The sequence below is a fragment of the Kitasatospora nipponensis genome (assembly GCF_039528135.1).
Lineage (GTDB): Bacteria > Actinomycetota > Actinomycetes > Streptomycetales > Streptomycetaceae > Kitasatospora > Kitasatospora nipponensis.
Genome location: NZ_BAAALF010000009.1, coordinates 17397 through 72426 on the forward strand (window position 1 = coordinate 17397; position 55030 = coordinate 72426).

Genomic DNA, 55030 nt, shown 5'->3' on the forward strand with positions numbered 1-55030 from the left:
CCCGCGCCCGCCCCCCCCCCCCCCTGTCCCGTGCGCGCACCGCTCAGCGCGGCAGCATCCGGGCGGCCTCGACCGCCCAGTAGGTGAGGATCTGCTCGGCACCGGCCCGGCGGATCGAGGTCAGCGACTCGATGATGGTGCGCTCCCGGTCGATCCAGCCGTTCGCGGCGGCCGCCTCGACCATCGCGTACTCGCCCGAGATCTGGTACGCCGCCACCGGCACCGGCGAGCGGTCGGCGACCTGGCGCAGGATGTCCAGGCACGGCATGGCCGGCTTGACCATCACCAGGTCGGCCCCCTCGGCGAGGTCGAGCTCCAGCTCGCGCAGCGCCTCGCGGGCGTTGGCCAGGTCCTGCTGGTAGGTCTTGCGGTCGCCCTTGAGCGAGGAGGCGACCGCCTCGCGGAAGGGACCGTAGAGGGCCGAGGCGTACTTGGCGGTGTAGGCCAGCACGGCGACGTCCTGGTGGCCGGCCGCGTCCAGCGCCCGGCGGACCACGCCGACCTGGCCGTCCATCATCCCGGAGGGGCCGACCATGTGGACCCCGGCCTCGGCCTGCACCACGGCCATCTCGGCGTAGCGCTCCAGGGTGGCGTCGTTGTCCACGCTGCCGTCCGCCGCCAGCACGCCGCAGTGGCCGTGGTCGGTGAACTCGTCCAGGCAGAGGTCGGACATCACCACCAGCTGGTCGCCGACCTCGGCGACCACGTCCCGGATGGCCAGCTGCAGGATGCCCTGCGGGTTGGTGCCCTCGGAGCCGGCCGCGTCCTTGTGCTGCGGCACGCCGAAGAGCATCAGCCCGCCGATGCCGGCCTCGGCCGCCTCCACCGCCGCCTTGCGCAGCGTGTCGCGGGTGTGCTGGACCACGCCCGGCATCGAGGAGACCGGGACCGGCTCGCTGATGCCCTCCCGCACGAAGACGGGCAGGATCAGCTCGGCCGGGTGCAGCCGGGTCTCCGCCACCAGTCTGCGCACCGCCGGGGTGGTGCGCAGCCGGCGCGGACGGGCGGACGGGAAGTCGGACATGCTTTCCTCCGGGGAACGGGTGTCAGCGCGCCTTGCGACGGGAGCCGGGACGGCGCTCGCTGGGCCGGTACACCGGTTCGCCGGCCGAGGTGGCCGCGTCCCGGCGACCCGCACCGAAGTCCGCCAGGGCCTGGGCCAGCGCGGAGGCGGACGGCGCGGGGGCCATCACGTCGACCCGCAGGCCGTGCTCCTCGGCGGTCTTGGCGGTGGCCGGACCGATGCAGGCGATGATCGTGACGTTGTGCGGCTTGCCGGCGATGCCGACCAGGTTGCGCACGGTCGAGGACGAGGTGAAGAGCACCGCGTCGAAGCCGCCGCCCTTGATCGCCTCGCGGGTCTCGGCCGGCGGGGGCGAGGCGCGCACGGTCCGGTAGGCCGTCACGTCGTCCACCTCCCAGCCGAGCTCGACCAGGCCGGCCACCAGGGTCTCGGTGGCGATGTCGGCGCGCGGCAGCAGGACCCGGTCGATCGGGTCGAAGACCGGGTCGTAGGGCGGCCAGTCGTCCAGCAGGCCGGCCGCGGACTGCTCGCCGGAGGGCACCAGGTCGGGCTTGACGCCGAAGTCCACCAGGGCCTGCGCGGTGGTCTCGCCGACCGCCGCGACCTTGATGCCGGCGAACGCCCGGGCGTCCAGGCCGTACTCCTCGAACTTCTCGCGCACCGCGCGGACCGCGTTGACCGAGGTGAAGGCGATCCACTCGTAGCGGCCGGTGACCAGGCCCTTGATCGCCCGCTCCATCTGCTGCGGGGTGCGCGGCGGCTCGACCGCGATGGTCGGCACCTCCTGCGGCACCGCGCCGTAGGAGCGCAGCTGCTCGGACAGGCCGGTGGCCTGCTCCTTGGTGCGCGGCACCAGGACGTTCCAGCCGAACAGCGGCTTGGTCTCGAACCAGGAGTGCGACGAGCGGTGCGCGACCTGCTCGCCCACCACGGCTATCACCGAGGTGGCCGGGTCGACCGGGGCCGAGACCGGCGAGGGCAGCACTCGGGCGGCCTTCAGGTCGGCCGCGATGGCGGCCAGCGTGGAGGTGAAGGTGCGCTGGCGGGTGGTGGTGCCCGACAGGGTCGCGCAGAGCGCGGCGTCCGGCTTGCGGCCGTGCGTGACCAGCGCGGCGGCGGTGGCCGGCAGCTGGCCCAGCGTGGTGCGCACCACCAGGGTGGTCTCGGGGGCGCCGAGGTCGACCAGGGCGCCGGCCAGCAGGGCCGAGCCGTCCACGAAGCGCACGTCGGCGCCGTTGCTGCCGCGCAGCGGGACGCCGGCGTAGGCGGGCACGCCCACCGACTGCGCGACGCCGGGGATCACCTCGAAGGCGATCCCGGCCTTGGCGCAGAGCAGCATCTCCTCGGCCGCGCGGCCGTCCAGGCCCGGGTCGCCGTCGACCGTGCGGACCACGTGCTTGCCGGCCTGCACCGCGTCGGCGACCAGCTTGGCCAGCGAGGCGGCGTCGTCGCCGCCGATGTCGAGCGGCGCCGACTCCCCCTCGACCGCGCCGGGCGTGCGCAGTTGCACGCCCTCGGGGCAGTGCGTGCGCACGGCGACGGCGGTCAGCGGGTCGGCGATCAGGATGTCGGCCGAGGCCAGCACCTCGACCGCGCGCAGGGTCAGCAGCCCCGGGTCTCCCGGACCGGCACCCAGGAAGGTGCAGCGTCCGGACCGGTCGGCGGTGGCGGTGGGGCTCATCGGGCTCGCTCCCCCATCAGAGTGGCCGCTCCGCCGGCGAGCAGCCGCTCGGCGAGCGCGAGGCCAAGGGCCCGTGCCTGCCGTTCGACCGTCTCGTGGGACGCGAGCGGGCCAGTGGTGGACATCGTCAGCAGGGTGGCGCCGTCGACGGTACCGACGACGCCCTCCAGCCGCAGTTCTCTCTCGCCGCTCCACCGGGCCAGTGCGGCGACCGGGGCGGAGCAGCCTGCCTCCAGGGCGGCCAGCAGGGCACGCTCCGCGACGACGGCGGCGCGGGTGGGGGCGTGGTCGAGCGCACCGAGGGCGGCGGCCAACTCGGTGTCGTCGGCCCGGCACTCGAGGGCGAGGGCGCCCTGGCCGGGGGCCGGCAGCATCAGCGCGGGGTCGAGGTGCTCGCTGATCTCGGCGGACCGGCCGAGCCGGTTGAGGCCGGCGGTGGCCAGCACCACCGCGTCCAGCTCGCCGGCGTGCACGAAGCCGATCCGGGTGTCCACGTTGCCGCGGATCGGGACGGTCTCGACCTCGACGCCGCGGGCCGCGGCCCAGGCGTTCAGCTGGGCCATCCGGCGCGGGGAGCCGGTGCCGATCCGCACCGCGCGCCCGGCGCACTTCTCGGTCAGGCCCTCCAGGTCCAGGCCCTCCCGGGCGACCAGGGCGTCGCGGACGTCCTCGCGCTCGGGCACCGCGGCCAGGCACAGGCCCGCCGGGTCGGCGGTCGGCAGATCCTTGAGCGAGTGCACGGCGAAGTCGATGCGGCCCGCGAGCAGCGCGTCGCGCAGGGCGGAGACGAAGACCCCGGTCCCGCCGATCTGCGCCAGGTGCTCGCGGGAGGTGTCGCCGTAGGTGGTGATCTCCACCAGCTCCACCGGGCGGCCGGTGCGGCGCGTCACCTCGGCCGCGACCATGCCCGACTGGGCCATCGCCAGCGCGCTGCGCCGGGTGCCCAGTCGCAACGGTATCGTTTCGGCGTCCAACTGGCCCTGCTGCGTGCTCAGTTGACCATTCATAGCGTGATCATCCCGGTCGTGCTGGTGGTCGAGAAGGTGGTTCATCGCGCAGCCCCGCCCGCGAGACTACCGGTGACGGGTTGCGCCTGGGGTCCCACCGGCGTGCCGGAGACCGCGTGCACCGCCCCCGGATCGAGGTCGAACAGCTCGCGCAGGGCGTCCGCGTAGGAGGCGCCGCCGGGTTCGGCGGCCAGCTGCTTGACCCGCACGGTGGGTGCGTGCAGCAGCTTGTCGACCACCCGGCGCACGGTCTGCGCGACCTCGGCGCTGGAGCGGTCGTCCAGATCGGGCAGTCGGGACTGCAGGCGGGCCAGCTCGGCGCCGACCACCTCGGAGGCCATCGCCCGCAGGGCGACCACCGTCGGGGCGATCCGCGCGGCCCGCTGGGCGGCGCCGAAGGCGGCCACCTCGTCGGCCACGATGCCGCTGACCGCGTCCACGTCGCCGGCGCCGGGGGTGGCCGCGTCGGCCTCGGAGAGCGACTCCAGGTCGACCAGCAGCGCGCCGGGCAGCTCGTGCACCGCGTGGTCCACGTCGCGCGGCATCGCCAGGTCGAGGAAGGCCAGCGGCTGCGCGCCGGCACGCAACGCCACCGCGGTGGCCACGTCGGCGGCGGCGATCACCACGCCGGCCGAGCCGGTGCAGGAGATCACCAGGTCCACGTCGGCCAGCGCCTGCGGGACCTTGGCGAAGTCGACGGTGCGCGCGCCCAGGCTCTGCGCGAGGCGCTCGGCCCGCTCGGGCGTGCGGTTGGCGATCACCAGGTCGGACACGCCCGCCCGGGACAGCGTGGCGGCGGCCAGCGAGCTCATCGAGCCGGCGCCGACCACCAGGGCCCGCTTGCCGGCGATCTCGCCGGCCCCCGCGGCCACCAGCTCCAGGCCGAAGGTGACCAGCGACTGGCCGGCCTTGTCGATCCCGGTCTCGCTGTGCGCGCGCTTGCCGACCCGCAGGGCCTGCTGGAAGAGCTCGTTGAGACCGCGGCCGGCGGTGTGCTCCTCCTGCGCGCGGGCCAGCGAGTCGCGCAGCTGGCCCAGGATCTGACCCTCGCCCACGACCATCGAGTCCAGGCCGCAGGCGACCGAGAAGAGGTGGTGCACGGCGCGGTCCTCGTAGTGCACGTAGAGGTGCCCGGTGAGCTCCTCCAGGTCCACGCCGCTGTGGTGGGCGAGCAACAGGGAGAGCTCGGCGACGCCGGCGTGGAACTTGTCCACGTCCGCGTAGAGCTCGATCCGGTTGCAGGTGTTGAGCAGGGCCGCCTCGGAGACGGTGGCGGTGGCCGCCGCGTCGTGCAGCAGCCGGGTGGGGACGTCCCCGGTGAGCGCGGCGCGCTCCAGGACGGTGACGGGTGCGGTCCGGTGGGACAGACCGACGACGAGCAAACTCATGCCGGCATCACCGCCGAGCGCTCGCTCTCGCCGCGCGGCTGCTCGGCCCTGGCGCCCTGGGCCTTGGCCCCCTGGCCCTTGGCCGCCTCGGCCTTGCCGCTCTCGGCCTTGCCGTCCTTGGCGTCCTTGGCACCGCCGGCCGCACGGCGCAGCTTGGCGGCCGCCGCGCGCACCGGGCCGGGGGCGCGGTCCAGCACGGACTCCTCGCCGCGCCCGGACTCCGGCTCCTCGCCGGCCTTGCGCTGCTCGTGGAAGGCCAGGATCTGAAGCTCTATCGAGAGGTCGACCTTGCGCACGTCCACGCCGTCCGGAACGGTCAGCACGGTGGGCGCGAAGTTCAGGATGCTCGTGACGCCCGCCTCGACCAGCCGGTCGCAGACCTGCTGGGCCGCGCCCGGCGGCGTGGTGATCACACCGATGGAGACCTGCTGGCTCTCCACGATGGACTCCAGTTCGTCCATGTGCCGCACCGGCAGGCCCGCCGCGCTGCTGCCGACCACCGCCGGGTCGGCGTCCAGCAGGGCCGCCACCCGGAAGCCGCGGGAGGCGAAGCCCCCGTAGTTGGCGAGCGCGTGGCCCAGGTTCCCGATCCCGACGATCACGACCGGCCAGTCCTGGGTGAGGCCGAGCTCACGGGAGATCTGGTACACGAGGTACTCGACGTCGTAGCCGACCCCGCGGGTTCCGTACGAGCCCAGGTACGAGAAGTCCTTGCGCAGCTTCGCCGAGTTGACCCCGGCCGCGGCGGCCAGCTCCTCCGAGGAGACGGTGGGAACCGAGCGCTCGGAGAGCGCGGTCAGCGCCCGCAGGTAGAGGGGCAGCCGGGCCACGGTGGCCTCGGGGATGCCCCGGGCACGGGTCTGACGTCCCACAGGGGTGCGGCGCATGGAGCCTCCGTCGGCAGGGCTGGGGGGCGAGGTTCTGGGTGTGGATCGGCCGATTGCCACGGTGCTCCTGTGGGTGAAGCTGGGCTCTGGCTGCCAGGCTATGCGTTTGTGAACGTGTGCACAAAGATGGTGTCCGATTTGTCCCGTCACAGTGACGCGCATCACGCCGGGACCCCGGGGTGTCGCCCGGCCTGCCGGGCGGCCGGCACCGGCCGCCGGCCCAGCCGCGGCCACGGCACGCCCGCCGCCTGCGGCAGGGGCTCGACCCAGTCCGCCAGCGGGGCGGACCGTGCGACCACGCAGTACCGCAACAGGTCGGCGGCGGCCCGGGCGTCGCCCAGTGCGGTGTGCGCCGGATAGTCGGCCAGGCCCGCCGCCGCCACGCAGGCGGCCAGGCCGAACCCGGGCGCCTGGGGCAGGTGGCGCCGGGCCAGGCGCATCGTGCAGAGCAGCGGGACCGCCGGCAGCGGCACCCCGATCCGGGCGAACTCGCGCTCCAGGAAGGCCCGGTCACAGCTCACATGGTGGCCCACCAGGACGCGTCCGGCCAGGAGTTCGAGCAGAAAGGGCGCGATCTCGCGGAAGCTCGGGGCGCCGACCACCTCGGCCTGGGTGATCCGGTGCACATGGGTGGGACCCACCGGCCCCCGCGGGTCGAGCAGGGTGGCGAACTCCAGCTCCGCGTCCAGGGCGTGGTCCAGCAGCACGACGGCGATCTCCACCACCCGGTGGCGCCAGGGGCTGCGGCCGGTGGTCTCGACGTCCACCACGGCGAAGCCGCCCGCGGGGGCGGCGCCGGCACGGCCGAGCAGCACGACGACCCACCTCCGTTCGACCCCGATCCGTTCGGGCCCCAACGGCGCTGAACGTGATAGATCGTAAGCAGAGGAGCGGGCGAAACCCAGGCCCCCGTTGGGTTTTCCAGACAACGATTCGGCCGACGACACCCGCCGAACGGCGGGGGCGCCGGCCGGTGGGTCAGGACAGCGCCTTGCGCAGGCGGTTCTCGTCGACCCGCCAGAAGTCGTGCTGGCGGCCGTCGATCAGGGTCACCGGGATCTGCTCCGCGTAGCTGCGGTGGAGCTTCTCGTCGCGCGTGATGTCGAGTTCCTCGAAGGCGACGCCGAGCTCGCCGGTGACCCGCACGATCACCTCCCGGGCCCGGTCGCAGAGGTGGCAGCCGGGCTTGCCGATCAGGGTGACCTTCCGGTCGGCGGGGTTGCGGCTCTTGTCGCGGCGCATCAGTGGACTCACCGGGCCATTGTGCGCCGTGGCGGCCCCGGACGGGACGGCGACGTCCTCGGCACGTCCCCGACCTGCGGCCGGGCCGTACCCCCTTGTTCACCGCGGCTGACTATGCTCGGGGCCATGGCCGCGCTGCGAAGGCTCACCCAGGCAAGGCGTTCCCCCTCCGAGCGGACCGCCCTGGCGGGCGAGGCCGCCGCCGACGCCGCCGAGCAGGCGCTGCGCGAGGCGCCGCCGCTGTCCGTGACGGCCGACGAGCCGGTCGGCGGGCCGGGCACCCGCCCCAGCGCGGCACAGCTGGCCGCGCAGGACGCCGACCACCCGCAGGCCGCGGCCTTCTTCGACTGCGACAACACGATCCTGCAGGGCGCCGCGGTCTTCTACCTCGGGGTCGGGCTCTACCGGCGGGCCTTCTTCTCCCGGCGCGACGTGGCCAGGTTCGCCTGGCAGCAGGCCTGGTTCCGGCTGCACGGCACCGAGGACCCGAGCCACATCGCCGACGCGCAGCACACCGCGCTCTCGCTGGTCGCCGGCAAGCCGACCGCGGACCTGGAGGCGATCTGCGAGGAGATCTTCGAGGAGATCGTGGCCGCCAAGGTCTGGCCCGGCACCCGGGCGCTGGTGCAGATGCACCTGGACGCCGGCCAGCGGGTCTGGTTGGTGACCGCCGCCCCGCAGGAGGTGGCCCGGATCATCGCCCGCCGGCTCGGCATGACCGGCGCGCTGGGCACCGTCGCGGAGGCGGTGGACGGCCGCTACACCGGGCGGCTGGTGGGCGAGATGCTGCACGGGCCGGCCAAGGCGGCGGCGGTGCGCGCGCTGGCCCGGCGCGAGCAGCTGGACCTGGGCCGCTGCGCCGCCTACAGCGACTCCGCCAACGACATCCCGATGCTCTCGCTGGTCGGACACCCGTTCGTGGTCAACCCCGACGGGCGGCTGCGCAAGTACGCCCGGGCGCACGGCTGGCGGGTGCAGGACTTCCGCAGCGGCCGCAAGGCGGCCCGGATCGGGGTGCCGGCCGCCGTCGCCCTGGGGGCCGCGACGGGCGTCGCGCTGGCCGCCGCGGCACTGCGCCGAAAGCGCGGTTGACGCCGGATCAGTGCGGCCGACGCGCTGACCGGATCTGATCGTTCGAACGCCCCGGAAAGTCTGGGATTGGCAGGCCCAGAAGCCGGGAAACTGCGCGTCCGACCTCGTAATCGGTCACACTCGGCTCCCGACTGATCACCGCAAGCGCGCAGTTCGGAGCTTTGTTCGGTCACTTTCAGCTCATATACCACGTGAAGTGGATCCTAATCGACCACTTCGGCCACAGGGTGTAGCTGTCATTGCACAAAGCGTTATTCTCTCCTGGATGCACGCCCACCCCAGGTGTCCCCCCGGCGGGGTGACGGGGAGTGTGCTCTCCGCGCAGGCGGAGGTGACCCGTCCACAGTTCTGCCTCTGGGAGTCCCGTGTACCCACCCGTCCGGAACGACGCGCCTGCTCCCACCCGCCCGTCGCCCCCCGTCACCGCGAGCCGTTCCCTCTCCCGCGCCGCGCTCCCGATCGCGATCCCCGCCGCGCGCAACCTGCGCCTCCTGCGTTCCCTGCTGCACAGCCAGTTGCTGCTCTCCCTGGGACCCGAACCGGCCCTGGCGGGCGGACCCCTCCCGCCGGGCCTGGCCATGCGCTCGACCGCCGCCGGGCCGGCCGGCACCCGCAGCCGGGGCGCCGCGGGGGGCGCCCCCGGCGGCTCCGGCACCCGGGGCCGGGCCCGGACCCTGCCGCACCAGGGCACCGAGACCGAGCACAACCCGATCATGGAGCTGGTCGAGCGGGCCCAGGCCGGCGAGAGCGAGGCGTTCGGGCGGCTGTACGACCACTACTGCGACACGGTCTACCGGTACATCTACTACCGGGTCGGCAGCCGGGCCACCGCCGAGGACCTCACCAGCGAGACGTTCCTGCGCGCGCTGCGCCGGATCGGCACCTTCACCTGGCAGGGGCGGGACTTCGGCGCCTGGCTGGTGACCATCGCGCGCAACCTGGTCGCCGACCACTTCAAGTCCAGCCGGTTCCGGCTGGAGGTGACCACCGGGGAGATGCTCGACTCCAACGAGTGCGAGCGCAGCCCCGAGGACTCGGTCCTGGAGTCGCTCTCCAACGCCGCCCTGCTGGACGCGGTGCGCCGGCTCAACCCGCAGCAGCAGGAGTGCGTCACGCTCCGGTTCCTGCAGGGCCTCTCGGTGGCCGAGACGGCGCGCATCATGGGCAAGAACGAGGGCGCCATCAAGACCCTGCAGTACCGCGCGGTCCGCACCCTGGCCCGCCTGCTGCCGCCCGACGCCCGATGAACATATCTGACGTCCGGTCACTCCCGGGACCGCGGCGACACGTCCGGGTGAGAATGCGGTCACATGATCACTCGTGCGTAACCGACCACCCGCACCACTCGTTGCCCAGCGTGCAAACCACTTCGGGACGCGCGGTCAAGCCAAGCCGTGGGCAGTCACCCGAAGGAGTGGATTTGGCCCGCCGTGGCAACCGTCCGGCAGGCCGGGGAGTCGACAACGACGAAGGGAGGTGTGGCCCGTGACGGCAAACGTACTGGAGCACCGGCGGGCGAGGGCCTTCGCCGAGGCGCTGGCGGCCCACCGGACGGGACAGCCGGCGAGCACCGCGGCGATGGGGCAACTCCTCGACACCGCAGATGCGCTGGGCGCGATCACCGCGCCCGGACTGGATGTTGAGGTCCGGACGGTCCAACGCGCCCAGCTGATGGCCGCGTTCGAACAGGTGGCGGCCGGTGGCGGCCTGCCGACGGTGCCCCACCAGCGCCGGCACCGCGCCGAGCGAGGCACCACCCGGCGGCGCTGGAGCCGCCGGTTCGCGATCACCGGCCTGGTGGCCGGGGTCACCGTCGGCAGCTTCGCCGGGGTGGCCGCCGCGAGCAGCCAGGCGCTGCCCGGGGACACCCTGTACGGCATGAAGCGCGGGCTGGAGGGCCTGCGGTTCGACCTGGCCGGCTCGGACTCCGAGCGCGGCGCGCTGCTGCTGGACCAGGCCAGCACCCGGCTCGCCGAGGCCCGGTCGCTGGTCGGCCGTGGCGGCGGGACCGGCGCGCTGAGCCCGGACACCGTGGACCGGCTCGGCTCCGCGCTGCGGGACATGCACGCGGAGGCCGCCAAGGGCCGCGACCTGCTCCGCTCGGTCTACCGGGCCAACGGCTCGCTGGACCCGATGCGCAAGCTGGCCGCCTTCACCGACGGTCAGGACGACCACTGGGCCGCCCTGCAGGGCCGGCTGCCGGCGCAGCTGACCCCGGAGGCCGGTCAGGTCGACCAGCTCTTCGGGGACATCAGCGCGGACGTCGCGCCGCTGCACCTCGCTCCGGAGCAGCCCAGGCCCTCCTCGCACCCGCTGAAGCCGTCCACCGGCGACTCCAGCGGCCCGGCGGCCGACCAGGGCGCGAGCCCCGGCGGCCGGGACGGCGGCGGTTCGGCGGCGCCGGCCACCCCCGGCGGCAGGGCGGGCAGTGCCCAGCCCTCGGCCGGCGCTGCGGTCAGCCAGGGCGGCGGCGCGAGCCCGGCCCTGCCGGCCGGCGGCAACCCGGTCGGCGGGCTGGTCAACGGGCTGACGGGCAGCCTGAGCGGGGCCGGCTCGGGTGCCTCGGCCGGCGCCTCCCCCGGGGCGTCGAGCACGCCGCAGAGCAGCCCGCAGAGTTCGCCGGTCGCCCAGCCGGGTGCCAGTGCCCCGGCGAGCGCACCGCCGGTGGGCGGCGGCGCGCCCCTCGGCGGCGGGCAGGGGCTCAACCTGCCGCCGCTGATCCCGGGTCTGCTGCCGGGTCTGGGGCTGGACGGCAGCTGACGGCCGTTCACGGCGCGCGGCGCGCGGCGGGTAGCCATACCGCCGCGCGCCGCGTCATGCGTGCTGCCGGGTGCACCGGCAAAGGGCGGTGCGTCAGAAGAAGACCGAGCGGCGGTCCACCAGCAGCTTGTAGAGCGTGTGCTGGATGGTCTCGCGGACCTCGTCGGTCAGGTTGAAGACCAGCATCGGGTCCTCCGCGGCCTCCACCGGGTGCCCGTCGGTGCGGATCGGCTCGCCGAACTGGATGGTCCACTTGGTCGGCAGCGGGATCGCCCCGAGCGGGCCGAGCCAGGGGAAGGTCGGGGTGATCGGCACGTACGGCAGGCCGAGCAGCCGGGCCAGCGTCTTGGCGTTGCCGAGCATCGGGTAGGTCTCCTCGGCGCCCACGATCGAGCAGGGCACGATCGGCACCTGGGCCCGCAGCGCCGAGGCGACGAAGCCGCCGCGCCCGAAGCGCTGCAGCTTGTAGCGGTCCGCGAACGGCTTGCCGATCCCCTTGAAGCCCTCCGGCCAGACCCCGACCACCTCGCCGCGCTCCAGCAGTGCCTGGGCGTCCTCGTTGCAGGCCAGCGTGTGCCCGGCCTTGCGGGCCAGCTCACCGACCGCCGGCAGCAGGAAGACCAGGTCGGCGGCGAGCATCCGCAGGTGACGGCGGTTCGGGTGGTGGTCGTGGATCGCGACCTGGGTCATCAGCGCGTCCAGCGGGACGGTCCCCGAGTGGTTGGCCACCACCAGCGCGCCGCCCTCGGCCGGGATGTTCTCGATCCCGCGGACCTCGATCCGGAAGTACTTCTCGGCCAGCGGGCGCAGCAGCGACAGGAAGACCTCCTCGGTCAGCTCCCGGTCGAAGCCGAACTCGTCCACCTCGTAGTCGCCGGTGATCCGGCGGCGCAGGAAGGCCAGCCCGTTCGCCGCCCGGTCCTCCCAGCCCTTGCCGAGCGTGGACTCGGCCGCCGAGCCGAGCCGGCCCGCCAGCAGAGCGCCGACCCGCTGCGCGAGGCGGTCGGCGAACGCCTCGGTGCCCGGCCCGGGTTCGGCCGCGGCGCCGGTGGTCCCCTCGGCGCCCCAGCTGGGGGCGGACTCGATCGGGATCACCTTGGCCTCGCCGGTCAGGTACTCTCGCGCGGCTGTCATGGGGCTCAGCTCCTGTCGCCGGTGGCGGGAAGGTCGTGTCGCAGCAGGGCGGCCAGCCGGTCGGTGACCGCCGTGAGCCGCTCGGGCGGCAGCAGCCCGCGGCTCTGCCCGGCGGCGAAGTCGGCGAACGCCTCGGGGGTGGTGAAGCGCGGCTGGTAGCCGAAGACCTCGCGCAGCGCGGTGGTGTCGACCACCCGGCCGTGCATCAGCAGGCCGATCTGCTCGGCCGAGAAGTCCGAGACCCGGGTCTGCCGGGCCAGCGCCGCCACCCAGCCGAGCGCCGGCAGCAGCATCGGCACGGTGGGCCGGCCGAGCCGGCGGGCGCACTGGGAGAGCAGCAGCACGCCCTCCCCCGCGACGTTGAAGGTCCCGGTGTTCCTGGTGCCGGTGGTGTCGGGGGCGGTGTCGGGGGCCTCGGCGGCGGCCGGGTCCAGGGTGGCCAGCCGCAGCACCTCCACCGCGTCGTCCTCGTGCACGAACTGCAGGCGCGGGTCGTAGCCGAGCACGGTGGGCAGCACCGGCAGGGTGAAGTACTCGCTGAGCGGGGTGTCGGCGCCGGGGCCCACGATGTTGGCGAAGCGCAGCACGCAGACCGCCACGTCCGGGCGGCGCCGGCCGAAGCCGCGCACGTAGCCCTCGACCTCGGCGGCGTCCTTGGCGAAGCCGCCCGACGGCAGGGTCTTGGGCTGGGTCTGCTCGCCGAAGACGGCCGGGTCGCGCGGCGTCGAGCCGTACACCCCGGTGGTGGACTTCACCACCAGCCGGCGCACCGTGCTCGACTGCTGGCAGGCGCCGAGCAGTTGCATCGAGCCGATGACGTTGATCTCCTTGACCGCGGCGCGACCCACCGCGGCCGGCGAGGTGGCGCTGACATTGAGGTGCACCACGGTGTCCACCGCGTACTCGGCGAGCACCCGGGCGATCGCCGGGCGGCGCAGGTCGGCGGGCGCGAAGACGTACTCGGCGGGCGGCGCCTGGCCCTGCGGGTCACCGGAGGGGAACGGCCGGCGGCCGGCGGGCTCGACGTCCACCCCCACCACCAGGTCCACGCCCGGCTGCCGGCGGATCCGCTCGGCGAAGCGGGCCCCGAGCTGCCTGGCCACGCCGGTGACCAGCACGACCTTGCCCACGGTGCGCCACCCTCCCTGCCTACGGCCGTGCCCACGACCGTGCCTGCACCGTACCGCGTCGGGGGGCCGAAACGAGCGCTGCCCGCCCCGAGCCTTTCGGCCGGGACGGGCAGCTTGTGCACCTGGAGCGAGCTCCGCAGGTGTTACTTCTTGTTGCGACGCTGAACGCGGGTCCGCTTCAGAAGCTTGCGGTGCTTCTTCTTGGCCATACGCTTGCGACGCTTCTTGATGACAGAGCCCACGGAACAACCCTCGCTCACTGAGACTCCCGCCCGTGAGAGACGGAGTCCATACGACTGACGGAGGGCCTAGCCTACCGTCCTGGTGGCCAGCACCGTAATCGGGACCGGAAGGACCCGGTGATCAGGCGCTCTGACGGCCCACATAGGAGTCCTTGAGGTAGTCGTGGACCGCCTGCTCGGGCACCCGGAAGGAGCGCCCGACCCGGATGGCCGGCAGCTCTCCACTGTGCACCAGCCGGTAGACCGTCATCTTGGACACCCTCATGACCGAGGCGACTTCCGCCACGGTCAGGAAGTTGACCTCTTGCAGGGGGCGTTCGCCGGAACTCATGACCCTCACCCGACCTCGTAGATTCCGTGTGCAAGGCACCGGCTTCCCCTCCGGTGACTCGACCGACACACGCGTATCCCCAGAGTAGTTGCGGGTGGTACCAGTGGGAAGAGGGTTGCGCCGAGTCCTTGTACGGTCAGAGATGCGCCCGTTGCAGTACGTAGTCGCTCAGCAGTCTGTAGCAGCCCGGCTGCGCTCCGTCGTCCACCGGCACCACCACGTCGACCGTCCCCTGCGCCTCGCCGACGAAGGGCGCCGGGTCGTTGGAGTCGGCCAGTCCGCCGGCCGCCAGGCCCAGCCGACCCGCGCCGCAGAGCCAGCCGTGGTCGCCGAGCACCAGGTCGGGCGGCGGATGCCCGGACTCGGCCAGGGCCGCCACCGCGAGCCGCACCGGCAGCGCCGAGTGGGTGTGCTGCAGGTCCTCGCCGGCCCCGCGGGCCGGTCCGGAGCCGAGTCTTCCACTGCGCGGGGGCGCGTCAAGCGCTCGCAGCACCAGGACCGGGCCGAGCCGGTCCACCAAGCAGAGCCGGTCGCCGCCCGGGGTGGGGATCCGCAGCCGGGCCCCCTGCCCGGGGGTGCGCACCGGGCAGCCGGCCGCGGCGAGCGCCCCCACGAGCGCCCCGTAGAAGCCCGCCAACCGGGTGGGGTGCCCGGTGCCGGCCAGCACGCTGCCGCGCCGCCGGGCGGTGCGGCTCAGCAGCGCGGCCAGCCGGTCGAGCGCGGCCAGCGTCAGCTCGGGGTCGATGGTGTCGGGGCCCTGGCCGTAGGAGAAGTCGGGGCGCACGCCGCAGCGCTCGGCCATCAGCGCCAGCACCGCGCCCGGGCCCCAGCGGCCCTCGGGCTCCAGGCCCATCAGGGCCTCGCCGTCGCCCTGACCGAAGAGCCGGTAGCTGCGCAGGTTCTGCTGGCGCGAGGTGGGCACCCGCGGGCCGGCCAGCCGGCGGCGCAGCAGGTGCTCGGTGAGCTGCTCGCGGGTGACCGGCCGTGCACCGGACGTCGGCGGACCGGACGTCGGCGGACCGGACGCCGGAGCCCCGGCGGGTGGCGGACCGGGTGTCACGCCAACAGGCCGTGCTGGGGGAAGACCGCGCGGCGGGCCGCCAGGATCGCCTGGTCGAGGCGGTCGCCCGGGTCGTAGCCGTCCTCGAAGTCGCGCCACTGCGGTGCGCGGCCGTCGGTCATCCGCAGCGGCGCCTGCTGCGTCGTGCGCCGGTAGACCTCGGCTCGCCACTCCTCGGGGGTTTCGGCGCGCGGGTCCAGGGGACGGCCGGCGGCGGTGGCCACCAGGTGGGTCCAGCTGCGCGGCACCACGTCCACCACCGCGTAGCCGCCCCCGCCCAGCGCCACCCAGCGCCCCCCGCAGTGCCGGTGGGCCAGCGCGTGCAGGCTGTGCGCCACCACGCGCTGGGCGTCCAGGGTGACCGCCAGGTGCGCCAGCGGGTCCTCCAGGTGGGTGTCCGCGCCGTGCTGGCTGACGATCACCTGCGGCGCGAAGCCCGCCACCAGCTCGGGGACCAGGGCGTGGAAGGCGCGCAGCCACCCGGCGTCGCCGGTGCCGGCCGGCAGCGGCAGGTTGGCCGCCGACCCCGGGGCGCCCTCGCCGCCGGTCTCGGTGGACCAGCCGGTCTGCGGGAAGAGCGTGCTGGGGTGCTCGTGCAGCGAGACGGTGAGTACCCGCGGATCGTCCCAGAAGGCCTGCTGCACGCCGTCGCCGTGGTGCACGTCCACGTCCACGTAGAGCACCCGCTCGGCGCCGAGTTCCAGCAGCCGGGCGATCGCCAGCGCGGCGTCGTTGTAGATGCAGAAGCCCGACGCCCGGCCCGGCATCGCGTGGTGCAGGCCGCCGGCGAAGTTCACCGCGTGGGTGGCGGCGCCGCTCCAGACCGCCTCGGCGGCCCCCACCGACTGACCGGCGATCAGCGCGGAGGCGGTGTGGATCGCCGGGAAGGCCGGGTTGTCCTCGGTGCCCAGGCCGTGCCGCTCGTCCAGCGCGGCCGGGTTGGCGGCCGCCCGGCGGACCGCCTCGATGTACTCCGGACGGTGCACCAGGGCCAGCGTGGACTCGCCGGCCGGCGGGGCCGCGGCGACGCTGACCCCGGGGGCGGCGGGCAGCCCGAAGGCCTCGACCAGGCGCATGGTGAGCGCGAGCCGGGTCGGGTCCATCGGGTGGCCCGGCCCGAAGTCGTAGGTGGTGACCGCCTCGTCCCACAGCAGGCGCAGGCTGCAGGGCTGGTCAGGCTCGGCTGGGGGCATGCTCCAACGGTAGTGGCTGGCCCGCGGCGGGCGCGAAGTGCCCGGCCAGTGGGACCACCGCGAGCACCAGCAGCATCGGCGCCAGCAGCGCCCAGCGGTACGAACTGGCGCCGGCGATCGCGCCGACCAGCGGGGAGCCGACCAGGAAGCCGACGTAGTTGAAGAGGTTGAGCCGGGCCACCGCCGCGTCCGAGTCCCGCGGGAAGAGCCGCCCGCCGGCCGCGAAGACCTGCGGGATGACCGCGCAGATGCCGATCCCCAGCACGGTGAAGGCGGCGATGCCGGCCCAGGCCGCGGGGGCCACCGCGGCCAGCCCCAGGCCCAGCGCGGCGACGCCGGCGCCGGTGCGGACCACCGCCACCGCGCCCCAGCGCTGCACCCCGCGGTCGCCGAAGGTGCGGCCGAGCAGCAGCGCGACCATGTAGCCGGCGTAGCCCAGCGCGGCCACCCGGTCGCTGCTGTGCAGGGTCTCGGTCAGGTACTTGGCGCTCCAGTTGGAGACCGTCGCGTCCGCGATGTAGGCGAAGGCCATCGCGGCGCAGAGCGGCAGCAGCGGCGACCAGGGGATCGAGCGGGCGGCGGCCTCGGTGGCCCTGGCCACCGCGTCGCCGAGCTCGGCCGGGCCGGCGAAGCGGCGGCCCACCAGCAGCGCGGCCGGGATCAGCACCGCCGCGCTCGCGCCGAAGAGCACCAGCAGGTGCAGGTGGGCGCCGGCGCTGGCCAGCAGTGCCCCGAGGATCCCGCCGAGGCTGAAGGCGGCGTGGAAGCCGAGCATGATCGAGCGGCCGTAGCGGCGCTGCAGGCCGACCCCGAGCATGTTCATCGAGGCGTCCAGCGCGCCGACCAGCAGGCCGAAGGCGCCCAGCGCCAGGCCCAGCGCCCAGAGCCGGTCGCCCAGGCCCACCGCGACCAGGGTCAGGCAGACGGCCGGCTGGACGATCCGCAGCACTGTGCGCGCACTGGTCCGCTTGACCAGCTGCTCGGAGCAGACCGAGCCGACGCCGGCGAGGATCGGCACCGCGGCCAGGAAGATCGTCAGGGTGCCGTCGTCGAGGCCGTACTGGCGCTGGATGCCCGGGATCCGGGTGACCAGCAGCGCGAAGGTGGCGCCCTGCAGCAGGAAGCTGACGAGCAGGGCGGTGCGGGCCTGGCGCAGCCGCGCCGTGACCTCGGTCGACATCCGTACCTCGCTCACCACCGGCGCAGCGCTACTGGCCGGTACGAAGATATTGGCGCGAGCGTAGGGGGTGCGCGGGGATTTGGGGAGGGGCCGCAACGCAACGATCGGGGGGACACCGGCTGGTGTCCCCCCGATCGCCCCGTGCGGGCGCTACTTTCCCGCGCTGTCGTCCCTCCCGGCGATGGCGGCGGTGGCCGCGGTGGCCGTGCTGCCCGCGAAGGTGCGGGTGCGCTCGTCCACCCGGTCGATGGCGTCGCGCATGCTGCTGCCGCTGTTGGGCCGCAGCTCGTGCTCGACCGCCGTCAGCCGCTGCTCGATGCCGCCGAGCCGGGCCATCACCCCGTCGTGCGCGGGGACGCCCGGGCGCGGCGGGGTGCCGTTCCAGTCGGCGGTGAACTCGTCGATCCGGTGGGTGATCCGCCGAACTCCGGCGGTCAGCCGCCAGGCCAGCCCGAGGGCGGCGGCCAGGCCCGCGAGCGCGCCGCACCAGACGACCACGGCGTCCACCGACTGCACACCGGTGGCGCCGTCCGTCATCGAGGCTGCTCCTGCGCAACCGGGGCGACGGGCTGCGCGGGCGCGGCCGCGGCGGGCGCGGCGACGGCCTGCGCGGGCGCGGCGGTGCGCAGCCAGCCGGGCAGCAGCGGCTGCACGCCCGGCAGGGCCATCAGCCGGGTCAGCGCGGTCGAGACGGCCAGCGCCGTCCCCAGGCCCGGCAGGGTCTGCGGCAGGCCGGAGCCGTTCAGCAGCAGCGGCAGGGCGGCGAGCAGGCCGAGCAGACTCTGCACGGCGGTGCGGACGGTGCGGCGGGCGGCATCGGACATCGGGTGGCTCCTTCGTTGCTTCGGTTCAGTTGGTGACGGGGGCGGTCCAGGCCGCGTCCCAGGTGATCGGGCCGACGATGCCGTCGACCGGCTGCAGGCCCTTCTCCTGCTGGAACTGGCGGCAGACGGCCGCCGAGGCCGGGCCGTACCAGCCGTCCACGGTGATCGACCAGCCGCGGTCGGCCATCCGCTGCTGCCAGGTGCGCACGGTGTCGTCGTGCAGCATCGGGGAGCGCACCTCGAGGTACTCCCCCGGCCAGCCGGGGTGGTCGGGGGCGGGGGCGGGCGCCGGGGCGGGCTGCGGGGCGGAGACGGGCGCGGGCGCCGGGGTCCCGCCCGGGCGGGGGGCGCCGGCCTGCACCCAGCCGTAGAGCGCGTCGCCCGGGCAGTCGGTGGCGTAGCCGTCGCGGTGGCCCTTGACCTCCTCCCCGGCGCCGTTGGCGCGCAGGTAGTCGATGCCGTCGCGCAGGGCGTTCAGCATCGCGTCGGTGGGCTGGGTCAGGCCCTGCGAGCCGACCAGGCCGACGATCGCGTAGTGCGCGTGGTTGAGCGGCTGGTCCCCGTTGGCCGCGGTCTCCTTGCGCAGGCCGCGGCCCTCCAGCAGGTAACCGTGCGGGCAGGCCGCGAAGTTGTAGGCCACGTCCACGTAGCCCTCGGCCTTGTTGGCCAGGTGGGAGGCGCGGATGTCCTGCCACTCCTGCAGGCACTTGGCGTGGTCGCCGAGCAGGTCGGGGGAGACCGGGGTCCCCTCGTAGTGGATCTTCACGCCGAGTGTGGTGGGCTGGTCGGCGGCCGGTGAGGCCGGCCAGCCCAGGTCCGCGCGCGTGACGAGTTGCATGGGTCCTCCTGGAGATGAGGGCGGATCAGCTGTGGATCCGGACGACCGTGAGCTTCACGCCGTCCGCGATGGTGGTGAGGGTGTTGGGCGAGTTCTGGTGCGCGTAGAGCTCGACGTAGTCGGTGGTCCCGTTGAAGAATCCGTACCCCGTCGCGTTGACCGTGGTGTTGTAGTAGGTGGTCGTGATCGCGGCGGCCGCGGACTGGGCGATGATCGCGCCGTTCCTCATCACGTTGAGGCAGCGGCCGCCGTTCACGTCCACGCTGAACGCGACCTGACCGGTCACCTGGTAGTACCCCGGCACGGTCGGTGTGTAGCGGGTCGGGTTGGCCGGCTTGTAGCCGCCCGCGGTGTCGATCACCGGGGCCGGGAAGACCATGGCGACCGACGTGGTGCTCGGGACCGACTGGTTGGCGCTCTGCTGGTAGAGGGCGAACGGTGGGTCCTGGACCGGGTAGGGCAGCCAGGCCGTTCCGGTGTAGCAGGTGAAGCCGGAGCCCTTGACGTAGGCCAGCATGCCCGCCACCGGCTGGGCGATGGCCGCGTCGCGGGCCGCCGTGCTGTCGAAGCGCAGCACCGTGCGGCCGTCCAACGCCTGGGCCAGCAGCTGGAGATGGGTCGGGATGTCGGCCGGGTCGGTGGACTCCGGATAGGGCAGCTGGCTCAGTGGCGTCAACTTGCTCACGAGGTGGCTCCGTTCGCGTCCGACGCTGCTGCGCCGCCCTGCGGGGCCTGGGCGCCCTGCGGGTCCGGCACCGGGAACTGCGGGGCCACCGTGATCACGGTGGCGGGCGGGTGCGGGCCCGCGCCGCCGGCCGGGCCTCCGGGCCCGCCCGTCGCCGGGTCGCCGGCGACCAGCAGCAGGCCCAGCCCCGCGGCCACCTGGTCGACCAGGCAAGCGAGTTGGACGGGGTCGAGGATCACCTCGAGGGGCGTGGCGGCCGCCGGTGGGGTACTCATCTGGATGCCTCCTGGGGAGCTGGGTCGGGCCGGTTGCCGAGGCGTGCCGCGGATCAGTGCGACAGCAGGTCGCGGCAGCTGGCGCCGGTGGCGGTGAGGTCGCCGTAGGTGGGGTAGCCGGCGCGGACCTGGCCGTAGCTGCGGCGGGTCCAGACGGCGGCGTCCACCGGCGGGTCCGGTACGAGCGCGGGGTTGCCCGGGCCGAGGTTGGCGGCCGTCCCGCGCAGCGTCAGGGTCTGCTGCACGGCGCCGTCCTCGGAGGCCTCCACGGTCAGGCCCACCACCCAGGCGAGCTGGTCCAGGTAGGCCCCCGAGAAGTCCACCAGTTCGACGACATCGCCGAGTTGGAGCCGCGGATCGTAGAGCACCTCGACGCCTCCGAAGAGCGGCGCGGGGAAGGCGCCGGCGGTTCCCAGCGCGTTGGCCAGGGCCTGCGCGGTGGCCGGGTCCTGCACCCAGCCGGTGGCGTCGGCGGTGTACTGCTGCAGGCCGTACTTGGCCTGGCTCAGCGGGTCCTGGGCGACGGCCTGGCGCTGGACGGGGTCGCTCTGCGGCTTGTGCGTCACGACCTGCAGCGAGGAGCCGCCGGCGCGGGCGACCGGGTAGAGCGGGACGGTCGAGCGGTTGCGCAGGGTGAGGGTCAGCGTCCCGCCGGAGCGGGTCGCCCCGGTGGAGATCGCCCCCTTCGCCGGGGCCGCGCCCGCCACACCGGCGGCGGCGAAGCGCAGCACCGACCCGTCGGGCTGCACCTTCACGTCGTCGTCCGGCACCGGCGCGCCGACGTCGTACTCCTGCTCGTCCATCAGGTAAGTCAGCACCCGCTGGTCGTTCGGCGGGATCATCTCGACCTGGCTGTCCAGGACGACCGTCTCGGTGGTCCAGGCGACCTGCGACCAGTCCTGGTAGGGCTGCACGCAGTAGTTGCGGCAGGCGTCGATCTCCTCGGAGACGGTGAGCGAGGCGATCTCGCCCACCGAGGTGAGGGTGCGCTGCGGGCGGGTCGGCGCGGTGAGGAAGCGGGTGTGGTTGCGCCAGCGGAACACCCCGGACTCGTCGAACTCGGCGGTGCCCAGAGCGGCTTTGGCGATCTCGCCGATCACGTCCCACTGGCTGCCGGAGACCACCGGCACGCTGTAGAGCGGCAGGGTCACCTCGTCCAGGGTGGCCCCGCGGCTCCAGTCGCGCTGCTCGAGGGAGGCGAGGGGCCACTGCGCGGTGATCCCGCCGGTGAGTTGGAGGCACTCGGCCGCGAAGTCGGTGACCAGCTCCACCCCGACGATCTCCGCCAGCGGCTGGTTGCCGGCCGGGCCCAGCGTGGCGCCCGGGCCGGTGAGCAGGGTGCCGTCCGGCGCCCGCAGCATCGGGACCACCACCGGCGCCCGGGTCACCCAGTTCCCGCGGCCGTCCGAGGTGCCCACCGGCGACTGGCCGGTGTCCACGACCGCGGCCAGGTGCCACAGGCCGGTACTGCCGACCAGGGTGGGGAAGCTCCAGGTGGCGCTCTGCCCGGTGGCCGAGCCGTAGAGGCCGGAGAAGGCGGTGACCACGCCGGTGGCGAAGTCCACCGTCAGCTGGATGCCCCCGTAGTCGCTGCCCGCCCGGTCCAGCACCAGCCCCAGGCTCACCCGGTGGCCCCGCGGGGCGCCGACCAGGGTGTTGACGGTCACCTCCAGCAGCACCCCCGAGCCCGGGACCACCACCAGGGTGCGCGGCTTCCAGCTCATGGTGAGCCCCGACTGGGCGGGCACCACGGCGAGTTCGTAGGGGGCCGCGGCCCGGCTCCAGCTGTAGGCGCTCGGGTCCGGCACGCTCTGCGGCGTGCCGTGGGTCGCCGCGAAGCCGCCGTGCAGCGAGGCGTACAGCAGCGTCGCGGGCGCCCCGTCCACCTCGTCGCGGTAGCGCGGCGGCGGGCAGGTGTCGATGAACGCCTGCCGCAGCAGCTCGTCCACGCACCAGGTGGCGCTGGCGATCGGCCGGCCGGCCCCCGCCGCGGGGTAGGGCCGTGGCAGGTGGGCCGGGCCGCGCAGCCGCTCGGCGCCGTCCAGCGCGGTGATCTGCACGGTGTCGGTGCCCGAGTCGGCGCTGCGGCTGCGGACCGTGCCGCGGAAGACCGGCAGTTGCAGGCCGGTGTTCAGCCCGGTGGTCTGCACCACGGACTGGCCCGGGCGGACCACGTCGCCGCTGCCGGTCGGCGCCCACGGCGAGTACAGCGCCGGCGCGTTGACGCCGTAGGCGCCGCAGAGCCGCAGGTCGAGCTGGGCGGAGGAGCTGCCGGTGAAGGCCCGCATCGCGGCCGGCAGGTCGGTGGTGTACGCCCGTTCGACCCGCCAGCTCTGCACCTGCGCGGCGAGGTCCTGCCCGGCGAGCCGGGTGGTGTGCCCGTAGCAGCGGGTCCCCGCCACCAGGGCGGCGGCGAAGGCGGCGTCAGCCGGCTGCACGGCGCACCTCCGACGGCAGGGCGCGGACCGGTGGGCCCGCCCGGTGGGGGGCGCGGATGACACGCTGCATGCTGCTCCTCCGAACGCGGATCGGTGTCCCGGCCGCCCACGCGGGCGGCCGGGACGGGGTGGGACGGTCAGCCGTGGACCTGGCGGACCTGCATGCTGGTGCCCGCGGCCACGATCGCGAGCGCGGCGCCGGAGTTCTGGCCGACGAAGGTCTCCAGGTAGTCGCCCGGCTTCAGGAAGACGTGCGAGTTCAGGTCGGTGAGCGTCCAGTTGGCCACCGCGCTGGCCGGGCCCTGGGTCTGCGCGTACGGGACCGGGGTGCCGTTGACCGAGAGCGACATCACCCGGTTGCCGGTCGCGTTGGGCGCCCAGCAGACCGACGAGCGCACCCAGTACCAGCCGCCCTGGCCGGCCTGGCAGGTGTAGCGGCTCGCGCTGGCGTTGACGTGACCGCCGGCGGTGTCGATCACCGCGGTGTCGAACTGCAGGGCGGTGGCGGCCGTGGCGCCGGAGGCCGGCGCGGCCTGCGGCGTGGTGACGGTGAGGATCGCCATCGGGCGGTCCTGCACCCAGACCCAGGCGGTGCCGGTGTAGTAGCTGAAACCGTTGCCGGTGATCAGCGCCAGCTGGCCGGCCTGCGGCGCGGTGATGGCCGCGTCGCGCAGCGCCGTGCTGTCGAAGCGCAGGTAGACCCGCGAGTCCAACGCCGTGGCGAGCAGCTGCAGATGGGTGGGTACGTCGACCACGTCGGTGGCCTCGGGGTAGGGCAGTTGGGTCAGCGGGGTCTGCTTCACGAGGTGGCTCCGGGGGCGCTCTGGGTCGGGGCGGGGTCGGGGGCCGGCGCGGGGGCCGGCGGCGGGAACTGCGGATCGGCGGTGGACACCGTGCCGGCGCTCGCGCCGTCCGGCCCCTGGCTCGTGCCGATCGGCGTGCCGACCGGCACCGGCGCCGGGTCGCGGACCATCAGCAGCAGGGCCAGCTGGCCGGCCAGCGCACCGGCCAGCGTGGCCAGTTGGGTCGCGTCCAGGGTGACCGGGGTGGGCGCGGGGGCGGGGGCGGGGGTCGTCATGAAGGGCTCCTGTCGGGGTCAGCGCGACCAGAGGTCGCGGTAGTTGCCGCCCACACCGGTCAGGTCGCGGTAGCCGGCGAACCTGGTACCCAGCTGGGCGTACGTCCGGTCACGCCGCAGCGCGGGGTCGGCCGGGCTCTCGGGGGCGAGCGAGCTGCTGGCCGGCCCGCCGTTGTAGCTGGCGCCGCGCAGCGTCAGGGTCTGCTTGACGGTCCCGTCGTTCGCCGCCTCCACGGTGTTGCCGACCACCCAGGCGAGCTGGTCCAGGTAGGCGCCCGAGTAGTCCACCAACTCGATGACGTCGCCGAGTTGGAGCCGGGGGTCGTAGAGCACCTCGACGTTGCTGTAGAGCGGGACCGGGTAGCGCCCGGCGCGCACCAGCGTGTCCGCCAGGCTCTGCGCGGCCGCGGCGTCCTGCACCCAGTCACTGGCCTGCGCCGTGTACTGCTGGCGCCCGTAGGTGTGCTCGCTGTACTTGTTGGGGTCCGGGTCCAGGCCCACCGCCTGGCGCACCACCGGGTCGTTGACCGGTTTGCGGGTGACCAGGTTGATCGAGCCGGCGCCGGCCTTGGCGACCGTGTAGACCGCGTTGCTCCGCGCCCAGCTGCGCATGGTGAGCGTCAGACTGCCGTTGGAGCGGTCGATCTCGGTCTCCACCCGGCCCTTGACCGGCGCCGCGTTCGCCGCGTTGGTGGCGGCGAAGCGCAGCACGGTCGTGCCGTCGGTGACCGGCGTCGTGTCGTCGTCCACCAGGGGCGCCAGGACGTCGTACTCCTGCTCGTCGAACGGGTAACTGACCGTGTAGGTCTGACCGGAGGCGATCGCGCGCACCAGCGGGTCGGCCAGCACCGTGGCGGTCTGGTAGCTCACCTGCGACCAGTCCTGGTAGGGCTGGACGCAGTAGTTGCGGCAGGCGTCGATCTCCTCCGCGACGGTGAGCGAGGCGATGTCGCCCACCGAGGTGACGGTGCGCTGGGCGTGGGTCGGCGGGGCCAGGAAGCGCGTGTGGTTGCGCCAGCGGAAGATCCCCGACTCGTCGAACTCCGCCGTGCCCAGGGCCGCGGCGGCGATCTGGCCGATCACGTCCCACTGGCTGCCGGAGACCGCCGGGATGCTGTAGAGCGGCAGCGTGACGTCGTCCAGGGTCGCCCCCTTGGTCCAGTCCAGCTCGAAGTCGTCGCCGTGGTAGTCGGCGGTGTACCCCTGGCTGACCTGGACGCACTCGGTGGCGAAGTCGGTGACCACCTCGACGCGGTGCAGTTCGGCGTCGGGCTGGTTGTCCGCCGCCGAGGAGCCGAGCTGGGAGCCGCCACCGATCAGCACCACGCCGTCGGGCCCACGCAGCACGGGGAAGACGGTGACCGGATTGCTGACCCACTCACCACTGCCGTCGTAGACGCTGCCGACCACCGCCCACTCGGTGTCCACGATCGCCCCCAGGTGCCAGACACCGGGCTGGGCGACCAGCTGCGGGAAGCTCCAACTGGCGCTGACACCACCGGACTTCCCGTAGGTGCCGGACCAGGCAGCGACCGTGCCGGTGGTGGCGTCGAAGGACATCTGCACCGAGCCGAAGTCGGTGCCCTGGCGGTCCAGCACCGCCTTGAGGTACAGCATCCGCCCGCCCGGCGCGGCCTTGAGCGTGTTGACGCTCGCCTCCAGCAGGATCGAGCCGCCCGGCGCGACCAGCCGCGAGCGCGGCGCCCAGGCCATGGTCAGCCCGGGCTTGTTGGGCAGCACCGCCATCTCGTACGGCGCGGCCGCCCGGCTCCAGGTGTACTGGGTCTGGTCCGGCAGCGTCAGCGGCGTGCCGTAGGCGGCCGCGAAGCCGCCGTGCAGCGAGGCGTGCACCAGGGTCAGCGCGTTGCCGGTGATCGGACCGGTGTCGCGGCCCTCGCGCACCGGCGGGCAGGTGAGGATGCCGGCCTGGCGCAGCAGCTCGTCCACGCACCAGGTGGCACTGGCGATCGGCCGCTGCGCCACGAACCCGGCGTACGGCCGGGGCAGCGCCGCCGGTCCGCGCAGCCGCTCGGCCCCGTCCAGGGCGGTGATCTGCACGGTGTCGGTGCCCGAGTCGGCGCTGCGGCTGCGCACCGTGCCGCGGAAGACCGGCAGCTGCCGGCCGGTGTTCAGGCTCGTGGTCTGCACCACGGACTGGCCCGGGCGGGCCGCGTCCCCGCTCTCGCGCGGTGCCCACGGCGAGTAGAGCGCGGGCGCGGCCACCCCGTAGGCGCCGGTCAGCTCCAGGTCCAGCTGGGCGGCCGAGCTGCCGGTGAAGGCGCGCATCGCGGCCGGCAGGTCGGTGGTGTAGGCCCGGTCGACCCGCCAGGACTGCACCTGGTACGAGAAGTCCGCGCCGCCCAGCCGGGTGCCGTGGCCGTAACTGCGCTCGCCCGCCTGCAGGGCGGAGCGCAACGGCTGGTCATCCGACTGCACTGCCCACCTCCAGCAGGTCGAGCGAGACGTTGCGGTACGGCAGCCGGCTGGCGCTGCTGTCGGTGTAGCCGGTGATCGACATTCCCGGGCAGCCGTCGCCCGCCAGGCCCGCGGCGGGCACGTCGCCGCCGATCGTCAGGCAGGCGCCGGCCAGCGAGTAGCTGGCGACCGCGCCGGCCTTGCCGACCGGGGTGACGAAGGCGGCGCCGGCCGGGACGACGGCGCCCACCAGCAGGCCGGTGGCGACCGCCGAGCTCAGGTAACTGCCGTCGGCCGCCTTGAAGTCGAGCTGGGCGGCCGCGGTGGCGGCCGGGAACCCGCCGGGCAGCAGGAACGAGACCGTCATCCCGGGCATCACCGGCACGCCCACCCAGACCGGGTGGCGCCAGCCGAACATGCTGGTGACGGCGGTGGACTGGAAGCCGAAGGCCCCGGGCACCGTGGTCGACTCGACGATCGCGCCGGTGCTGTTGGCCAGCACGAACCACTGGTTCTGGCCGCCGCTGCCCGGCCGGGCGGTGCCCGAGACCTGGCCCGGTTCCAGCAGGTTGACCGCGGCCGGGTCGATCAGCGCGATCGGCCCCGGCCCGTCGATCCGCCGGGCGAGCCGGTCGAGGAAGGTGGCGGTGGCCTGGTCGAGCGACTCCCAGCTGTACTTGGTGCGCCGCACGGCCTTCGGGGTGGCCACCACGGTGGCCCGCCCGGCGAGCGAGCGGAACTCCGTGACGCCGAGGTCGGCGCTGCGGTCCCAGCTCTTCGCGGCCTGGGTGATCTCCCGAAGCGATCCCGGGCGGCCGATCCACAGGTTGTGGGGCATGACGTTTCTCCTTTCCGCCGGTGTGGCGAGAGGTCAGCGGCGCACGAGCTGGCGCTGGCCGGCCATCGTGGCGCGGGCGATGGTCTGCGAGTCGACCTGGACCAGCACGGGGCGGGCGGCGAGCGCCTCCATGGCCGCGGCGAGCCGGTTCAGCGCGCCGCCCGGGCCGCCGGAGGCGAGCATCCGGTCGAGGCGGTCCAGCGGGATGACGGCCTCGTGCTGGCCGCCCTCACCGATCAGCGCGAGCGTGCCGCCGGCCGAGGGGGCGATGATGCCGCCGTTGGCGAGCATCGGGATGGTCGGGATGTGCACCCCGAAGCCCTTGCCGCCGATCCCCGGCACCCAGGACGGGATGTCGATGTGGATCCCGTTGATCGCCCCGATCGCGCTGTTGATCAGCCCGATCACCGCGTTCAGCGGGGTCTTCACCGCGCCCAGCACGTTCTGGAAGGCGGCCGAGGCGATGCCCGAGAGCGCGTTCCAGGCGCTGCTCAGCGCGTCCTTGACGGCGTTGAACGCACCGGAGGTGACGCTCTTGATCCGGTCCAGGACCCCGGAGATGGTGCCCCAGATGGTGTTCCAGACGGTGGAGACCACCGAGAGCACCACGTGCAGGACGGTCTCGATGACCGTGCGGTACGCGTTGAAGTAGAACTGGATCGCGGTCCAGATCCAGCTGACCACCGTCTCGATGGCGGTCTTGATGCCGCCCCAGACCTTGGCGATCAGGTCGCCGGCGGTCTTCATGATCGGGCCGATCGCCTTCATCACGGTGTCGATCACGGTGTGGATGGCCTTGAAGCAGACCTCCATGACCTTCTGCATGGTCTTCGACTGCATGGCCATGTCGATGATCTTCTGGATCAGCGGCGCGAGCAGCATCAGCAGCAGGCCGATGAGGTTGCCCTTCATCGCGCCGTTGAGGCCCTTCATGCCGCCCTCGGCCAGGCCCAGGCCCTGCTTGAAGCGGCCCATCAGGCCGCCGCCGGTGGCGCCGGCCGCGCCCATCTTGGTGACGTTGCGCTCCGCGTCGGACGCGGCGGTCTTGACCCGGTCGAGCGGCGCGGCGGCACCGCCGGCCTCGCTCTTGATCCTGCCCAGACCGGCGGCCGCCCGGGTCGCGGCGGCCTGGAAGTTGGTGAGGGCGGTGGTGGAACTGGAGATCGCGGATTTCAGGGATGACATCGGCAGCCGTCCGGAGGTGAGTCGGTCAGAGGTGGGTCGGTCAACGGGGTCGAGCCGCTCGAGGGTGCGGGCGCCGGGCGGCCCGACACGCAGGCCACCGGGTCAGTCGAAGGCCTCGGCGAGCTCGCGCACGGCGGTCCTGAGGTGGTCGACGTCCTGGCGGGTGCGGGCCAGGTCCTCGTGGTCACCCGTGGCCGGGGAGCCGGCGGCGCCGACCCGGTGCTGGATCGCCTCGGCCGCCAGCTTCAGGCGGGTCTCCAGCTCCACGACCCGGACCAGGTCGGCCTTCTTGAGAAGGTCGACCCTGGCCGCCTCCTTGGTCATGTAGAGCTCTTGGGCGGTGGCCTTCGGCAGCTTCTTGCTGAGCTTCTCGGTGAGCTCGGAGCGGCCCTTGAACCAGGAGTCCTGCAGCCGGGAGACCCCCAGCTCGGTGCGGTCCACCTTCGCCACCAGGGCGACGTACTCCCGCTCCTTCTCGGCCGCCTTGAACTGCTCGCTGCCCTTGAAGCGCGCGAGGAAGTCGTTGATCGGCTTGTTCCAGGGGGCCTGCTTGAACTCCTGGCCCATGATCGAGATGCCGTGCAGGTTCAGGTTGATCGGGTCGCCGTTGATGCTGACCAGCTGGTTCTGGGTGTAGACCACCTGGGCGCTCGCCTGCGCGTACTGCGCACTGGCGGCAACCGGGTTCAGCGCGACGTTCTCCTTGATCCACTTACGCAGTCCGGCGACGAACCCGCTGTTCTCGAAGAGGTCGATCAGGTTGGGGATGTTGGGCTGGACCGGGGTGTAGCTCTCCATGGCTGACTCCGTTCTCGGGGTACTGCGGCTGCGGACTCACCCGAAGAATCCGGCCAGTTCGGCGGCGGACGGCCCGGTCGCGGTCTCCGGCTGCCCGGACGGCGGGACCACGGGCGGCCCGGCCGGCTCTGCGGGGTCCCGGTCCGGCGAGGGGAGACCCGGCCGCACCAGCGGCTCCGGCGGGTCCATCGGCTCGGCGTCCTCGTCACGGTTGACGGCGGCGAACATCCAGTTGGCCACCGCCAGGTGGTCGACGGCGGAGGCGAGCAGATGGTCCGTCACGGACCAGTCGGCGGCCTCGCCGTGCAGCTCGCGGTTGAGGGCGCCGTCGCGTGGGAGGTGCTTGACGAGCACCACGAGCCGGCGTGAGGAGAGCCGGCCGCGGTGCCAGTCGAGCAGGTCCACGCCGTAGTGCTTGAGCAGATCCGCTTCCAGGGCCTCGGCGTGTTCGTCGACGAACGCGCCGAGGCTCAGCCTTCCCCCAGGCCGAGCCCGGTCTCGGTGCCGTAGGCCTCGAGGATCGCGGCGACGTCCTGCATGGTCAGGTCGTGCCGGTCCAGGCGCTCGAACTGCGCGTCGCCGACCAGCAGCTTGAGCAGGCCGTCGATGTCGTTGTCGTCCAGCGCGGCGAGCTTGCGCGCGGTGCGGCGGGTCAGCTCGGTGGGGAGCTCGAAGACGTCGCCGTCGAGCTCGAAGGTCCAGGTGCGGCCGAGCGCCTCCAGGCGCTGGGCGCGGGCGGCGTTGACGTTGAAGCCGGCCATGCGAGTACTCCTTCGGGAGTGGGGGTGGGCAGCGGAAGGGGCAGGGCCCGGGAGCGCGGTGCTCCCGGGCCCTGCGGGCCCCTCGTCACAAGGGGCCCGGAGTGGGGCGGCCGCTGGCGGCCGGGGCTCAGTCGCCCAGGCCCTTGTCGGCCATCAGGATGGTGGCCAGCGGCTTGGTGTCGTCCGTCGCCAGCGCGGTGAAGGTGACACCGAGCTTGATGGCGGCGGTGCGGCTCAGCGCCAGGTCCTCGGTGTCGGTGACCTGACCGCGGGCGATGATGAAGCGGTAGATGATCGCCGAGCCGTCGGTGAACTCGATGCCGAGCGCCTTCTCGTTGCTGACCGGGCCGGTGGCCATGTTGTACTGGTAGATCCCCGAGGTCGGGGCGGTCTGGGCCAGCGAGTCCCCGCCCAGGAAGAGCGGCAGGGTCTCACCGTTGACCTGCAGCATCTGGAACTTGACCTTGAGGTCGCGCTCCGCGTAGATCAGCCGCGCGGTGCTGCCGGACTGCCAGGTGTGGACCGGCTCGATCTTGTCCTTCTTGGTCACCTTGATGCCGTCGGTGGACGTGTAGCCCAGGTCGAGCCAGGCCGCGCCCCAGGCGGCGGTGGTGTCGACGGGGGCGGTGGTGCCGACCGGCGCGACCAGGATGCGGCCACTGCCTGCGACGCGGATCTCACCAGCGTTGGCGCCTGCCATGTGTACTCCTCGGTGATGTGCGGATGCCGCTCCCGGGTCCGGGAACGACGAAGGCCCCGTCCGGTGGACGGGGCCCGATCAGGGGCGAGCGCGCCGAAGCGGGCGCTCGCGGGGGGGGTCGAGCGGGTGGAGCGGTGGGGTGCAGCGGTGCGGCGCTGGGTGCGGCGGTGCTACGCCGGCTGGACGGTCAGCCGCACCGTGTTGCGGTAGCGGTTGCCGGCCGGGCGGTTGTAGTCCGGCAGCCAGCGCGGCCCGTCGGTCTCGACGACGTCGAGGATCTGCGCGGTGCCGTACGCGGTGCCGCGCAGCTGCAGCACCGCGGCGCGGGCCAGCAGGATCAGCGCGTGCGCGCTGGTCTTGTCCGGCCCGTACACCTCGAGGTCGACCTGCGGGAGGTCGAGGTGCTGGTCGTCGATCCAGACACCACCGGTGCGCGAGACCAGGACGACGGCCTGGGTGCCGTCGAACCCGGCGGGCGGCTTGTTGTCGACGGTGGCCGAGGCGAACTCGGTGCGGTTGCGCAGGAAGTCGACGATGACGCGCTCGGCGTCCGGGAACACGGTGGGGGCAACGGTCATGGTGCTGCTCCTCTCTATCGGACCGGGGCTCAGGGGTGCGGTGGCGTGGGGCGGTCGGGCCGCGCGGGGTGCCAGGGGCCCCGGTTCTCGGTGCGATGCGAGGGAGGGAGGCCGTACACCCGCACGGGCTCGACCGCCCCATGCGAAACGGCGGATCCGCGCTCCCCGGTGGGGGGCACAGCTCCGCCGCTGCACCTATCGTGACCGAGTGCGCGCGCGAGCGCAACTTATTCGGGGCACGAGTTCTCCGGGCCGCCCCGGACAGCACGGTGCCCCTGCCGCGCACAGGGCGCGACAGGGGCACGGAGTTGACGGTCGATCAGTTCGCCGGTGGGTCAGGAGTACTCGTGCCGGCGGCGGGTGGCCCGCTCGGCGGCGAAGACGTCCTCCAGGCGGAAGAGCAGCGCCCGGCCGCGGCGGCCGGCGGCGGCCAGGTGGCCCAGCTGCACCCACTTGCGGATGGTGGCCGGCGCGACCTCCACCTCGGCCGCCGCGATCAGAGCGGTGACCAGGGCCGGACCGGCCGGCAGCGCGGCCCCCAGGGCGGCGGCGCTCATCGGCCCGCCTCCGCGCACGCCCCGGCGCCCGCCCACGGCGCGGGCTCGGCCTCGGCGTTGGCCACCAGCGCGGGCAGCGCGGCCTCGTCCACCCCGGCGTCCAGGGCGAGTTGGCCCCAGGAGGTCTCCTGCCAGCTGTGCCGCTGGCCCGGGTTGACCGCGCAGCCGCACTCCTCGTCGGTGCACCGGCAGCCCGGGTTGACGCAGAGCACCGCCCGCCAGGCCGGGAAGGCCCGCAGCGAGACGGAGTCGCACCAGGGGCAGCGCCCGCGCACCCGGACCAGCGCGTCGCTCTCGCCGAGGGCGCTCGCGCAACGGCGCGCCATCCGCCGGCTCTCGTCCAGCACGTGGGCGGCCAGCACCGGCTGGCCGGCGACCCGCTCCAGCAGCGCGAGGATCCGCTCGATGCGGGCCGGCACGTCCGCGCGGCGCGGCCGGCCCAGCCGCAGCTTCTCCCAGATGGCCTCCTCCAACTCCACCACCCCGTCGGTGATGTCGCGGATCGCGTCCGAGACGTGCAGGTTGACCGGCGCCGCGCCGCCGCCGGCGGCCTCCAGGCCGTGCCGCTCGTTCCAGTGGGCGGCGGCGCGCTCCTCGCGGTCCCGCTCGGCCCGGGCGGCCAGCGCGGCGCTCGTCAGCGGGGCGGCGATACGGGACGGGGCGCCGGGGCGGCCGGGCACGAGCTCCTCCAGGAGCTCGGGGAACTGGCGGCCCAGGATGTCGAGCCAGAGCGCCGCGCGGGCGGCGTGGCGGCCGGCGAAGGCAGACGGTGCGGTCATGTGGATGGTCCCCCTGTGTGTGAACTGAGAAAAGCCGGTGGTGCGGTGGGCCGGGGCCGGAGCACTGCCCCGGCCCCCGGTCAGCCGGCCGCCGCCGCGCCCGCGACCGCGCGCCCGTTGCGCCAGAGCGATCCGCCGCAGACGCCGTCGAACCAGGAGTGCGCGGGCTCGACGACCGCCAGGCACTCGCGGTCCACCGGACAGCGGGCGCAGCGGCCCAGCGCGGGGCCGGCCTGCTGGAGACGGGTGGCGAAGACCGTGCGGGCCGGCAGGCCGGCGCAGGCCGCCAGGAGCCGCCAGTCGGGGAGGTCCTCGCCTCGGGGCTGGGTGCGGGGCGTGGTCATGACGCGGGTCCTCCTGGTGTCGGAAGGGCGCCGCCACAGGCATGTTGCGTGCGCGCACCTATCTTGCGTCGTTGCGCACGCGCTCGCAAGCTCATTGGATCCGCCTGCCGCTCCCCCGATACGGCCCCGCTACAGGCCGCTTATCTGGCCTAACTGGCCTACTCGGATGCCCCTTTAAGGCAAAAAGTCACCTTCGCTTGGGCCAAACGTGACATTGCGTGCGCGAGCGCGCGGTAACCTGAAGCCGCGATGCGCGACAGGTGGAGGGAGGCAAACCACTGATGATGCCCCAAGGCAATGACATCGAACGGTTCGCAGCATGGGTCGAGGAACTCATGCGCGCCCGTGGGTACGACATCGACAGCCCGCGCGGCGGCGGCAAGTCCAAGCTGGCCGAGGACGCCGGGGTGCACCGGGCCGCGGTCACCCGGCTGCTGCAGCGTCAGAGCATGCCCGACCTGGACACCATGCGCGGCATCGCCCGGGCACTGGACATCCCGGTCCGCGAGATCCTGATCCGGTCCGGCAAGCTGACCGAACAAGATCTTCCGAACCCGGTCGGTTACCCTGCGGTGGGGGTCGCCACCACCGCGGCCGGCGACGGATCCACCGTCGCGCGGATGACGTTGGAACAGGTCGCACAGGCACTGGGGATCCCGGACGACCGGCGTGAGATGTTCATCAAGGTCGCCCAGCAGTTCACACCGGAGGAGCCGGGTACCGAGCAGGGCACGGGGCGCGACAGTGGGGTGGCACGCACGACCACACGGCGGCTCGCGGCGGGCTGAGGCCGGTGGGGCGAGAGGCGTCAGCACGTGGCGGGGCAGAAGAAGCAGGCAGACGGGGAACGGCCCCCGCGACCGCCGGGCGGCGAGGAGGACCCCACCCTCCTCGCCCTGCTCGGCCGCCTCGCCTCCGTCGACCCCGCCGGTGAGCTCGGCCTGCGGCTCTCGCCGGCCGTGGTCAACCGGCTGCTGGCCGTCCTGGTCGAGCAGAGCCTGCCGAGCGGCTACCTGGTGGCCGGCCGCGACGAGCTGGACCGGGTGCGCGAGCGCGCGTACGCCGAGGGCTGGCAGGACGCGCTGCGCTACGCGGCGCACCAGGGCGTCCACCCCGTACCGGCGCCCGAGACCGCCCGCTCGCAGCCGCCGTCACCGTCCGATGACGGCCGGACCCCGGATGCGGACGCGGACGCGGTGCCGGACGACCCCGCGGCGCAGGCCACCGTGCTCGCCTTCCCCCCGCGGATCCCGCTGGTGCGCGCCGCCGACACCGGCCGCGGCCAGCGCGAGCTCATGCCGCACCGGCCGCGCCGGCGGCGGCGCGGCGGGAGCGGCGGCGGCGGCCTGACCGGACCGGCCCGCCCGGTCCTGCCCGAGCAGCCGCGTTCCGACCAGCGCCGGCCCGACCAGGACTGAACCCGCGTCAGCCACCCCGGCACCGCGCGCCGGCCGTGCCCGCCGTGCCGGCCGTCCCCGCCGCGCGATCCGCCGACTGCCGCCGCCCGCCCGCTACTTGCCGCCGGAGGCCAGCTCGCGCGAGCGGTCCCGGGCCGCCTCCAGCGCGCCGAGCAGCGCCGCGCGCACCCCGTGGTTCTCCAGTTCGCGAATGGCCGCGATGGTGGTGCCCGCCGGCGAGGTGACCGCCTCGCGCAGCTTGACCGGGTGCTCGCCGGAGTCGCGCAGCATCACCGAGGCGCCGATCGCCGACTGCACGATCAGGTCGTGCGCCACCTGCCGGGGCAGACCGAGCAGGATGCCCGCGTCGGTCATCGCCTCGACCAGGTAGTAGAAGTAGGCCGGCCCCGAGCCGGAGAGCGCGGTGGCCGCGTCCTGCTGGGCCTCCGGCAGGCGCAGCGCCTGGCCGACCGACTGGAAGATCTGCTCGGTGCGCAGCAGGTGCTCCTCGGAGGCGTGCGAGCCGCCCGAGATGACGCTCATGCCCTCGTCGACCAGCACCGGCGTGTTGGGCATCACCCGCACCACCGGCGTGCCGGCCGGCAGCCGGGCCTCGAACCAGCGGGTGGGGATGCCGGCCGCGGCCGAGATGACCAGCCGGTCCGCGCGCACGTGCGGGCCCAGCTCCTCCATCAGGGTGCCCATGTCCTGCGGCTTCACGGCCAGGATCAGGGTGTCGGCGAGCTTGGCCGCCTCGCGGTTGGTGCTCGCCCGCACGCCGTACCGGGCCGCCAGTTCGGCGGCCCGCTCGGGGCGGCGCGCGGTGACCAGGACGTCGGCGGGATGCTTGCCCGCGCGCAACAGACCGGACAGCAGGGCCTCACCGATCTTGCCGGTGCCCAGGAAGGCGATCCGCTGGGGGTGGACGACGCTACTGGCCATGGCGTTGCTCCTTGATCACCGCGACGGTACTGCGCCCATCCTCGCACCCGGCCCGGGCCCGGCCCGGGTGGCGTCCAGTCGGCGGACGCCGCGTCGGCGGGCGCCGCGGGCCCACGGCCACGGGGCTCCCAGTAGGGGAAAGGTCAGGGATCGATCCCCTGGCACCACGGCCCCGCGAGGAGCACCGTGGAGGCATGGGACACGAGGATTTGTCGCGACGCGAGAACCGGCAGCTGGCCGTCGCCTCGGCATCCACCGGACCGTGGCGTTCGGCCGCGGTGGTGGGCGCGGTGGTGGGCGGTGCGGCGCTGGGGGTGGATGTCCTGACCGGACACTGGACGACCAGCATCCTGGCCGGACCGGCCGGGCTGGCACTGTTCTTCTTCTTCCTGGTCGGCACCGTCGGCGGCCAGCTGCGCAAGGACACCGGCGACCGGCGGCTGCGCCGCTGGGCGGACGCGCACCCCTGGCAGGCCGCCCTGCCGGCGAGTGCGGCGCTGCTGGTGCTCAACACCCTGGCGCTGAGCATCCTGGGGAGCTGGGGCCTGTTCGGGGCGCTCTTCACCTCGCTGCTGCCGGCCGGGATCCTGCTGGTCATCGCGGGGGTGGTCGGGTCGGTGAAGGCCGCACGCCGCAGCGCCTGATCCGCCCGCCGGCCGGTGGGCGACGACAGGTCGGGAGCTATCCGCACAGAACGCACACCGGGCCGCCGCAGAACGGCCGCCCGGTGTGCGAACTGCTGGGCGCGATCTGCATACTGACCGCGTGCCGATAGCCGAAGACCCCGAACCGAAGCCCTCCACCGAGGAGCCCGACCCGTTCGCCGACCTCGTCCTGGACGAGGACTTCATCCGGGGTGCCACCGTCAAGGAGCAGTCCGGGCGCGCCCGGATGCTCACCGCCCGCTGGAAGCGCCGGCCGCCGCAGGAGACCGCCTGGCGCCCGCCCACCGAGATCCGCCGCCGCCGCTTCGGCCGTCGCGCGAAGGCGGTCGACCCCTGGGGCAACCGCCGCAGCCGCTCGCGCAACTGGCAGACCCCGCTCTACGTGCTGCTCGCGGTCGCCGTGGCCGCCGCCGCGCTGAACGTCAACGGGCTGCACGCCTGGTACGGCAGCCACTTCGGCGCCGGTTCGCAGGACGACGGCGTCCCGGCCCCCGTCGCCGCGCCCGCCGGCCCGCGTCCGGCACCCTCCACCCAGGCTCCCGAGAGCGCCGCCCCCACCGCCGCGCCCACCACCCAGGCCCCGCAGACGCCCACCGTGGCCCAGCCCTGGCTCGGCTCGCCGGCCGAGAGCTACCCGAGCGGTGCGGACGCCATCGAGGTGCCGCCGGCCCAGGCCACCGGGGTGTTCGACCAGGACCAGGTGGCGGCCCAGCTCCAGTTGGTCAAGCAGTACCTGGTGACGGCGAACCTGGACCCGGCCGTGGTCTCCGGTGGCGCCACCCGGCAGGTGCTCGACCTGCTGGACTCCCAGGAGCGCGCCGAGCTCGGGTCGGCGCTGGCCCACCCGGACCCGCAGCACGACCCGACCACCTGGATGAGCCGCTTCAACGCCCGCACCGCCGTACTGGCCGTGCCGGAGATCAAGCTGCAGGGCCGGATCACCTTCGAGGGCGACGGCAAGCACGGGGTGCTGGTGCACACCGACTACAGCTTCGTCTACGCGCTGGTCCCCGGCCCCGACCGGTACCAGCCGGTCCCCCAGGGCTCGGCCACCCCGCGGAGCACCACCAACCCCCAGTCGGTGGCCCTGTTCCAGCCCGGCGCGACCACCGAGGTCACCCGGGAGATCGTCCGCCGGGTCCAGGACTTCCGGTTCTACGACCCGCAGCACTACGACGTGGACCCCGGGAAGATCGTCTTCGCCGAGGGCCGCAACGACATGGCGGGCAACTACTGCGAGATGGGCGACGGTTGGCTGCAGCCGGCCTTCCCCGACAACGACCTGCCCGACCGGAGCCCGGGCACCGGCCCCACCACCGACCCGTACGACCGCAGCAAGCCGCTGCCGGACGGCGGCGGCGGGTGCGGGCACGTCTCCCGCACCTGAGCTACTTCTTCCTGCGCTTCTTGCCCGGGCGCCCGGACCGCGAGCCACCGCGCTCGTCGTACCGGGCGCTCGCCGCTTCCCAGGCCGCCCGGTGCACGCCCTCGCCGGGCGCCTCCAGCAGGCTGCGGGCGAAGTACGCGGCGGCCGCGCCCACGCAGCCGATCAGCCAGACCGCGCCGAGCGACTTGTCCTCGGCCATCCAGCCGGTGAGCGCCTCGGGGCCCTCGGCGAGCACCTTCCAGGTCCGCAGCGCGGCCAGGAAGGAGCAGAGCGCGATGGCCGCCACCAGCAGCCAGGTGACGAAGCCGCCGGACTGCGAGATCCGCACCCCGCCCACCGCGAAGCGCAGCACCAGCGCGCCGGCCGCCACCGTGAGCAGGGCGCCGAGCGAGACCCCCACCCGCCGCAGCCAGTAGGCGGCGCCGTGGGCCACCCAGGTGGTTCCGAAGAATCGGATGGGCTCGGGGGCGGGGGAGCTCGCGTCGGTCACAGGTCCGATTATCCCCGCATCGTCCCGATCCCGGGACGATGCGGGGCCCGGTCAGCCCAGCTTGCCGACGTCGCGCACCGCGCCCTTGTCGGCCGAGGTGGCCATCGCCGCGTACGCCCGCAGCGCCTGGCTCACCTGGCGCTCGCGGTTCGCCGGACGGTAGCCGGTCCCGCTCTCCAGCTTCAGCCGACGCTCGTGCAGCTCCTCGAAGGAGACCTCCAGCTGGACGGTGCGGCCGGGGATGTCGATCGAGATCACGTCACCGTCCTCCACCAGCGCGATCGTGCCGCCCGAGGCGGCCTCCGGGGAGACGTGGCCGATGGACAGGCCCGAGGTGCCGCCCGAGAACCTGCCGTCGGTGATCAGCGCGCAGGCCTTGCCCAGGCCGCGGCCCTTGAGGAAGGAGGTCGGGTAGAGCATCTCCTGCATGCCCGGGCCGCCCTTGGGGCCCTCGTAGCGGATCACCACCACGTCGCCCTCCTTGACCCGCTTGGTGAGGATCGCGTCGACCGCGTCCTCCTGCGACTCCACCACCACGGCGGGCCCGCTGAAGGTCCAGATCGACTCGTCCACGCCGGCGGTCTTCACGATGCAGCCGTCCTCGGCCAGGTTGCCGTACAGCACGGCCAGCCCGCCCTCGACGGAGTAGGCGTGCTCGACGGCGCGGATGCAGCCGCCCGCGCCGTCGGTGTCCAGCGACTCCCAGCGCTCGGACTGCGAGAAGGCGGTGGCCGAGCGGACGCAGCCGGGCGCGGCGTGGAACAGCTCGACGGCGGCCGGGGCGGGCGAGCCGCCGCGCACGTCCCAGGTCTTGAGCCACTCGGCGAGCGAGGCGCTGTGCACGGTGTGCACGTCCTCGTTGAGCAGCCCGCCGCGGTAGAGCTCGCCCAGGATCGCCGGCACGCCGCCGGCCCGGTGGACGTCCTCCATGTAGTAGTTGCCGTTCGGCGCCACCTTGGACAGGCACGGCACCCGGCGCGAGATGGCGTCGATGGCCCGCATGTCGAAGTCCAGCTCGGCCTCCTGGGCCGCGGCCAGCAGGTGCAGGATGGTGTTGGTCGAGCCGCCCATCGCGATGTCCAGCGCCATGGCGTTCTCGAACGCGGCGCGGGTGGCGATGTTGCGCGGCAGGACCGACGCGTCGTCCTGGTGGTAGTAGCGCTCGGTGATCTCCACGATGGTGCGCCCGGCGTCCTCGTACAGGGCCCGGCGGGCGGTGTGGGTGGCCAGCACCGAGCCGTTGCCGGGCAGCGAGAGGCCGATCGCCTCGGTCAGGCAGTTCATCGAGTTGGCGGTGAACATCCCCGAACAGGAGCCGCAGGTGGGGCAGGCGTTCTCCTCGATGATCGCGATGTCGGCGTCCGAGACGGACTCGTTCACCGCGTCGGAGATCGCGTTGACCAGGTCGAGCCGGCGCACCGTGCCGTCCACCAGGGTCGCCTTGCCGGCCTCCATCGGGCCGCCGGAGACGAAGACCACCGGGATGTCCAGGCGCAGCGCGGCCATCAGCATGCCGGGGGTGATCTTGTCGCAGTTGGAGATGCAGACCAGCGCGTCCGCGCAGTGCGCGTTGACCATGTACTCCACGCTGTCGGCGATCAGGTCGCGCGAGGGCAGCGAGTAGAGCATGCCGCCGTGGCCCATCGCGATGCCGTCGTCCACCGCGATGGTGTTGAACTCGCGCGGGATGCCGCCGGCCGCCTTGATCGCCTCGGAGACGATCCGGCCCACCGGCTGCAGGTGGGTGTGGCCCGGCACGAACTCGGTGAAGGAGTTGGCCACCGCGATGATCGGCTTGCCGAAGTCCTCGCGGGCTACGCCGGCGGCCCGCAGAAGCGCGCGGGCGCCTGCCATGTTGCGACCGTGGGTGACCGTACGCGACTTCAGCTCGGGCACAGCGCTCTCCATCCTGCGGGGTGGGTAGGACCGACTGGTGTAACAGTCGAGCGTACGCCGCCGTCCTGCCCGCCGGACGCCCCGTCCGCATGGCGGTCAGCGCGGGTCGTGCCCTGGTCAGGCCCTGGTCAGGCCTCCTTGACCGCCACCGTCAGGTCCACCGTGTAGGGCTCGGTGACCCGCCCGTCGGGGAACAGCCCCATCAGCCACGCCCGGTCGTCGGCCAGCACCGACTCGCGCAGCTCGGGCTCGGCGACCGCGAAGTACGACTTGGAGCGCAGGTCGCAGATCACCTCGTCCACCGTGATCGTCCGCTCCCAGCGCAGCCGGGCGCCGGCGACCCGCAGCGGGTGGCGGCTCAGCGGCTCGGTGACGGCGTTCATCACCCCGTAGTAGTGGTACGAGGGCAGCGCGGCCGCGTGCCGGCGCTCCTGCTCGGCCAGCCACGGCACCGAGCGGTCCTTGAGGTTCCAGAAGAGCACCAGCGCGCCGCCCGGGCGCAGCACCCGGATCGCCTCGGGGATCGAGCGGTCCGGGTCGGTCCAGTGGAAGGCCTGGGCGTAGCTGATCAGGTCGGCGCTGGCGTCGTGGAACGGCAGCTCGTCGCCGACCGCCTTGACCACCGGGGTGCCGGGGCTGCTCTCCCGCAGCCGGGCCGCCATCTGCACGCTGGGCTCCACCGCGACCACCCGCGCGCCGCGGGCCTGCAGCAGCCGGGTGGCGATGCCGGTGCCGGCGCCCACGTCCAGCACGTCGGCGCCGCGCAGCGGGCGGCCGGCCAGGCGCTCGACGGCCTCGAACAGCGCGTCGGGGTAGGACGGCCGGGCCCGGTCGTAGGCGTCGGCCACGGTGTCGAAGGAACTCGCGTGCGCCTGGTGCCGACCGTCCGTCATCTCACCCTCCCCGGTGGTTCGTTCAAGGATCAGCCTACCCGGGTGGCGGTGGCCAGGTGCAGCCGGGTGAAGGCCAGCGCCTCGGCCAGGTCGGCCTCCCGCTCGGCGGGTGAGCCCGAGCGCCGGGTGTTGACCTCCAGCACCACGTGGCCCGCGAACCCGGTGCGGGCCAGGCGCTCCAGCAGCTCGGCGCAGGGCTGGTTGCCGCGGCCCGGGATCAGGTGCTCGTCCTTGCCGGAGCCGGAGCCGTCGGCCAGGTGCACGTGGGCCAGCCGCTCGCCCATCCGGTCGACCATCGCGAAGGCGTCGATCCGGGAGGTGGCGGCGTGCGAGAGGTCGATGGTGAAGTGCCGGTACTCCTCCTCGGTGACGTCCCAGCCGGGGGCGTAGGCGAGCATCTCGCGGTCCTTGTAGCGCCAGGGGTACATGTTCTCCACCGCGAAGCGCACCGCCGTCTCGCCCGCCATCCGGTCGATGCCGCGCACGAAGTCGCGGGCGTACTGGCGCTGCCAGCGGAACGGCGGGTGGACCACCACGGTGTCCGCGCCGAGCCGCTCGGCGGCCGCCCGGGCCCGTTTGAGCTTGGTCCACGGGTCGGTGCTCCAGACCCGCTGGGTGATCAGCAGGCAGGGCGCGTGCACCGCCAGGATCGGCAGCCGGTGCTTGTCGGCCAGCGCGCGCAGGGCGTCCGGGTCCTGGCTGATCGGATCGTTCCAGACCATCACCTCCACCCCGTCGTACCCGAGGGCGGCGGCCAGCTCGAAGGCGATCGCGGTGTTGTCGGGGTAGACCGAGGCGGTGGACAGCGCCACCTTGGTGTCCGGGATGTGCAGCGCGGGGCGCGGCGGCAGCACCAGCCGGTCGGTGGTGCGCAGCAGGGGCGCGGGGCGCGCGGCGGCGGCCTTGCGGGGGATCCGCAGCCGCGGGGGGCGCGGGGGGCGGGCCGCACCGGCGCCGCCCATCCGCGCGGTCCGGCGCCGCGGGCGGGCTCCGGGGTCGTCGGCCGGGTCCTCGTCCTCCACGGGAAACAGCGTATGCGGCCCCGGGCCCGCGCGGGGCCGCACCGGCCCGGGGTCAGCGGGTCGCTCGCGCCGGTCGGGCCGGTCCGGGCGGTCGGGTCGGCCCGGGCGGTCGCGCCGGGCCGGGCGCCCGGGGCTCAGCGCACGGCCGGCCCGTCCAGCCCGTCGAGCCGGCGCAGGATGATGCCCTCGCGCAGCGCCCAGGGACAGATGTCCAGCTCGTCGAGCCCGAACAGGTCCATCGCCGCGTCCGCCACCAGGGCGCCGGCCAGCAGCTGGCGGGCCCGGCCCTCGGAGACGCCGGGGATCCGGGCCCGCTCGGCGGCCGTCATCGTGGTCAGCCGCGGCACCCAGGCGGCCAGCCCGGCCCGGCTGAGCTTGCGCTGCACCCGCGGGCCGGCCTCGGCGGGGGCCGCACCGGTCATCCGGGCCAGCTGCTTGAAGGTCTTGGAGGTGGCCACCGCGTGGTCCGGCGGCCCCAGCCGGGCCACCTCGCCCACCACGGTCGCGATCTCGGCCCGGATGTGCCGGCGCAGCCCGCGCACCGCCTCCGGGTCGGCCACGTCACCCGGCAGCCAGGCGGCGGTGAGCCGGCCTGCGCCCAGCGGGAGCGAGACGGCGGTGTCCGGCTGCTCGTCCAGCCCGCAGGCGATCTCCAGCGAGCCGCCGCCGATGTCCAGGTCCAGCAGCCGGCCCGAGGACCAGCCGAACCAGCGGCGCACGGCCAGGAAGGTCAGCCGCGCCTCGTCGCGCCCGGAGAGCACCTGCAGCTCGACGCCGGTCTCGTCCTGCACCCGCTTGAGCACCGCCTCGCCGTTGGCCGCCTCGCGCACCGCCGAGGTCGCGAACGGGAGCAGGTCCACCACGCCCTTGTCCTCGGCCACCCGCAGCGAGGAGGAGACCATGCCGATCAGCCGCAGCACCCCGTCCTCGGTGATCGCCCCCTGCTCGTCGAGCAGCTCGGCGAGCCGCAGCTCCGCCTTGTGCGAGTACGCGGGCAGGGGCGCGGCACCGGGGTGGGCGTCCACCACGAGGAAGTGGACGGTGTTGGAACCTACGTCGAGCACACCGAGTCGCATAACGCACCACGCTACGCCACGGCACCTGGGGAAATCCCGTCTGTTCGATTGCGGATGGGCACCGGTGGACGGCAGCCTGACTGGCTGGGACACCCGCCTTCCGACCGCATCGATCCTGGGAGCAGCGAGACATGACGATCAGTCACCGCCTGGTGGGCGCCGGCGAGCACAAGGTGATCGTGCTGCACGACTGGTTCGGCACCGCCGCGGGCTGGGGGCCGTTCCTCGACTACCTGGACAGGTCGGCGTTCGGCTACGCCTTCCTGGACTACCGCGGCTACGGCGACCGCACCGAGGTGCCCGGCGCCTACACGCTCGCCGAGATCGCCCAGGACGTGCTGGCGCTGGCCGACCAGCTGGGCTGGGAGCGCTTCTCCCTGGTGGGCCACTCGATGGGCGGCAAGGCGGTGCAGCAGGTGCTGCTCCAGGCGCCGCGGCGGATCCGCAAGCTGGTCGGGATCGCCCCGGTGCCGGCCTCGGCCTACCCGCTGGACGGCGACGCCCACGACCTGTTCCACGGCGCCGCGACCCGCCTGGAGAACCGCCGCGCGATCCTCGACCTGGTCACCGGGCAACGGGCCAACCCCCTCTGGCTGGACCGGATGGTCGCCCGCTCCACCGCCACCTCGCGCGTGGACGCCTTCGCCGCGTACCTCACCGACTGGACCACCCGGGACTTCGCGGCGAAGGTGGCCGGCGCCGACCTGCCGGTGCGGGTCTTCGTCGGCGAGTACGACCTGGCGCTCACCGCCGAGGTGATGCGCGCCACCTGGCTGACCCACTACCCGCGGGCCACCCTGACGGTGCTGCCGGGCAGCGGGCACTACCCGATGTACGAGATCCCGGTGGCCTTCGCGACCGCCCTGGAGGAGTTCCTGCACGACTGACCGGGCGGCCCGCACCCGCCGGCTGTCCCGCACGCGGCGGCGGCTGCCCTACCCTTGCCGGGTGGCCGCCATCGACATCCCCACCCCCCAGCTCAAGAAGCCCCTCCCCGAGGTCGGGCTGGACTTCCCGCGCGCCTGGGTCGAGTTCGCCGACCCCGCCGACGACGAGCAGGTCTTCCGCTGCGACCTGACCTGGCTGACCTCCCGCTGGAGCTGCATCTTCGGCAAGGGCTGCCACGGCATCCGCCCCGGCCGCGGTGACTCCGACGGCTGCTGCACGCTGGGCGCGCACTACTCGGACGAGGACGACGAGAAGCGGGTGATGGGCCACGCCGCCCGGCTCACCCCGCAGACCTGGCAGCTGTACGCCGAGGGCACCGACAAGAAGGGCCGGCTGGTGCGCGACGGCGGCGTCACCATGCTCGACGAGGACGGCGACCGGCAGACCCGCCGGGTCGACGGCGCCTGCATCTTCCTCAACCGGCCCGGCTTCGCGGGCGGCGAGGGCTGCGCGCTGCACACGCTGGCGCTGCAGGAGGGCAAGGAGCCGCTGGAGACCAAGCCGGACGTCTGCTGGCAGCTGCCGGTGCGCCGCACCTACGACTGGATCGACCGGCCGGACGACACCCGCTACCTGCAGGTGACCATCGGCGAGTACGACCGGCGCGGCTGGGGCCCCGGCGGCCACGACCTGCACTGGTGGTGCACCAGCAGCCCCGAGGCGCACCAGGGCGCGGACGCCGTCTTCGTCAGCTACCGGCCCGAGCTCACCGAGCTGATGGGCGCCGAGGCGTACGCGGTGCTGGCCGAGCTGTGCGAGCAGCGGATCGCGGCCAAGGGCGACCGCCGGCTCGCCCCGCACCCGGCGGACCCGGCGAAGCCCGCCGCCAGGGGCACGGCCAAGGCCGGGACCAAGGGCGAGGGCAGGAACGAGGGCAAGAGCGGGCACAAGGGCGAGGGCAAGGGCGGCAAGAAGCAGCCGAAGCCGTAGGCGCTACTTGTCGATGTCCCCGACCACGAAGAACATCGAGCCGAGGATCGCCACCATGTCGGCCACCAGGGTGCCGGGCAGCAGCTCGGTGAGCACCTGGATGTTGTTGAAGGACGCCGAGCGCAGCTTGAGCCGCCACGGCGTCTTGTCGCCGCGCGAGACCAGGTAGTAGCCGTTGAGCCCCAGCGGGTTCTCGGTCCAGGCGTAGGTCTCGCCCTCGGGGGCCTTGAGCACCTTGGGCAGCCGCAGGTTGACCGGCCCCGCCGGCAGGGTGGCCAGCTTGTCCAGGCAGGCGTCGGCCAGGTCCAGCGAGTTGGCCGCCTGGTCCAGCAGGCACTCGAAGCGGGCCAGGCAGTCGCCCTCGGTGCGGACCGTGACGTCGAGCACGTCCTGCAGCTCGCCGTAGGCCAGGTAGGGCTGGTCGCGGCGCAGGTCGAAGTCCAGCCCCGAGGCCCGGGCGATCGGGCCGCTGACCCCGTAGCCGCGCGCCTGGTCGGCGCTGAGCACGCCCACCCCGGCGGTGCGGGCCCGGAAGATCTCGTTGCCCAGCACCAGGTCCTGGTAGACCGGCAGCTGGGCGCGGACGGCGGCGACCGCCGCGCGCACCCGGCCGAGCCACCCGGCCGGCAGGTCCTCCTTGAGGCCGCCGACCCGGTTGAACATGTAGTGCATCCGCCCGCCGCTGGCCTCCTCCAGCACCTGCTGGAGCTCCTCGCGGCTGTGGAAGGCGTAGAAGACGGGGGTGATGCCGCCCAGCTCCAGCGGGTAGGAGCCGATGAACATCAGGTGGTTGAGCACCCGGTTCAGCTCGGCGAGCAGGGTCCGGATCCAGACCGCGCGCTCGGGGACCTCCATGCCCAGCATCCGCTCCACGGCCAGCACCACGCCCAGCTCGTTGGAGAAGGCGGAGAGCCAGTCGTGCCGGTTGGCCAGCATGATGATCTGCCGGTAGTCCCGGGCCTCGAAGAGCTTCTCGGCGCCGCGGTGCATGTAGCCGATCACCGGCTCGGCCGAGACGATCCGCTCACCGTCGAGCACCAGCTTGAGCCGGAGCACGCCGTGGGTGGCCGGGTGCTGCGGGCCGATGTTCAGCACCATGTCGGTCGCGGTGTGCTCGGCGCCCGCGCCGATGCCGACGGTGGTCTCCTTCAGACTGCTCATGCCTGCAGAGTCTGCCACCCCGCCAGCCCGGCCAGGCTGCGCGGTACCGGCATGCGGACAGCCTGGAGCAGCCAGCCGAAGCCGCCGAGCCCGGCGCTCGCGGTGAGCTCGGCCGCCTCACCGGCCGCGGCCAGCGCGCGCAGGTAGCCGGCCGGGTCGCCGCTCGCCTGCGCCAGCGGCGGCCGGGCGCCGTCCACGCCGAGCGCGCGCAGGGCCTCGCGCTGGGTTGTCCACAGGGTGTGGACATCCTGCCCGCCGCGCACCGCCACCGCGTCCAGCGCGACGTGCGCCGTCAGGTCGCACCCGCCGTCCGGGACCGGCGGCACCTCGCGGCCCTCCCGGAAGCCGGTCAGCGTCCCGAAGAGCGGGCGCTCGGCCCGGTGGTGCGCGTAGTCCACGGCCACCGCCAGCCCGCGCTCCAGCGCGCCCACCGCCGCCGCCCAGGCCGCGTCCCGGGGCGCGCCCAGCTCGACGCGCTCCCCCTGCGGCCACCAGCGCGCCGCCCAGGCGGCGTCCTCGGCCTCCAGCACGGCACCCAGCCGCTCGGCGCCGTCGGGCGCGACCTCCAGGTAGCGCAGCACGCCGTCGTCGTCCGCCTCGGCGATCTCCAGCGGCACGTTGTCCAGCCACTCGTTGGCGAAGAGCAGGCCCACCGAGCCGGCCGGCACCCGCGCCGTCCAGCGCACCTGCGCCGGCAGGCCCGGTGGCCGGTCCGCCAGCTCCACCCCGTACCCGGTGAGCCGCCCGGGCAGCAGACCGGCCAGCGCGCCGACCAGCTCGCCGCGCCCGGCCCCGACGTCGATCAGGGCGATCTCGGCCGGGTGGCCCAGCGCCTCGTCCACCTCCAGGAGCAGTCGCCCCACCGCCTGCGCGTACTGGCGCGAGGCGTGCACCGAGGTGCGGAAGTGGCCCGCCGGCCCCTCCGGCCTGCGGTAGAAGCCGCCGTCCACCCCGTAGAGGGCCTGCTCCATGGCGGGTCGCCAGCGCATCCAGGTCATGCCGAGACGCTACCGGGGTCCGACCTGCGGACGAGGAAGGGATCGCTCTCCCGGCGGACGGGAACGGCCATTCGCACTGCCTAGGCTGGTCACGTGCATCGACTCAACGCCTGGCTTCGCGGACACCCCCTGGTGGTCGATGGCGTCTGGGCGTCCATCGTGCTCTTCCTGGCGCTGGTCAGCGACTACCCCGACGGCACCTTCCAGCGGATCGCCTACTTCACCGTCTCGGGCATCATCGCCGTCCTGATGGTGGTCCGTCGGCGCTGGCCCGACCTCACGGTGGCGGTCGGCATGGCGCTCGGCCTCGTCCAGGTGGTCCTGCGGGTCGACCCGGACGCCTCCTCCCTCGGGTACCTGGTCTTCGTCTACACCGGGGCCGCCTTCGGCGCGCGCTGGTCCTCGCGGCTGGCGCTGGTCGGGAGCCTGGTCGCCGGGCCGCTGAGCATGCTGGTCTTCCACGACTCGAACGACGCCGGCCACGGTTTCCTGCAGCGGTCCTTCGTCGCCCTGCTGCTCTCCAGCCCCTTCATCCTCTGCTGGGCCTGGGGCCGGCTCACCCGGGTGCGGCGGGCCTACCTGGTCGAGCTGGAGGACCGGGCCGAGCGCCTGGAGCGCGAGCGCGACGCCCAGGCCAAGGTCGCGGTGGCCGCCGAGCGGGCCCGGATCGCCCGCGAGCTGCACGACGTGGTCGCGCACAACGTCTCGGTGATGATCGTTCAGGCCGACGGCGCGGCCTACGTGATGGACAACTCACCGCAGCAGGCCAAGGAGGCGCTGGGCACCATCGCCGCCACCGGCCGGCAGGCGCTGGTCGAGATGCGCCGCCTGCTGGGCGTGCTGCGCACCGCCGACGCCGCCGAGGAGTACGTGCCGCAGCCCAGCGTCGAGGAGCTGCCGGAGCTGCTGGAGCAGGTCCGCACCGCGGGCCTGCCGGTGGAGTTCACCACCTCCGGCGAGGCCCGCGAGCTGCCGCGCGGGGTCGAGCTGACGGTCTACCGGATCGTCCAGGAGGCGCTCACCAACGTGCGCAAGCACGGTGGTCCCAACGCCAGCGCCCGGGTCGCCGTGGACTTCGGCGACCGCGACCTGAACGTGCTGATCGAGGACGACGGGCGCGGCAGCACCGACGAACAGCTGGCCCGCGGCGGCGTGGACGGTCAGGGCCATGGTCTGATCGGCATGCGCGAGCGGATCGGCATGGTCAGCGGCAGCCTGGACGCCGGTCCCCGGCCCGGCGGCGGCTTCCGGATCCGGGCCGTGCTGCCGCTCAAGACCGCGAAGTGAGGGTGTCCGGCACCCGGTGGGCGACGCCGCCCGCCGGGTGCCGGACGCCCGCAGAGACAGGAGAGCCAGTGACCATCCGTGTGATGCTCGTCGACGACCAGGAACTGCTGCGGACCGGCTTCCGCATGGTCCTGCAGTCCCAGGGCGACATCGAGATCTCCGCCGAGGCGGGCGACGGCGCCCAGGCGCTGGAGGTGCTGCGCACCGCCGAGGTGGACGTCATCCTGATGGACGTCCGGATGCCGCGGATGGACGGCGTGCAGGCCACCCGGCAGATCTGCCTGGAACCCGACGGCACCCCGCGCCCCGACGCCCCCAAGGTGCTCATCCTGACCACCTTCGACCTGGACGAGTACGCCTTCGCCGCGCTCAAGGCCGGCGCCAGCGGGTTCCTGCTCAAGGACGTCCCGCCGACCGAGCTGGTCGCCGCGATCCGCTCGGTGCACGGCGGGGACGCGGTGGTCGCCCCGACCACCACCCGCCGCATGATCGACCGCTTCGCCGAGGTGCTGCCGCTCACGCAGACGCCCACCGGTCCGCCCGCCCTGGAGCCGCTGACCGAGCGCGAGCGCGAGGTCTTCCTGCTGGTCGCCCAGGGCCTGTCGAACGGCGAGATCGCCGGCGGGCTGCGGCTCTCCGAGGCCACCGTGAAGACCCACGTGGGCCGGATCCTGGCCAAGCTGGGGCTGCGCGACCGGGTGCAGGCCGTGGTGCTGGCCTACGAGGCCGGCCTGATCCGGGCCGGCGGCAGCTGAGGGCTCCCGACCGGCGGGGGGCCGCAGCGCACCGGACCGAGCCGGGGCGGCCACGGGCGGGCCGTACGATGGGACGGTACGTCTGGTACCCGTAGAGGACTGGAACGCGAACCGTGAGCACCTCCGACGACCTGTTCGACTTCGACCCCGCGGGCCTCGACCCCGCCGACCGGCCGGCCCGCCTGGCCGTCGGCGTGGTGGGCACCGGCCGGGTCGGCCCGGCGCTGGGCGCCGCGCTGCGGCTGCCCGGCCACCGCGTGGTGGCCGCCTCCGGGGTCTCCACCACCTCCCGCCGCCGGGCCGAGGCCCTGCTGCCGGGCGTGCGCCTGGTGACCCCGCCTCAGGTGCTGGCCGCCGCCGACCTGGTGCTGCTGACCGTGCCCGACGACGCGCTGGCCGCCCTGGTGGCCGGGCTGGCCGCCACCGGCGCGATCCGCCCGGGCCAGCTGGTGGTGCACACCAGCGGCGCGCACGGCGTGGGCATCCTGGAGCCCGCCACCCGGGCCGGCGCGCTGCCGCTGGCCCTGCACCCCGCGATGACCTTCACCGGCACCTCGGTCGACCTGGCTCGCCTGGCCGGCTGCCCCTTCGGGGTGAGCGCGCCCGACGAGCTGCGGCCGGTGGCCGAGGCGCTGGTGGTGGAGATGGGCGGCGAGCCCGAGTGGGTGCCCGAAGCGGTCCGGCCGCTCTACCACACGGCCCTCGCGCACGGCGCGAACCACCTGGTCACCCTGGTCGCGCAGGCCGCCGAGCTGCTGCGCACGGCCGGGGTGGCCGAGCCCGGCCGGCTGCTGGGCCCGCTGCTGGGCGCCGCCCTGGACAACAGCCTGCGCTCCGGCGACGCCGCGCTGACCGGCCCGGTCGCCCGCGGCGACACGGGGACGGTGCGCCGCCACCTGGCGCAGCTCAGTACGGTGTCCCCGGACATCCCGGCGGCCTACCGGGCGATGGCGAAGGCCACCGCCCAGCGGGCCCTGGCGCACGGGACGCTGAAGGAAGAAGCGGCGGCCGCGCTGCTGGACGTACTCAACGAGGAGACTCTCTGATGGCCCGCCCGAAGCCCGCCACCAAGGCCCCCAAGACCCGCCGGACCGCCCTGACCCACACCGTCGCCGACTTCGAGCCGGCCTTCTGGCCCGACGAGCAGCCGGTGGACAACGCGGTCGTGATGACCATGGGCGCGCTGCACGAGGGCCACGCGGCCCTGATCCGCGCCGCCCGCAAGGAGGTCGGCGCGGACGGCCGGGTGGCGGTGACGGTCTTCGTCAACCCGCTGCAGTTCGGCGAGGGCGAGGACCTGGACCGCTACCCGCGCTCGCTGGCCGCCGACGTCCGCCTCGCCGAGGAGAACGGCGCCGACGTGGTCTTCGCGCCGCTGCCCGAGGAGGTCTACCCCAACGGCACCCCGCAGGTGCGACTGGCCGCGGGCCCGATGGGCGAGCGCTTCGAGGGGGCGACCCGTCCGGGCCACTTCGACGGCATGCTGACCGTGGTCGCCAAGCTGCTGCACATCACCGACCCGGACTTCGCCTTCTTCGGCGAGAAGGACGCCCAGCAGCTGGCGATCGTCCAGCGGATGGTGGCCGACCTGGACTTCGACGTCGAGGTGGTCGGGGTGCCGACCGTCCGTGAGGCGGACGGCCTGGCGCTCTCCTCGCGCAACCGCTTCCTGTCCGAGGCCGAGCGCGAGCAGGCCGCCGCACTCTCCCGGGCGCTGTTCGCCGGCCGCGACGTGGCCGCCCAGGGCCCGCGCGCGATCCGCGAGGCGGCCGGCCGGGTGCTGGCCGATGCCGAGGGCGTCGCCCTGGACTACCTGGCACTGATCGACCCGCACGACTTCGTCGAGGCCGCCGACGACTTCCAGGGGGAGGCGGTGCTGGCGGTGGCGGCCAAGGTAGGGTCCACCCGCCTGATCGACAACGTTCGTGTGATCGTCAGGTAAGTGGTCAGCGCAGTTCGTCCGTCCGGCATGCACTCACCTCAGGAGGCGTGACCCATGCTCCGCACCATGTTCAAGTCCAAGATCCACCGGGCCACCGTGACCCAGGCCGACCTGCACTACGTGGGCTCGGTGACCGTCGACCAGGACCTGCTCGAGGCCGCCGACATCCTGCCCGGCGAGCTGGTCCACATCGTCGACATCAACAACGGCGCCCGGCTGGAGACCTACACCATCGCCGGCCCGCGCGGCACCGGCGTGATCGGCATCAACGGCGCCGCCGCCCGGCTGGTCCACCCCGGCGACCTGGTGATCCTGATCGCCTACGGGCAGATGGACACCGCGGAGGCCAGGGCCTACCAGCCCAAGGTGGTCTTCGTGGACGCCGAGAACCGGATCACCGGCACCGGCGCCGACCCGGCCGAGGCCCTGCCGGACTCGGACACCCTGCGCGGCGACGCCGTGCACGCCTGAGGCCCGTCCGGCCGCAGCAGCACAACGACCCACCAGACCGGAGCATCCCCCATGCCTGCCACCCACCGTCTCACCGCCCCCGCGCCCGGCTGGACCGCCACCACCGACGTGGTGGTGGTCGGCTCCGGCGTGGCCGGCCTGACCGTCGCCCTGAGCGCACGCCAGGCGGGCCTGCGGGTGACGGTGGTCACCAAGGCCATGCTGGACGACGGCTCCACCCGCTGGGCCCAGGGCGGCATCGCCGCCGCCCTGGGCGAGGGTGACACCCCCGAGCAGCACCTGGACGACACCCTGGTGGCCGGCGCCGGCCTCTGCGACGAGGACGCGGTGCGCGCCCTGGTCACCGAGGGCCCCGACGCCGTGCGCCACCTGATCGCCGCCGGCGCGACCTTCGACCAGGACGCCGACGGCGAGATCCTGCTGACCCGCGAGGGCGGCCACCACCGGCACCGGATCGTGCACGCGGGCGGCGACGCCACCGGGGCGGAGATATCGCGGGCCCTGGTGGCCGCGGTCCGCTCGGACCCGGGCCTGGAACTGATCGAGCACGCGCTCGTCCTGGACCTGCTCACCGACGCCGCCGGCCACGCGGCCGGCCTGACCCTGCACGTGATGGGCGAGGGCCAGCGCGACGGGGTCGGCGCGATCCGGGCCCGGGCCGTGGTGCTGGCCACCGGCGGCATGGGCCAGGTCTTCGCCGCCACCACCAACCCGGCGGTCTCCACCGGCGACGGCGTGGCGCTCGCGCTGCGCGCCGGCGCCGAGGTGACCGACCTGGAGTTCGTCCAGTTCCACCCCACCGTGATGTGGCTGGGCCCGCAGGCCGAGGGCCAGCAGCCGCTGGTCTCCGAGGCGGTGCGCGGCGAGGGCGCCCACCTGGTCGACGCCGACGGCGTGCGCTTCATGGTCGGGCAGCACGAGCTGAACGAGCTGGCCCCGCGCGACATCGTGGCCAAGGCGATCACCCGCCGGATGCAGGCCCGGGACGCCGAGCACATGTACCTGGACGGCCGGCACTTCGGCGCCGCGATGTGGCGCGAGCGCTTCCCCACCATCCTGGCCTCCTGCCTGGCGCACGGCATCGACCCGGTCAACGGGCTGATCCCGATCGTGCCGGCCGCGCACCACGCCTCCGGCGGGGTCTCCACCGACCTGCGCGGCCGCACCACCGTGCCCGGCCTGTACGCCTGCGGCGAGGTGGCCTGCACCGGGGTGCACGGCGCCAACCGGCTGGCCTCCAACTCGCTGCTGGAGGGCCTGGTCTTCGCCGAGCGGATCGCCGCCGACCTGGCCGAGCGGCACGCGGCCGGCGAGCTGCCCGAGCGCTCGGTGGACGTGGCCGGCGCCCGGGCCGCGCGCAGCGTCCCGCTGCCGGCCCCCGAGGCGCGCGCCGCGATCCAGCACGCGATGTCACGCGGCGCCGGCGTGCTGCGCTCGGCGGCCGGCCTGGCCCGCGCCGCCGACGCGCTGGCCGGGCTGCGGGCCGAGGCGGCCGCGCACGCCGCCGCGGGCAAGCCCGCCGACCCCCGGGTGGAGACCTGGGAGGCGGCCAACCTGCTGCTGGTCTCCCAGGCGCTGGTGGCCGCCGCCGCCCGCCGCGAGGAGACCCGTGGCTGCCACTGGCGCGAGGACTTCCCCGACCGGGACGACGCCCACTGGCGCCGCCACCTGACCACCACGCTGGACGCCGAGGGCATCCGCCTCGCCGACGGCGTCCGCATCGCCCAGACCCCCGAGGAGCACTGACCACCATGACGCACGCGCACGAGGGCCACGCCCACGACGAGCACGCCCACGAGGAGCTGCCGCTGGCCGACCAGGGCGGCTGCGGCGACGGCTGCGCCTGCGGGGACGGCGAGGGCTACGAGACCGGCCTGGACCCGGCGCTGGCCGAGCTGCTGGAGGAGGCCGGCCTGGACCCGGTCGAGGTCGAGGACATCGCGACCCTGGCGCTGGCCGAGGACCTGGCCGGCGGCGAGGACGTCACGTCGGTGGCCACCGTGCCCGCCGACGCGGTGGCCACCGCCGACTTCACCGCCCGGGAGGCCGGCGTGGTGGCGGGCCTGCGGATCGCCGAGGCCGTGGTCTCGCTGATCTGCGAGGAGGAGTTCGAGGTCGAGCGGCACGTCGAGGACGGCGACACCGTCGAGGCCGGCCAGGTGCTGCTCTCGGTGCGCAGCCGCACCCGCGACCTGCTCACCGCCGAGCGCAGCGCGCTCAACCTGCTCTGCCACCTCTCCGGCATCGCGACCGCCACCCGCGGCTGGGTCACCGTCCTGGAGGGCACCGGCGCGGCGGTCCGCGACACCCGCAAGACCCACCCGGGCCTGCGCGCCCTGCAGAAGTACGCGGTGCGCTGCGGCGGCGGGGTCAACCACCGGATGGCGCTCTCGGACGCGGCACTGATCAAGGACAACCACGTGGTCGCCGCCGGCGGCGTGGCCGAGGCCTTCCGGGCCGTGCGGGCCGCCTACCCCGAGCTGCCGGTCGAGGTCGAGGTCGACACCCTCGAGCAGATCCCGCCGGTGCTCGAGGCCGGTGCGGACCTGATCCTGCTGGACAACTTCACCGTCGAGCAGCTGAAGGAGGCCGTCCAACTGGTGGCCGGCCGCGCGAAGCTGGAGGCTTCCGGCGGTCTGACCCTGGCCAGCGCGCGCGAGGTCGCGGAGACTGGTGTCGACTACCTGGCCGTCGGCGCGCTCACCCACTCCTCGCCGATCCTGGACATCGGCCTGGACCTCCGTCCGTAACGACTAACCGGAAAGCGGCCCATGCTCCTCACCATCGACGTCGGCAACACCCAGACCACGCTCGGCCTGTTCGACGGCGAGGAGATCGCCGAGCACTGGCGGATCTCCACCGATCCGCGGCGCACCGCCGACGAACTGGCGGTGCTGATGCACGGGCTGATGGGCCACCAGCCCGGCGGCCCCGGCGTCGACCGGGTGGACGGCCTGGCGATCTGCTCCTCGGTCCCCGCCGTGCTGCACGAGCTGCGCGAGGTGACCCGCCGTTACTACGGCGACGTGCCCGCGGTGCTCGTGGCGCCGGGCGTCAAGACCGGGGTGCACGTCCTGATGGACAACCCCAAGGAGGTCGGCGCCGACCGGATCGTCAACGCGCTGGCCGCCAGCCACCTCTACGGCGGCCCGTGCATCGTGGTCGACTTCGGCACCGCCACCACCTTCGACGCGATCAACGAGCGCGGCGACTACGTGGGCGGCGCGATCGCCCCCGGCATCGAGATCTCGGTGGAGGCGCTGGGCCTGCGCGGCGCGCAGCTGAAGAAGATCGAGCTGGCCCGGCCGCGCAACGTGATCGGCAAGAACACCGTGGAGGGCATGCAGTCGGGCATCCTGTACGGCTTCGCCGGCCAGGTCGACGGCGTGGTCGCGCGGATGGCCAAGGAGCTCTCGCCCAAGGACCCCGAGGACGTCCAGGTGATCGCCACCGGCGGCCTGGCCCCGCTGGTGCTCGGCGAGGCCGCCTCCATCGACGTGCACGAGCCCTGGCTGACCCTGATCGGTCTGCGCCTGGTCTACGAGCGGAACAAGGCGGCCTGAGCCCGGGGGTGCCCGCGAACGGCGCGGGCTGAGAACAGCGCGGTCCGATCCGACTAGTCCGATCAGGCGGGGTGGCGCGAGGCGTCCGACAAATCGGATATTCCTCCCGTAGTGTCACGATCATGCCTACGCCACACGGGTCCCGCGGCGGCATGGCCTTCAGCGCCGACGAAGTGCGCGTGCTGCGCCGTGCCCTCGCCCAAGCCCTCCACCCCGCGGTCCCCGCCCGCCTGCCGGTCGGCGCCGACCTGGCCGAACTCTGGGCGGAGGACGTCCAGGAGGCGCTGCGGTTGGCCGAGGCCATCGACGAGGCCGCGCTCGAGGGCGGCCGGCTGCGCGGCTTCCTGCTGGCCGAGCTGGTCCGCTACCGCTCCGCACTGCCCGGCAGCGCCCGCGGCTACCTGGAACGCCTGGAGGAGGCCGTCACCGACGGCTACCTCCCCGGCCCCGACGACCTCTCCGCGCTGCGCTCGCTCTCCCGCCAGCCCTGCGGGCCCGGCGAGCGCTCCCGCCGCTCCCGGCTGGCCGGCCGCTGCCACGCCCTGGCCGAGGCCGCGGTGCGCGAGCGGCTCGCCCGGGGCAGCGGGTTCCCGGTCGCGGCCCTGACCGCCGGACCCCAGGTGCTGCCCGCCCCCCGCCACCTGGCCGCCGTTCCCAGCACTCCCCCCGACCGAGCCGGAGGACATGTCCCGATGAGCAGCAGCCCCGCCGAGCCGCGCCGCCCCGACGCCGCCGCCAAGCCCGCCCCCGCCTCCGCCCCGGC

Annotated in this window: 59 protein-coding genes (1 of these 59 running past the window's edge); 18 read left to right on the forward strand and 41 right to left on the reverse strand. The window is 74.1% G+C overall.

Features of this window, described 5'->3' with window-relative positions; all coding sequences use genetic code 11:
* Positions 1–43: 43 nt before the first annotated feature.
* The 7 genes from hemB to ABD323_RS04690 form a co-directional block, all read right to left on the reverse strand.
* A complete protein-coding gene (gene hemB, locus ABD323_RS04660) occupies positions 44–1024 on the reverse strand; it encodes a porphobilinogen synthase (protein ID WP_344439489.1) in 981 nt (326 codons plus the stop codon).
* Between the two features lie 22 nt (positions 1025–1046).
* Positions 1047–2705, reverse strand: coding sequence for a bifunctional uroporphyrinogen-III C-methyltransferase/uroporphyrinogen-III synthase (locus ABD323_RS04665; protein ID WP_344439491.1), 1659 nt, complete (start codon positions 2703–2705; stop codon positions 1047–1049).
* Positions 2702–3712, reverse strand: a complete 1011-nt coding sequence (hemC, locus tag ABD323_RS04670) for a hydroxymethylbilane synthase (RefSeq protein WP_344439494.1) — start codon at positions 3710–3712, stop codon at positions 2702–2704. The genes ABD323_RS04665 and hemC overlap by 4 nt, the downstream gene beginning before the upstream one ends.
* 41 nt (positions 3713–3753) lie before the next feature.
* Entirely contained in the window at positions 3754–5100 is a 1347-nt protein-coding gene (locus ABD323_RS04675; protein ID WP_344439497.1) for a glutamyl-tRNA reductase, read from the reverse strand.
* Positions 5097–5987, reverse strand: coding sequence for a redox-sensing transcriptional repressor Rex (locus tag ABD323_RS04680; protein WP_344439499.1), 891 nt, complete (start codon positions 5985–5987; stop codon positions 5097–5099). The genes ABD323_RS04675 and ABD323_RS04680 overlap by 4 nt, the downstream gene beginning before the upstream one ends.
* Positions 5988–6148: 161 nt before the next feature.
* Complete coding sequence (locus ABD323_RS04685; RefSeq protein WP_344439501.1) at positions 6149–6802, reverse strand: 3'-5' exonuclease; 654 nt, start codon at positions 6800–6802, stop codon at positions 6149–6151.
* Positions 6803–6965: 163 nt separating this feature from the next.
* The gene (locus ABD323_RS04690; protein WP_425555861.1) at positions 6966–7229 is read right to left on the reverse strand and encodes a glutaredoxin family protein; all 264 of its coding nucleotides are present in this window, start codon (positions 7227–7229) and stop codon (positions 6966–6968) included.
* Positions 7230–7355: 126 nt separating this feature from the next.
* On the opposite strand from ABD323_RS04690, the gene ABD323_RS04695 reads away from it, so the two are divergent.
* The 3 genes from ABD323_RS04695 to ABD323_RS04705 all read left to right on the forward strand — a co-directional run bounded on the left by ABD323_RS04695 (position 7356) and on the right by ABD323_RS04705 (position 11081).
* Positions 7356–8321 carry an HAD family hydrolase gene (locus ABD323_RS04695; protein ID WP_344439505.1) on the forward strand — a complete coding sequence of 322 codons (966 nt, stop codon included), beginning with the start codon at positions 7356–7358 and terminating at the stop codon, positions 8319–8321.
* A 458-nt stretch (positions 8322–8779) separates the two neighbouring features.
* Entirely contained in the window at positions 8780–9568 is a 789-nt protein-coding gene (locus ABD323_RS04700; RefSeq protein WP_425555862.1) for an ECF subfamily RNA polymerase sigma factor, BldN family, read from the forward strand.
* 238 nt (positions 9569–9806) lie between these two features.
* The gene (locus ABD323_RS04705; RefSeq protein ID WP_344439507.1) at positions 9807–11081 is read left to right on the forward strand and encodes a DUF5667 domain-containing protein; all 1275 of its coding nucleotides are present in this window, start codon (positions 9807–9809) and stop codon (positions 11079–11081) included.
* Between the two features lie 93 nt (positions 11082–11174).
* On the opposite strand, the gene ABD323_RS04710 is transcribed toward ABD323_RS04705, so the two are convergent.
* The 26 genes from ABD323_RS04710 to ABD323_RS04835 all read right to left on the reverse strand — a co-directional run bounded on the left by ABD323_RS04710 (position 11175) and on the right by ABD323_RS04835 (position 32444).
* Entirely contained in the window at positions 11175–12215 is a 1041-nt protein-coding gene (locus ABD323_RS04710; RefSeq protein ID WP_344439509.1) for a lysophospholipid acyltransferase family protein, read from the reverse strand.
* Positions 12216–12220: 5 nt separating this feature from the next.
* Positions 12221–13345 (reverse strand): NAD-dependent epimerase/dehydratase family protein, encoded by a 1125-nt coding sequence (locus ABD323_RS04715; protein ID WP_344439511.1) that lies wholly within the window; start codon positions 13343–13345, stop codon positions 12221–12223.
* Positions 13346–13488: 143 nt separating this feature from the next.
* Positions 13489–13605, reverse strand: coding sequence for a 30S ribosomal protein bS22 (locus ABD323_RS04720; RefSeq protein ID WP_425311139.1), 117 nt, complete (start codon positions 13603–13605; stop codon positions 13489–13491).
* 103 nt (positions 13606–13708) lie between these two features.
* The gene (locus tag ABD323_RS04725) at positions 13709–13918 is read right to left on the reverse strand and encodes a helix-turn-helix domain-containing protein (protein WP_035847941.1); all 210 of its coding nucleotides are present in this window, start codon (positions 13916–13918) and stop codon (positions 13709–13711) included.
* A 136-nt stretch (positions 13919–14054) separates the two neighbouring features.
* On the reverse strand, positions 14055–14870 hold the full coding sequence (locus ABD323_RS04730) for a phosphatase (RefSeq protein WP_425555863.1): 816 nt from the start codon (positions 14868–14870) through the stop codon (positions 14055–14057).
* 104 nt (positions 14871–14974) lie between these two features.
* The gene (locus ABD323_RS04735) at positions 14975–16171 is read right to left on the reverse strand and encodes an acetoin utilization protein AcuC (RefSeq protein ID WP_344439517.1); all 1197 of its coding nucleotides are present in this window, start codon (positions 16169–16171) and stop codon (positions 14975–14977) included.
* Positions 16152–17351 (reverse strand): MFS transporter, encoded by a 1200-nt coding sequence (locus tag ABD323_RS04740; protein ID WP_344439519.1) that lies wholly within the window; start codon positions 17349–17351, stop codon positions 16152–16154. Before ABD323_RS04740 ends, ABD323_RS04735 begins: the two co-directional genes overlap by 20 nt.
* Before the next feature lie 150 nt (positions 17352–17501).
* Positions 17502–17888: a hypothetical protein gene (locus tag ABD323_RS04745; RefSeq protein WP_344439521.1), complete on the reverse strand. Its 387-nt coding sequence runs from the start codon at positions 17886–17888 to the stop codon at positions 17502–17504.
* A complete protein-coding gene (locus ABD323_RS04750) occupies positions 17885–18175 on the reverse strand; it encodes a hypothetical protein (protein ID WP_344439523.1) in 291 nt (96 codons plus the stop codon). Before ABD323_RS04750 ends, ABD323_RS04745 begins: the two co-directional genes overlap by 4 nt.
* A gap of 25 nt (positions 18176–18200) precedes the next feature.
* Positions 18201–19013: a peptidoglycan recognition protein family protein gene (locus ABD323_RS04755; protein WP_344439525.1), complete on the reverse strand. Its 813-nt coding sequence runs from the start codon at positions 19011–19013 to the stop codon at positions 18201–18203.
* 25 nt (positions 19014–19038) lie between these two features.
* On the reverse strand, positions 19039–19698 hold the full coding sequence (locus ABD323_RS04760) for a hypothetical protein (RefSeq protein ID WP_344439527.1): 660 nt from the start codon (positions 19696–19698) through the stop codon (positions 19039–19041).
* Positions 19695–19973: a hypothetical protein gene (locus ABD323_RS04765; protein WP_344439529.1), complete on the reverse strand. Its 279-nt coding sequence runs from the start codon at positions 19971–19973 to the stop codon at positions 19695–19697. Before ABD323_RS04765 ends, ABD323_RS04760 begins: the two co-directional genes overlap by 4 nt.
* A gap of 53 nt (positions 19974–20026) precedes the next feature.
* Complete coding sequence (locus ABD323_RS04770; protein WP_344439532.1) at positions 20027–22411, reverse strand: hypothetical protein; 2385 nt, start codon at positions 22409–22411, stop codon at positions 20027–20029.
* 137 nt (positions 22412–22548) lie between these two features.
* Entirely contained in the window at positions 22549–23214 is a 666-nt protein-coding gene (locus ABD323_RS04775; protein ID WP_344439534.1) for a hypothetical protein, read from the reverse strand.
* On the reverse strand, positions 23211–23489 hold the full coding sequence (locus ABD323_RS04780) for a hypothetical protein (RefSeq protein ID WP_344439536.1): 279 nt from the start codon (positions 23487–23489) through the stop codon (positions 23211–23213). The genes ABD323_RS04775 and ABD323_RS04780 overlap by 4 nt, the downstream gene beginning before the upstream one ends.
* A gap of 18 nt (positions 23490–23507) precedes the next feature.
* The gene (locus ABD323_RS04785; RefSeq protein ID WP_344439538.1) at positions 23508–25925 is read right to left on the reverse strand and encodes a hypothetical protein; all 2418 of its coding nucleotides are present in this window, start codon (positions 25923–25925) and stop codon (positions 23508–23510) included.
* Positions 25912–26742 (reverse strand): hypothetical protein, encoded by an 831-nt coding sequence (locus ABD323_RS04790; protein ID WP_344439540.1) that lies wholly within the window; start codon positions 26740–26742, stop codon positions 25912–25914. The genes ABD323_RS04785 and ABD323_RS04790 overlap by 14 nt, the downstream gene beginning before the upstream one ends.
* A gap of 33 nt (positions 26743–26775) precedes the next feature.
* Positions 26776–27927: a phage tail family protein gene (locus tag ABD323_RS04795; protein WP_344439542.1), complete on the reverse strand. Its 1152-nt coding sequence runs from the start codon at positions 27925–27927 to the stop codon at positions 26776–26778.
* A gap of 102 nt (positions 27928–28029) precedes the next feature.
* Positions 28030–28725 carry a hypothetical protein gene (locus ABD323_RS04800; RefSeq protein ID WP_344439544.1) on the reverse strand — a complete coding sequence of 232 codons (696 nt, stop codon included), beginning with the start codon at positions 28723–28725 and terminating at the stop codon, positions 28030–28032.
* A 36-nt stretch (positions 28726–28761) separates the two neighbouring features.
* On the reverse strand, positions 28762–29130 hold the full coding sequence (locus ABD323_RS04805; RefSeq protein WP_344439546.1) for a hypothetical protein: 369 nt from the start codon (positions 29128–29130) through the stop codon (positions 28762–28764).
* Positions 29131–29195: 65 nt separating this feature from the next.
* A complete protein-coding gene (locus ABD323_RS04810) occupies positions 29196–29486 on the reverse strand; it encodes a hypothetical protein (RefSeq protein ID WP_344439548.1) in 291 nt (96 codons plus the stop codon).
* A 127-nt stretch (positions 29487–29613) separates the two neighbouring features.
* Positions 29614–30186 carry a phage tail tube protein gene (locus ABD323_RS04815; protein WP_344439550.1) on the reverse strand — a complete coding sequence of 191 codons (573 nt, stop codon included), beginning with the start codon at positions 30184–30186 and terminating at the stop codon, positions 29614–29616.
* Positions 30187–30356: 170 nt separating this feature from the next.
* Positions 30357–30764, reverse strand: a complete 408-nt coding sequence (locus tag ABD323_RS04820) for a hypothetical protein (protein ID WP_344439552.1) — start codon at positions 30762–30764, stop codon at positions 30357–30359.
* Between the two features lie 335 nt (positions 30765–31099).
* Positions 31100–31321: a hypothetical protein gene (locus tag ABD323_RS04825; protein ID WP_344439554.1), complete on the reverse strand. Its 222-nt coding sequence runs from the start codon at positions 31319–31321 to the stop codon at positions 31100–31102.
* Entirely contained in the window at positions 31318–32100 is a 783-nt protein-coding gene (locus tag ABD323_RS04830) for a hypothetical protein (protein ID WP_344439556.1), read from the reverse strand. Before ABD323_RS04830 ends, ABD323_RS04825 begins: the two co-directional genes overlap by 4 nt.
* An 80-nt stretch (positions 32101–32180) precedes the next feature.
* Entirely contained in the window at positions 32181–32444 is a 264-nt protein-coding gene (locus ABD323_RS04835; protein WP_344439558.1) for a WhiB family transcriptional regulator, read from the reverse strand.
* 335 nt (positions 32445–32779) lie between these two features.
* Here ABD323_RS04835 and ABD323_RS04840 point away from each other — a divergent pair, with 335 nt between their 5' ends.
* Together ABD323_RS04840 and ABD323_RS04845 are read left to right on the forward strand one after the other, a co-directional pair.
* The gene (locus tag ABD323_RS04840) at positions 32780–33232 is read left to right on the forward strand and encodes a helix-turn-helix domain-containing protein (protein WP_344439560.1); all 453 of its coding nucleotides are present in this window, start codon (positions 32780–32782) and stop codon (positions 33230–33232) included.
* 27 nt (positions 33233–33259) lie between these two features.
* Positions 33260–33862, forward strand: a complete 603-nt coding sequence (locus ABD323_RS04845; RefSeq protein WP_344439562.1) for a hypothetical protein — start codon at positions 33260–33262, stop codon at positions 33860–33862.
* 93 nt (positions 33863–33955) lie between these two features.
* Here the strand turns inward: ABD323_RS04845 and proC are convergent, their stop codons facing one another.
* Entirely contained in the window at positions 33956–34783 is an 828-nt protein-coding gene (gene proC, locus ABD323_RS04850; RefSeq protein WP_344439564.1) for a pyrroline-5-carboxylate reductase, read from the reverse strand.
* 194 nt (positions 34784–34977) lie between these two features.
* Between proC and ABD323_RS04855 the strand changes: the two genes are divergently transcribed.
* On the forward strand, positions 34978–35427 hold the full coding sequence (locus ABD323_RS04855) for a hypothetical protein (RefSeq protein ID WP_344439566.1): 450 nt from the start codon (positions 34978–34980) through the stop codon (positions 35425–35427).
* 121 nt (positions 35428–35548) lie between these two features.
* The gene (locus ABD323_RS04860; protein WP_344439568.1) at positions 35549–36835 is read left to right on the forward strand and encodes an SCO2583/SCO2584 N-terminal domain-containing protein; all 1287 of its coding nucleotides are present in this window, start codon (positions 35549–35551) and stop codon (positions 36833–36835) included.
* Between the two features lies 1 nt (position 36836).
* Here the strand turns inward: ABD323_RS04860 and ABD323_RS04865 are convergent, their stop codons facing one another.
* The 5 genes from ABD323_RS04865 to ABD323_RS04885 all read right to left on the reverse strand — a co-directional run bounded on the left by ABD323_RS04865 (position 36837) and on the right by ABD323_RS04885 (position 42212).
* On the reverse strand, positions 36837–37325 hold the full coding sequence (locus ABD323_RS04865; protein WP_344439570.1) for a hypothetical protein: 489 nt from the start codon (positions 37323–37325) through the stop codon (positions 36837–36839).
* A 51-nt stretch (positions 37326–37376) separates the two neighbouring features.
* Entirely contained in the window at positions 37377–39221 is a 1845-nt protein-coding gene (gene ilvD / locus ABD323_RS04870) for a dihydroxy-acid dehydratase (protein ID WP_344439572.1), read from the reverse strand.
* Between the two features lie 128 nt (positions 39222–39349).
* Complete coding sequence (locus ABD323_RS04875) at positions 39350–40114, reverse strand: class I SAM-dependent methyltransferase (protein ID WP_344439574.1); 765 nt, start codon at positions 40112–40114, stop codon at positions 39350–39352.
* A gap of 29 nt (positions 40115–40143) precedes the next feature.
* Positions 40144–40947, reverse strand: a complete 804-nt coding sequence (locus tag ABD323_RS04880; protein WP_344439638.1) for a sugar phosphate isomerase/epimerase family protein — start codon at positions 40945–40947, stop codon at positions 40144–40146.
* Positions 40948–41270: 323 nt separating this feature from the next.
* Positions 41271–42212 carry a Ppx/GppA family phosphatase gene (locus ABD323_RS04885; RefSeq protein WP_344439576.1) on the reverse strand — a complete coding sequence of 314 codons (942 nt, stop codon included), beginning with the start codon at positions 42210–42212 and terminating at the stop codon, positions 41271–41273.
* Between the two features lie 131 nt (positions 42213–42343).
* Between ABD323_RS04885 and ABD323_RS04890 the strand changes: the two genes are divergently transcribed.
* Both ABD323_RS04890 and ABD323_RS04895 read left to right on the forward strand, forming a co-directional pair.
* The gene (locus ABD323_RS04890) at positions 42344–43099 is read left to right on the forward strand and encodes an alpha/beta fold hydrolase (protein WP_344439578.1); all 756 of its coding nucleotides are present in this window, start codon (positions 42344–42346) and stop codon (positions 43097–43099) included.
* A gap of 61 nt (positions 43100–43160) precedes the next feature.
* Complete coding sequence (locus ABD323_RS04895; protein WP_344439580.1) at positions 43161–44090, forward strand: DUF3109 family protein; 930 nt, start codon at positions 43161–43163, stop codon at positions 44088–44090.
* Positions 44091–44093: 3 nt separating this feature from the next.
* On the opposite strand, the gene ABD323_RS04900 is transcribed toward ABD323_RS04895, so the two are convergent.
* Together ABD323_RS04900 and ABD323_RS04905 are read right to left on the reverse strand one after the other, a co-directional pair.
* Positions 44094–45242 (reverse strand): NADH-quinone oxidoreductase subunit D, encoded by a 1149-nt coding sequence (locus tag ABD323_RS04900; RefSeq protein WP_344439640.1) that lies wholly within the window; start codon positions 45240–45242, stop codon positions 44094–44096.
* A gap of 5 nt (positions 45243–45247) precedes the next feature.
* Positions 45248–46249, reverse strand: coding sequence for an SAM-dependent methyltransferase (locus tag ABD323_RS04905; RefSeq protein ID WP_344439582.1), 1002 nt, complete (start codon positions 46247–46249; stop codon positions 45248–45250).
* A gap of 93 nt (positions 46250–46342) precedes the next feature.
* On the opposite strand from ABD323_RS04905, the gene ABD323_RS04910 reads away from it, so the two are divergent.
* The 9 genes from ABD323_RS04910 to ABD323_RS04950 form a co-directional block, all read left to right on the forward strand.
* Complete coding sequence (locus ABD323_RS04910; RefSeq protein WP_344439587.1) at positions 46343–47536, forward strand: sensor histidine kinase; 1194 nt, start codon at positions 46343–46345, stop codon at positions 47534–47536.
* Positions 47537–47604: 68 nt separating this feature from the next.
* Positions 47605–48291, forward strand: coding sequence for a response regulator transcription factor (locus tag ABD323_RS04915; RefSeq protein WP_344439589.1), 687 nt, complete (start codon positions 47605–47607; stop codon positions 48289–48291).
* A 113-nt stretch (positions 48292–48404) separates the two neighbouring features.
* Positions 48405–49337: a Rossmann-like and DUF2520 domain-containing protein gene (locus ABD323_RS04920; protein ID WP_344439591.1), complete on the forward strand. Its 933-nt coding sequence runs from the start codon at positions 48405–48407 to the stop codon at positions 49335–49337.
* Positions 49337–50233, forward strand: coding sequence for a pantoate--beta-alanine ligase (gene panC, locus ABD323_RS04925; RefSeq protein ID WP_344439593.1), 897 nt, complete (start codon positions 49337–49339; stop codon positions 50231–50233). The genes ABD323_RS04920 and panC overlap by 1 nt, the downstream gene beginning before the upstream one ends.
* 54 nt (positions 50234–50287) lie before the next feature.
* On the forward strand, positions 50288–50704 hold the full coding sequence (gene panD, locus ABD323_RS04930) for an aspartate 1-decarboxylase (protein WP_344439595.1): 417 nt from the start codon (positions 50288–50290) through the stop codon (positions 50702–50704).
* Positions 50705–50755: 51 nt separating this feature from the next.
* Entirely contained in the window at positions 50756–52450 is a 1695-nt protein-coding gene (locus tag ABD323_RS04935; protein ID WP_344439598.1) for an L-aspartate oxidase, read from the forward strand.
* A 5-nt stretch (positions 52451–52455) separates the two neighbouring features.
* Positions 52456–53454 (forward strand): carboxylating nicotinate-nucleotide diphosphorylase, encoded by a 999-nt coding sequence (gene nadC, locus ABD323_RS04940; protein WP_344439600.1) that lies wholly within the window; start codon positions 52456–52458, stop codon positions 53452–53454.
* A gap of 21 nt (positions 53455–53475) precedes the next feature.
* Positions 53476–54267 (forward strand): type III pantothenate kinase, encoded by a 792-nt coding sequence (locus ABD323_RS04945; protein WP_344439602.1) that lies wholly within the window; start codon positions 53476–53478, stop codon positions 54265–54267.
* Positions 54268–54389: 122 nt separating this feature from the next.
* Positions 54390–55030: the 5' portion of a hypothetical protein gene (locus ABD323_RS04950; RefSeq protein ID WP_344439605.1), read on the forward strand. It continues 115 nt past the right edge of the window; 641 of the gene's 756 nt are visible here — the first part of the coding sequence; the start codon lies at positions 54390–54392; its stop codon lies off the right edge, out of view.

What these genes read in the sequence shown, in the direction of transcription:
- ABD323_RS04695 (WP_344439505.1), top strand. Translation starts at nt 7,356, where the DNA reads ATGGCCGCGCTGCGAAGGCTCACCCAGGCAAGGCGTTCCCCCTCCGAG.
- ABD323_RS04885 (WP_344439576.1), bottom strand. Translation starts at nt 42,212, where the DNA reads ATGCGACTCGGTGTGCTCGACGTAGGTTCCAACACCGTCCACTTCCTC.
- ABD323_RS04750 (WP_344439523.1), bottom strand. Translation starts at nt 18,175, where the DNA reads ATGTCCGATGCCGCCCGCCGCACCGTCCGCACCGCCGTGCAGAGTCTG.
- ABD323_RS04680 (WP_344439499.1), bottom strand. Translation starts at nt 5,987, where the DNA reads ATGCGCCGCACCCCTGTGGGACGTCAGACCCGTGCCCGGGGCATCCCC.
- ABD323_RS04675 (WP_344439497.1), bottom strand. Translation starts at nt 5,100, where the DNA reads ATGAGTTTGCTCGTCGTCGGTCTGTCCCACCGGACCGCACCCGTCACC.
- ABD323_RS04755 (WP_344439525.1), bottom strand. Translation starts at nt 19,013, where the DNA reads ATGCAACTCGTCACGCGCGCGGACCTGGGCTGGCCGGCCTCACCGGCC.
- ABD323_RS04840 (WP_344439560.1), top strand. Translation starts at nt 32,780, where the DNA reads ATGCGCGCCCGTGGGTACGACATCGACAGCCCGCGCGGCGGCGGCAAG.
- ABD323_RS04765 (WP_344439529.1), bottom strand. Translation starts at nt 19,973, where the DNA reads ATGAGTACCCCACCGGCGGCCGCCACGCCCCTCGAGGTGATCCTCGAC.
- ABD323_RS04825 (WP_344439554.1), bottom strand. Translation starts at nt 31,321, where the DNA reads ATGAGCGCCGCCGCCCTGGGGGCCGCGCTGCCGGCCGGTCCGGCCCTG.
- ABD323_RS04710 (WP_344439509.1), bottom strand. Translation starts at nt 12,215, where the DNA reads ATGACAGCCGCGCGAGAGTACCTGACCGGCGAGGCCAAGGTGATCCCG.
- ABD323_RS04855 (WP_344439566.1), top strand. Translation starts at nt 34,978, where the DNA reads ATGGGACACGAGGATTTGTCGCGACGCGAGAACCGGCAGCTGGCCGTC.
- ABD323_RS04780 (WP_344439536.1), bottom strand. Translation starts at nt 23,489, where the DNA reads ATGACGACCCCCGCCCCCGCCCCCGCGCCCACCCCGGTCACCCTGGAC.
- hemB (WP_344439489.1), bottom strand. Translation starts at nt 1,024, where the DNA reads ATGTCCGACTTCCCGTCCGCCCGTCCGCGCCGGCTGCGCACCACCCCG.
- ABD323_RS04665 (WP_344439491.1), bottom strand. Translation starts at nt 2,705, where the DNA reads ATGAGCCCCACCGCCACCGCCGACCGGTCCGGACGCTGCACCTTCCTG.
- ABD323_RS04875 (WP_344439574.1), bottom strand. Translation starts at nt 40,114, where the DNA reads ATGACGGACGGTCGGCACCAGGCGCACGCGAGTTCCTTCGACACCGTG.
- ABD323_RS04790 (WP_344439540.1), bottom strand. Translation starts at nt 26,742, where the DNA reads ATGCCCCACAACCTGTGGATCGGCCGCCCGGGATCGCTTCGGGAGATC.
- hemC (WP_344439494.1), bottom strand. Translation starts at nt 3,712, where the DNA reads ATGAATGGTCAACTGAGCACGCAGCAGGGCCAGTTGGACGCCGAAACG.
- ABD323_RS04820 (WP_344439552.1), bottom strand. Translation starts at nt 30,764, where the DNA reads ATGACCGTTGCCCCCACCGTGTTCCCGGACGCCGAGCGCGTCATCGTC.
- ABD323_RS04905 (WP_344439582.1), bottom strand. Translation starts at nt 46,249, where the DNA reads ATGACCTGGATGCGCTGGCGACCCGCCATGGAGCAGGCCCTCTACGGG.
- ABD323_RS04745 (WP_344439521.1), bottom strand. Translation starts at nt 17,888, where the DNA reads ATGACGGACGGCGCCACCGGTGTGCAGTCGGTGGACGCCGTGGTCGTC.
- ABD323_RS04725 (WP_035847941.1), bottom strand. Translation starts at nt 13,918, where the DNA reads ATGAGTTCCGGCGAACGCCCCCTGCAAGAGGTCAACTTCCTGACCGTG.
- panD (WP_344439595.1), top strand. Translation starts at nt 50,288, where the DNA reads ATGCTCCGCACCATGTTCAAGTCCAAGATCCACCGGGCCACCGTGACC.
- ABD323_RS04690 (WP_425555861.1), bottom strand. Translation starts at nt 7,229, where the DNA reads ATGCGCCGCGACAAGAGCCGCAACCCCGCCGACCGGAAGGTCACCCTG.
- ABD323_RS04815 (WP_344439550.1), bottom strand. Translation starts at nt 30,186, where the DNA reads ATGGCAGGCGCCAACGCTGGTGAGATCCGCGTCGCAGGCAGTGGCCGC.
- proC (WP_344439564.1), bottom strand. Translation starts at nt 34,783, where the DNA reads ATGGCCAGTAGCGTCGTCCACCCCCAGCGGATCGCCTTCCTGGGCACC.
- ABD323_RS04830 (WP_344439556.1), bottom strand. Translation starts at nt 32,100, where the DNA reads ATGACCGCACCGTCTGCCTTCGCCGGCCGCCACGCCGCCCGCGCGGCG.
- ABD323_RS04740 (WP_344439519.1), bottom strand. Translation starts at nt 17,351, where the DNA reads ATGTCGACCGAGGTCACGGCGCGGCTGCGCCAGGCCCGCACCGCCCTG.
- panC (WP_344439593.1), top strand. Translation starts at nt 49,337, where the DNA reads ATGGCCCGCCCGAAGCCCGCCACCAAGGCCCCCAAGACCCGCCGGACC.
- ABD323_RS04945 (WP_344439602.1), top strand. Translation starts at nt 53,476, where the DNA reads ATGCTCCTCACCATCGACGTCGGCAACACCCAGACCACGCTCGGCCTG.
- ABD323_RS04890 (WP_344439578.1), top strand. Translation starts at nt 42,344, where the DNA reads ATGACGATCAGTCACCGCCTGGTGGGCGCCGGCGAGCACAAGGTGATC.
- ABD323_RS04810 (WP_344439548.1), bottom strand. Translation starts at nt 29,486, where the DNA reads ATGGCCGGCTTCAACGTCAACGCCGCCCGCGCCCAGCGCCTGGAGGCG.
- ABD323_RS04795 (WP_344439542.1), bottom strand. Translation starts at nt 27,927, where the DNA reads ATGTCATCCCTGAAATCCGCGATCTCCAGTTCCACCACCGCCCTCACC.
- ABD323_RS04935 (WP_344439598.1), top strand. Translation starts at nt 50,756, where the DNA reads ATGCCTGCCACCCACCGTCTCACCGCCCCCGCGCCCGGCTGGACCGCC.
- ABD323_RS04800 (WP_344439544.1), bottom strand. Translation starts at nt 28,725, where the DNA reads ATGGAGAGCTACACCCCGGTCCAGCCCAACATCCCCAACCTGATCGAC.
- ABD323_RS04735 (WP_344439517.1), bottom strand. Translation starts at nt 16,171, where the DNA reads ATGCCCCCAGCCGAGCCTGACCAGCCCTGCAGCCTGCGCCTGCTGTGG.
- nadC (WP_344439600.1), top strand. Translation starts at nt 52,456, where the DNA reads ATGACGCACGCGCACGAGGGCCACGCCCACGACGAGCACGCCCACGAG.
- ABD323_RS04835 (WP_344439558.1), bottom strand. Translation starts at nt 32,444, where the DNA reads ATGACCACGCCCCGCACCCAGCCCCGAGGCGAGGACCTCCCCGACTGG.